Source organism: Myceligenerans salitolerans (assembly GCF_017349295.1).
Lineage (GTDB): Bacteria > Actinomycetota > Actinomycetes > Actinomycetales > Cellulomonadaceae > Myceligenerans > Myceligenerans salitolerans.
Genome location: NZ_JAFMPK010000034.1, coordinates 1 through 57,671, shown reverse-complemented (window position 1 = coordinate 57,671; position 57,671 = coordinate 1). Strand labels below are relative to the sequence as shown.

The following is a 57,671-nucleotide window of genomic DNA, read 5'->3' as shown; positions in this document are numbered from 1 at the left end:
CGCGACGACCACGACGACCAGCCCTCCCGCCGCGACGACGGCTGGTGACCGCGGCCGGCCGGAACGCCGGGTCGGCCCGCTCGGCTGGCCCCGGTTCCGGCCCGGCCTCACTCCCCCGCGGTGAGAAGGCGGTGCAGGTCCTGGAGGTCGTCGGCCCGCAGGTCGAAGGAGTCGCCGGGGCGTGGCGCGTCCCCTCCGGGGCGCGGCACGTAGGCCGTGCCCATTCCCGCGGCGGCCGCGGCCCGGAGGTCCCAGGCGTGCGCGGCGACCATGACGGGCGTCCCGGCGTCGGACGGCGCCGCGGCCACGGCCGTCGCGTACACGGCCGCGGCGGGCTTGTACGTGCCGGCGTCCTGCGCGGACAGCACCTGGTGCCAGCGGAGCCCCCGGTTGCCGCTCAGCCCGGCCAGCGTGCGCCGATCGGCGTTCGACAGGCCGATCACCGTCATGTCGCGGCTGAGCAGATCCAGGCCGGCCACGGCATCCGGCCAGGGCCGCAGCCTCTCGGAGGCGGAGGCGAGGCGTCCGACCGCGCCCGCGGGCAGCAGCCCGCCGTCGGCAAGCCACTCCAGGGCCTCCCGGTCGAGCGCATGGCCGGGAACGAACGGGCGGTCGCCCTCGACGATCGCCTGTTGCTGCCTCGCGACGTGGCCGAGCCAGGCCTCGACGACCGGGTCCGCCTCGACGGCGTCGAGCCCCGCGGCTTCGCTCACCTCGTCCCGGAGGCTTCCGGCCTGGTCCACCAGCGTGCCGAGGACGTCGAACACGACGGCGCGCCGCGGGGCCGGAGCGGGTCGGAAGGACATGCCCCGGACGATACCGAAGGTGGACGCGGTCGCATCCGCGCCCCGGGGCCCGGGCACACGGCCAGGCCGCACCTCCACCCCCGGCCTATGCCGCGCGCGCCGGCACGTCGTCGCGGGCCCGCATCAGCCTGTCCGAGCCGGCGAGACGCGCGACCAGCCGCAGGCGGGTCCGGCGGGGCATCAGGCCGGCGAGCCAGCCCGCCGCGGCACCCGACCGGCGTGCGCGCGCGCTCGGTCCCGGCGTCCTGCGCTCCAGCGCGCGCACGGCGGCCGCGGCGACCTGCTCCGGCGTCTGGAACCTTCCCGGGTACTGCGCCGTCCCGATCTGGTCGAAGAACTCCGTCGCCGTGAGCCCCGGCGCGAACGCGAGCACCCGGACGCCGCTGCCGCGCAGCTCCGCCCAGAGCGCCTCGGTGAAGGAGAGCACGAACGCCTTGCTCGCGGCGTAGACGGCCATCCCGGGAATCGGCTGGTAGGCCGCCTCGCTGGTGACATTGACAAGGGCCCCGTGGCCGGCGGCACGCAGATCGCCGAGGAACGTGCTGGTGAGGTCCACGACGGACGCCACGTTCACCGCGATCTCGTCGGCCAGCCGCTCCGGGTCCTCGTCCTGAAAGGCTCCGTCGGAGCCGAAGCCGGCGTTGTTGACGAGGCTCGTCACGGTGATGCCCCGCCGCCGCAGTTCGCCACGGAGCGCCGGACCGGGGCGAGACCGGGACAGGTCGGCCGCCGCCGTCGCGACCTCGACGCCGTGGGTGGCCCGCAGTTCGGCCGCGAGTGCGTCGAGGCGGTCCAGGCGCCGGGCCACGAGCACGAGGCCGGATCCGCGGGCGGCCAGTTCGCGGGCGAGGGCCGCCCCGATGCCGGAACTCGCGCCCGTGATCAAGGTGGTCTGGGATCGGAAGTCGAGTACGTTCATGTCGGCATCGTAGGACACTTCTGTCACTCAGTGCCATCTTTGGCTTCGGCTGCCTGCCGCCGGTTAGGATCGCGCCATGACCGACGACGCCCCGCCGAGCCTGCGCGAGCGCACCCGCCGGGCCGTCCATCAGGAGATCGCCGGCTCGGCGATGCGGCTGTTCCTCGAACAGGGCTTCGAGGCCACGACGGTCGACCAGATCGCCGCGGCGACGGGCATCTCGCGGCGCTCGTTCTTCCGGTACTTCGCGACGAAGGAGGACGTGGTGCTCGGCGAGCTCGTCGGCCGGGGCCACGCCATCGCGTCGGAGCTGGCCGCGCGCCCTGCCGAGGAGCCGCCGTGGACGGCGCTGCGCGCCGCGCTGGTGCGGTTCCGCGACACCCGGACCCCCGACACGGAATCGGAACTGAGGCTCGGCGAGATGCTGTACGCCACGCCGACGCTGCGCGCCCGCCACCTCGAGAAACAGCTCGCCTGGCAGGACCTGCTGGTGCCGGTGCTCGCCGACCGCCTCCGCGCCACCGCCGTCGAGGGCACCGGAGCGAACGGTGTCGGCGGGAACGGTGCCGGCGGGACCGACGCCGGCGGCGCGGACCCGGAGCTGGCCGCCGCCGCGATCGTCGCGGGCGCGCTGGCGTGCCTCGACATCGCCGGTGCCGCCTGGGTCCGCCGCGGGGGAACCGTCCCCCTCGACAAGCTCTACGACGACGCCGTCGCCACGATCCGGAGCACGTGAGGTGGGAGCACGGCCTGCGGACTCAGCCGATCGTCCAGAGCTGGTTCGGGCCGAGGTGGCACTCGTAGACGTTGACGCCGCTGCCGTTCTCCGTGCCGGCGGCCTCGACGTCCAGGCAGAGTCCCGTGGCGATGCCGCGGACCGTGCCGTCGCCGGGCGCACTCCACCGCTGGCTGTCGCCACCGTGGCACTCGCGGATCGCGACAGCGGCGCCGTTCGCACCGCCACTGGCGTCGTCCAGGCACTTGGTGCCCGAGATGCGCAGTTCACCGGCCGGGGTGACGGTCCACTGCTGGGCGACACTGCCGTTGCAGTCGAAGATCTGGAGCGTCACGCCGTCCGCGAAGTTCGCGCCGGGCACGTCGAGACAGCGGCCCGATCCCGTGCCCGTGAGCGCCACGACCGGCGGGTCGGGTGGCGCGGGGGCCGGATCGTCACCGGGCGGCTCGGTCGGCCCGGCGGCGGAGGCCTCGGACGCCTCCCCGTCCGGCTCCGTGACGGCCGACCCGGACGGTCCGGCGGCAGGGGTGGGGCTCGCGCCTGCCGGTGACCTCAGGCCGTCACCGGTGAGCAGCCACGTCGTGCCGACGATCGCACCGACGACGAGCACGCTCGCGACCAGCCACGTGACCAGGGTCGCGGCGCCGGCCCGGGCCGGCGCTCCGGCGTCGTGCATGCCCATGCCCTCCCCTCGCGACGGACCGAGGAGACCCTACCGCGCGCCCGCGGCCGGACACGGCACGCCGTGGACCGGCGCCGGTGTCCGCGCCGACCACCCGGGGGTGGCCGGCGCAGACACCGGCGCGAGACGTCGCCGCGCGTGACGTCGATCAGCCCTCCGCGGGAATCTCCGCCGTCACCTGGAGGTACGCCCGGCCGAGGGTGTGGCCGAACAGGTTGAAGCCCAGGAACGCGGGGGTGGACCCGGCCGGAACCCCGACGGAGTCGACGTCCAGGGCATGGACCACGACGAAGTACCGGTGCTCGCCGTGCCCGGCGGGAGGCGCCGCGCCGATGAAGCGCGCCGCGCCGGCGTCGTTCGGCAGCTGCAGGGCACCTTCCGGCAGACCGGAGCCGGCCTCGTCCCCCGCGCCCTCGGGCAACTCGGTGACGTCGGCCGGGATGTCGGCCACCGCCCAGTGCCAGAAGCCGGACCCCGTCGGGGCATCGGGGTCGTACACGGTGACGGCGTAGCTCCGGGTCCCCTCGGGCGCGCCGCTCCACGCCAGGTGCGGCGAGACGTCCTCGCCGCCGGGGACGCCGAACGCGCCGGACATCTGCGCGGCGGGCCACTGCCCGCCGTCGGTGACGGTCTTGCTGGTGAGAGTGAACGTCGCGGTCTCGGGGAGACGGGCGAACGGGTTGTTGCCGCTCATGCGTCGGTCCTTTCCTTCGGTCTCTCCATCGGCCTCTCCTCGGGCCGGAAGTGCCGGCCGGCCCGTCCGGCACCATCCTGCCGGATGGCGCAGACCGTAACACTTAACTCCGATGACACATAAACCGCTTGTCGAGATAGTCCGCGTGTGCAACTATCGACCTTGTTCGCGCCACCTGGAACTACGAGAGGAACTGACATGCCTATCGGGCTCATCGCCCTGGCACTGGGAGGGTTCGGTATCGGACTGACCGAGTTCGGCATCGTCGGCCTGCTGCCGGAGATCGCCGAGGACTTCGGTGTCACCGAGTCCGTCGCCGGCCTCCTGGTCTCGGGCTACGCGCTCACCGTCGCCGTCGGGGCGATCGCGCTGACGGCGGCCGTGGTGCGGTTCGACCGCAAGACCGTGCTGGTCTCCCTCATGGTGCTGTTCATCCTGGGCAACCTGATCTCGGCGGTCGCGCCCGACTACCTGACGATGCTCGGGGGCCGTGTCGTCGCCGCGTTGTGCCACGGCGCCTTCTTCGGCGTCGGCGCCGTCGTCGCCACGAAGATGGTCAAGGAGAACCAGCAGGCGAGCGCCATCTCCCTGATGTTCGGCGGCCTCACGGTCGCCACGGTCGCCGGTGTCCCGCTCGGCACCTTCCTCGGCCAGCAGCTCGGATGGCGCTCGACCTTCTGGGCCATCACCGCCATCGGCGTCGTCACCCTGATCGGCATCCTCGTGCTCGTCCCGGCGATCGAGGCGGCGAAGGGCAGCAACCTGCGGCAGGAACTGGTGGCGTTCCGCAAGTTCCAGGTCTGGGTCTCGATCCTCGTGGGCGTCCTCGCCTTCGGCGCGGTCGTCGGGGCGTTCACCTACATCGCGTTCACTCTCACCGAGGTGAGCGGGTTCTCCCCCGCCGCCGTGCCGTGGCTGCTCGTCGTGTTCGGCGTCGGCGCGTTCGTGGGCAACCTGGTCGGCGGGAAGATCGCCGACCGCGCCCTGACCCCCTCGCTCGTCACGCTGATGGCTCTGCTGGGAGCCGTGCTGACCCTGTTCGCCCTCACGGCACAGAACCAGGTCGCCACCGTCATCGGTCTGGTGCTGCTGGGTGCCGTCGGCCTGGGTACCGCCCCTGGCCTTCAGCTGAGGATCATGACGTTCGCACCAGAGGCGCCGACGATGGCCTCCAGCGCCAACGTCGCCGCCCTGAACGTCGGAAACGCCTTCGGAGCCTGGCTGGGCGGCGTGACGATCGCCGCCGGCTACGGGTTCGTCTCACCGCTATGGGTCGGGGCATCACTCGCCGCCGGTGGTCTCGTCGTACTTCTCGTCGGTACGGCGGCGATGCGCCGGTCCACCGGAGCGTCGGCTACCACCACGGTGGCCGCCGGTTCCGGCGCCGCCCGCCAGGACGCCCCGTCCTCCGTCAGCGCCTCATCGGGCTGACCTCCACGGCGGCCGGCTCGCGGCCGGGCCGGCCGCCGCCACGGAGCTCGTGCCCCGGTCCGGCCGGGCCGGACGGTACCGGCCTCCGGAAGCCCTGCCTGTGTTACCGTCAGGGCCCAGCCCAGCCGGTCACTCGGGAGGTTGATCCGTGGTGATGCCAGATGACGAGGTCGAAGCCCTCGTCCATGGATGGCGTCTCCTGGCCGTCCTGCACTCCAGGATCGAGGTCCGCCTGGAACGCATGCTCCAGGAGCGCTACAAGCTGAGCGTGAACGAGTACGGGGTTCTCGAGCTCCTGTCCCGCCAGGAGAAGCACCATCTGCGCATGGGCCAGCTCGCCATGGCGATGGTGCTCAGCCAGGCGGCCACCACCCGTCTCGTGACACGGCTCGAGGGCCGCGGCCTGCTCGCGCGCGCACTGTGCGACGACGACCGCCGGGGGATCTACACGAACGTGACCGCCGCCGGCCTCGCCCTGCTCGACCAAGCACGTCCGGATCACGACTCCATCCTGAGCGACGCCCTCGACGAAGCCTCGCGCAACCCCGACCTGGCCCCCATCGTGGCCGGGATCCGGGCCGCCGAGTCCCAACCCGCCTCGTGCTCCTGAGGCCCTAGCTGATCGTCGGCCGCCTTCCCGCGGCCGGTACACCCCCTCGCCGGCCGTCCCCGCGCGGCCGGCCACCGTGTCACCCTCCGCCCCCGCGGCGCGCCGACTGCGCGCGGGGGTCACTGCGCCATGCAATTTCCCGCCGGCCCCCGGCGGGCGTCCCCCAGAAGACAGCACCATTCCTCGGTAAGGAGTGTGCACCATGGCTCACGGAACATCGACGATCTCGCCCACGTTCGAGCGTGCGATCGCCGCGTATCTCGACTCGGCCGAAGCCGGCCCCGGCAACATCGTCGATTCGCTATACCACACGGACCTGGCGGCGGCATCCCCTCATGCCATCACGGAATATCTCGCGCAGGGCCGCGAGGCCCGGCTCGTCGGGGTCTTCCCCGGCCTCGGCAGCAGGGCCGCCTACCGTGACCTCGGCTCGTTCCTCCTGGACGCCGGGATCGACGAGATCGCCGGGATCTACGACGAGGCCGCCCACACGCTCGGCGTGGCGCCCGCGCGTCTGCTCGGCTCGCCCGACGACCTCCCGACAGGCCGGCTCGCACGGCAAGGACACATCGGCACGCTCGTCGTCACCCACAGCCTGGCCCTCGAGGCATACCTTCGCGCGACGGCCGAGCGCAACGGTACGGCCCTCACGTTCCGCGCCTACACGGGCGAGAGCTTCGGAATCCTCAGCGCCGCGATGGCGAGCGGAAGCCTGTCCGTGGCCGACGGAACCCGGATCGCCAAGATCTTCACGCCGCTGTCGCTCGTCGCCGCCGAAGGACTGCACGACGGCGAGCCGCTCGCCCGTGAGCTGGCCGAGTACCTACCCGCCGACTCCGTGGGACGCCCTGTGGCACCCGAGCCCTACCACGTGCTCGGGGTACAGGGGCCACCCGACGTGCTCGCGGCGGCCTTCGAGCAGGTCAGCAACGCGTTCGACCCGCGGGACGTCGAGGTGCACAAGCGCTACTCCCCCACGCAGACCAACGTCTACGTGCGCGCGGGCGCGCGGACCGCGTTCGACCGCCTCGTGCGGGGCCTGGGCCCGGTCGAGGTCTCCGAACTGAAGGAGCCGACGACGTTCCTGGCGCACTCGGCGCGCATGGCGCCGGTACGCACCGGCCTGGAGTGGTTCATGGAGGTCAACGGCATCCAGGCCATGACACCGCGCGTCCCCGTGATCGCGAACCACCGCTCCGGCGTGCTGACCGCCGCCGAGGATGTGCACGAGGCCATCCTCGCGATGACCGACCAGGTCATGGACTCCCATGCGACCGTCGAGGTCCTGGACGCCCTGCACAGCGACCTCGCGATCGAACTCGGGCCCGGGGAGAAGTCGGTCAAGCTTCTCCAGGACAGCAACGCCCGCACCCCGGTGATCGCCTACACCGGAGCGTCGGTGGACGCCCACCGGCTCTTCCGCGCGATCAACGGTGTCAGCGGCCTCAAACGAGAGCTCGAACAGATCCGCTCCCAGGGCGACCAGCTGGAGCCGCGCCACCTCGAGGTACTCCGATCACTGTTCCGCTCCTTCGCCGACGACCCGTTCACGGAGGCCTACACCGCGCGTGCCATCAGCCGGATCGTCACCCGCGAGATGCTCCGCACCGAGCAGGACGGTTCCCCGGCGTACTACCGGCTCCTCGAGGCGTTCCAGCACACCCTGGCCCACCGGCACACGATCGACGTCGGCGCCGGTGAGCTCGTGCTGCGCTCCCGGCGCAAGAAGCGGACCGTGGGCGACCGCGCCCACCTGGGGCGGAACTACCTCGAACTGCGAACCGTGGACGCTCGCGGCACCTTCTCCGACCGCTGCGTCGCCGACACGGGAAGCCCTGAGACCCTGGTGCTGCGCTTCACGGGCCTTTCCGGGGCGGACGACATGATCCTGCGCCGGCAGGTGCGGCGGCTCGTCGCGGACCAGCCGCTCGCGCGCATGGTCCGTGAGAGTCTCACCGAGCACAGCGGGCACGCCGTCCCGGTGACGGGCACGGTGGACCGGATCACCTACCACTACTCGCTCTACCACCTGATGCGCCTGTACCGCCCCGCCGTGCTGGCCCAGCGTGACCAGTACCTCCAGGGGGACGACCCGCTCGGCTGGCTCTCCGCCCTCGCCGTCTCCGGGGCGGCCTCCCCGGCGGACGTCGTCGAGCTCTACGAACTGCGGCGGCATGGTACGCACGACCGTGACCTTCTCGTCCGTGCGCTCGATCGCCTGGAGGCCGTGCTGCGGGACGCGCGCACGCCGGTGATCGCCCCCGACGGCGTCCCCCTCTACGGCAGGCGGGACATCGCCACGGCGACCCGGGCGGTGTTCCTCGACGGGGTGCTCGACGCCGGCGTCCGCGCGACGCACCTGGCCGGAGAGACCTGGACCGTCTCCTTCCTCCCCGCGGCCGCCGTCCGCCCCGGCGCCGGGACACCGGAACGGACGATCGTCCTGACCTCGGATCTCGACCTGTCGAAGCGAGGTGTCAACGTCCCGCTCGACCGGCTCGACGACGACTCCGCGCTCGACCTCACCGTCGAGAAGCGGATGGTCCTGCACCACGCACAGGGCCGCAGGATCCTGAGCACCACGGTGAACGGGTACATCGGGTCCGACGAGCGTGTCGTCGGGTTCGGCAAGGGGGGCAGCGAGTCGATGACCGTCTTCCTGGTCAAGGACGGGAGCACACGCACCGTCGTCCGCAAGATCCTCAGCGAGGCCCTCGTCACCGCCGCCTGGCGGCCGGACGGTACGGGCGTCATGCTCCCCCCGTTCGCCAAGGCGCGCCAGCAGGCCGAGTTCCTCCGCCACCTCCCCGACCCGGTGAACCGCCACTTCCCGGAGGTCTACGACGTCCTGGAACGTGAGCTGCCCGCTGCCGGCCAGGACGGGCCCGCCACCCACCACGAGGTCATCTACGAGATGAGCTTCGTCCCGGGGGACGAGGTCAGCCGGTACATCGAGCGCTGCTCACCGCCGCCCCGCGTCGTCGCCAAGATCTACCAGGCGATCTACCAGGTGCTCGAACACGACATCCACGCGGTGGGCCGCGTACCCGCTCCCGGGGGCACCCTCGAGGAGTCCTACCTCCGGAAGATCGAGGACCGTCTCGAACTGTGCCGGCGAACGGCGCCGCGGACCTTCGGCACCGCGCTGCTCGATCCCGAGACCATCACCGTCAACGGTGTCACCCAGCGCAACGCGCTCGCCCTCGTGCGCTGGTTCCGCGAGCACCCCGAGCACCACGAGATCCTCGAACCCCGGTTCCACTCGCTCGTCATGGGCGACACCAACACCGAGAACATCAAGCTCACCCACACCGCCCCGCTCCGGACCGCCCAGAGACTGATCGAGGAGGGTGCGCCCCGCCGGGAGGTCGACGCGGCGCTGGCCGCGATCACGCCGGCGACCCTGGGGATCAAGTTCCTCGATCCACGGGCGATCGGTTACCGCAGCACGGGCCGGGCGACCATCGACGACCCGATGTACGACAACAAGCCGTGGCACAACTCGATCGGTCACTACGACGAGATGCACTTCGAGCACTTCCGGCTCGACGTGCGCACCTCCGCCACGGGGGCGGGTGCTCACGTGCGGATCGAGTTCGACGAAGGGAATCCCTTCCAGCGGGCATACCAGGTCCGCGACGTCGTGGAGCGCGGCCTGGACGTGGACCACGAGAGCCCGCGCGGGATGGAGGACCACTTCGCGACGGTCATGACCGAGGCTCTCGGGCTGGACGACCCCGCATCCCCCTACCTCGCCGACGACCCCTACTGGCTGGTGCGGTTCGTCTTCATGATGGGCACCCACTTCACCGCGATGCCGCCGTTCCACTTCCAGGCCGAGCTCGACGGAACGCTCACGGACACCTACCACGTGCAGCGCCGCCCGGTCGCGATCTACTGCGAGGGCATCAAGTGGCTCAACTGGACGGTCGAGATCCTGGAGGGCAGGCGGACGTCGTTCCTCGGGGTCCCGGTCCCGGCCCTGCCCTGATCCGCGGTGCCGGCTCACCGACCACAGAACAAGGGGGAATCCACGATGGGAACAGCTTCGACGACACCGCCCGTGACCGGACTCGACGACCTGGGCAACGAGTCACGCACGATCGCGACGCCCTGGAGCCGGCTGGTGCGGGGCATCGGCCTCGGCCAGTACCCGGTCCGGTTCGACCCACGGGCGGCGGACCGCATCCGCACGGCCTTCGACCTCATCGGCGCACGCGTGACGGACGCGAACGCCTACCACCGGTTCAGCCGGCTCATGGCCGAACTCGCCCTCGACGTCACCGACCCACGGGTCACCCTCGGACGCCAGGCGGCCGGGCGACGGATCGACGACGTGCTCGACGCGGTGCGCCGCGTCGAGGACCCGTACTGGCGAGTCATGGCCGGCTGCATCCTCCTGGACGGCGCGGCCAAGCTCGGCCTGGAACCGGCGCTGGTCTCGGACGACGCCATGGACGTACCCGCAAAGGTCGTGGCCATGGTCGACGACATCGAACCGGACCGCATCCAGGACGAGAACCAGGGCAGGCACGGCGACTACGAACGGCTCTCGGCCAGCACGGCGGTCCTGCTCGCCCACGGCCAGCTCGGGATCCAGCAACGGCTGGTCACCGGCCCGCGGAACTTCGTCCTGGACGCGCTGGACCTGCTCGAGCACATCCCCGGCCCGTTCTTCCGCGGGCGCGGAGGCTCGATGCTCCTGACGGCGACCTCGCTGCTGGGCCTCGAGGATCTCGCGCTCGACGGGGACCGGGACCGTGTGCGGGACGTCCTGGACTACCTCGACCGGGCCGACGAGCTCGCCCTGCCGCCGGCGTTCCCGCAGCCGATGACGGAAGCGTTCGGGCGGATCTACCCACTGCTCACGATGCTCAACGCCGTCGCCGCGACCGGCCGCGAGGAGTACCTCACCCACGGGAAGGACCGCCTCGCGGAGGTGCGTGAGCTGTTCGCCGCGCTCTCGTCCGCGGAACGCACGCACATGGGGCTGTACTACATCGTGGCGCTGCACAACCTGGGCCTGACGGGCCAGGAACTGCCCTCGCTGGATCGTCTCGTCGAGGACATCGTCGGGACCTGGCGGAGCGTCGATCCCGGGGACAACTTCTTCCTCAACGGGATCGCCTACCCGTACATGATCCAGACCGCGATGGTGACCGGCCGCACCGACCTCGTGACCGACGAACTGCTGGACCGGGTGGTCGACTCGTACACGGACCTCGAGCGGAACGAGATCGACCGGACGAACCGCCCGTATCCGTTCGGCTACCTCGTGAACGTCCTCGGCGAGCTCGACGCCGTGGACCGGCTCTTCGAGCCCCGGCAGCGGTACGGCGGCCGGTCGGCGTTCGAGTGGGTCGCGGCTCACCTCTCGCCCGACGCCGAGGAGGAGGGCAGCCGGCTCCACATCCTCGATCACGCGCTGATCGGCTACGCACTGCGGCAGCGCGGCGCGGACGCCGCCGAGTCGCGCATGTTCCAGGACTTCACGTTCGGGCTCGCCGAGCGGGAGGCCCGCCCATGACGCGCTGAGACCGGCCGCGCGCGAGTTCGGGGGGAGACTCGCCGCGGTCCCGGGGAACGGGCAGGTGTCGTGTGTACGGCACCTGCCCGTCCTGACGCCGCCCGGACCCGAGCGGCTCCAGGCACCGTCGCCGGCGCTCCGGCACCACACCCACGACGACACCACGTGCCGACGCTCCCTCTAAGGTTGGAACCAACCCGATCACGATTGCATGGGGGCGAGCGTGTCGAGTCTGGATGACACCACCGAGAGGTACATCAAGAACCTGATCTGCGACATCCTCGACGTCAACCCGTCCGACGTCTCCGAGACCAGCCCGCTCGCACGTCACGGGGCGGACTCGCTGGCCACCATCGAGATCATCACGCGGCTGGAGCAGACGCTCGGCATCACGATCGAACGGCAGGACGTGCCGAGGATGGCCGATCTGGCCGGCGTGTACGACGTCGTCGCGGAGGCGGGACGCCGGAAGGACTGAGCCGACCTGTCGGCCGGGACTCCGCGGGACCGCCGGCTCGGCGTGCGAGCCGGCGGTTTGGCGAAGCATGCTCCGCGAGCGGTCAAGCCGTCGCGAGGCGGTACCGGAACCCGCGGTACAGCGCCGTCTCCGGGGCGCGCGCCCCGCGCATCCGTAGCGCATGGCTGACCAGCGCGTGCGGGATCATGTAGAGCCGCAGGCGCTCCTCCTTGCCGCCCTCCGAGAGGTTGGCGACCACCCATTCCAGTGCCGACCGGCCCTCGTACCGCTCGCGCGGCGCGAAGATCAGCATCGCCTCGTCGATCTCACCGAGCACGTTCAGGACATAGCTGACGGGGAACGCGTTGTTGGCCCGGTCGACGCCCTTGTCGAGGTCTCGCAGGGCGTCCACCATGCGCTCCAGCGACCGGTCCGGGATCAGGTCCATCCGGCCGGTGAGCATCGCCAGCTCGATGATGTACGGGTAGGAGATGCCGTCGGGGAAGAAGTTCGCACCCGGGTCGGCGAGATCGAGCACCGCCGTGACCTCGCGCAGGTACGCGTCCAGGTCGGGTAGTTCCCCGTTCAGCCGCCCGAGGTTGTGCAGGGCGATCACGTAGTACTCGCTCATGTGCACCCGGTGCTCCCAGGGAATCCGGTCCAGGAGCGTCCTGGCCTCCGCGAGCCAGTCGACCGGGGTGTTCAGGTACTCGGCCCGCCCGCACACCGCGATGGCGTTCAGCATCGTCAGCAGCGGGTAGACCTTCGACCACGCGGTCGGGATCTCCTGCGGGAAGGACGGGAAGATGCCCAGCTCGTCGGCCCGGGTGAGGTACTCGAGGGTCTCGGCCATGTAGTCCCTCTCGCCGTCGAAGACGTACTCCTCGTAGCCGAGAAGCCCGACCACGCTCAGGAACATCGAGCCGGCACGACCGCGGAAGTAGGGCGCCGGGATGTTCTCCAGGAGGCCGAGCGCCTCGACCACACGGTTGCGTCGGTCCGTGACGAGCCGGTCGCGCAGACCGACCTGGCCGATGGCGAGGAAGACGCTGGACGAGGCCGAGAGCCGCTCGTAGTCGCCGTGCCGTCCACGATTCTCGTCCGCGATCTGATCCGGTGCGATGTCGTCGAGCGTCGCGAGCACCTCCTGCGGGAAGTCGAGTTCATCGTTGACCAGGAGCGACACGTCCAGGTCGAGCTTGGCGAACGTGTCCAGGACGAGGCTGCCGGCCATCGCCCGGAAGTAGGGGTTGCGTTCGGCACGAGCCGCGTCCAGGAGCGCCGTCACCGACCGCGCGAAGCGCGCCTCGTCCCGCTCACGGCCGGGATCCGCGACGCTCAGGACGAGGTCCATCAGCGCCCGGCAGAAGTGCACGTAGTGGTTGGACGGCGGGATCCGCTCCGCGAGCTGGTCGAAGGTCGTGCGGAGGTACCCGGCGATCACCGGGTCGTAGTCGATCGGGTACTGGCCGAGGCCGATGCCCCGGATCAGGCGGCTCCAAGGAGCCACGATCATGCGGGACTCGTTGGACAGGTCTGCCAGTCCGGAAACGGGAAGCCTGCGCGACGTAGCCTTCACCATGCCTCCAAGGCGCGTTCGAGGAAGTGCCCCCCTGGCGGTCCCGACGGAACCCGTTCCGACGATACAGCGCCACGACCTGCACAGACGGTAAAACGTCGTGACGTCGTCCCGGCTTCTGCCGCCGCCCGGAGAAGGGGCGGTCCCGACCGGCGGCGAGCTCGCGGAACGCCGGGCCGCACGTCCCGACTTTCCTGGCGCTCCCCGTGTCCGCGTGCTGCGATGTCCTCGTGTCCACCACACTCACCCGCGGACCCGTCCGGGCCGCCGAGCGGTCCCCCGCGCCCGACCTCGCCCGCGGCTTCATGCTGCTGCTGATCGCCGTCGCCAACACCCCGTTCTACCTGTGGGGTCGGGAGACCTCGCCAGGCAGTTCCCACCCGGTCGACGGGTCGTGGCTCGACCGGGTGGCCGACGTCTTCATCATCACCTTCGTCGACCTGCGCATCTATCCGATGTTCGCCTTCATGTTCGGCTACGGGATGATGCAGCTGTACTCCCGGCAGCTGGCCGCCGGCACCTCCGAGAAGCGGGCCGGACGCCTGCTCCAGTTCCGCAACCTGTGGCTCCTGATCTTCGGGCTCGTCCACGCGGCCCTGCTCTGGATGGGGGACGTCCTGGGCGCGTACGGCCTGGCCGGACTGCTCCTGGTGTGGCTCTTCCTGCGCCGCAAGGACACCACGCTCGTCGTGTGGGCGTCCGTCCTGCTGGGTCTCCTGGCGATCGGCACGGCGCTCGCCGTCGTCGGCGCGTACTTCACCGCGCAGCTCCCGCCCGCGGAGGCGGCGGAGCTCGCGGCGAGCTTCCAGATCGACGACACCTCGATGACGACGGACTCCTACCTCGCCTCCGTCGGCGCCAGGCTCGGTATGTGGGTCGTCATCACGGCGGGCCAGGGCGTCCTGGGGCTCGTGGTCCCGATCATGATCCTGCTCGCCTTCTGGGCCGGCCGCCGCCGGATCCTGGAGAATCCCGGGGACCATCTGCCACTGCTGCGCCGTGTCGCGGCGATCGGCATCCCGCTCGGCATGCTGGGGGCGGTTCCGGGCGATCTCTACCACGTCGGCGTGCTGCGCGTCCCCGACGTGTCGGCCTGGGTCTTCGAACTGGTCCAGGCGTTCACGGGCTTCTTCGGCGGCCTGGGGTACGTCGCGCTCTTCGGCCTCGTGGGGCGCGCCGTCGCCCGGCGGCGGCGCGAGGCTCCGGCGCCCGGCGTCCGGCTCACGAGCGCGCTCCAGGTCGACGGGCCGGTCGCGGGGGCGCTGCAGGCCGTGGGCAAGCGTTCCCTGACCTGCTACCTGCTGCAGTCGGTGCTGTGCGCGCCGGTGCTCGCCGCCTGGGGCCTCGGCCTGGGCGAGCACCTGTCGTCGTGGTCGATGCTGCTCTACGCCGTGGGGGTGTGGGGGCTGACGGTCGTGTTCGCCGTCTGGCAGGAGAACCGCGGCGCGCGGGGCCCCGCGGAGGTGGTGCTGCGCGGGCTGGCGTACGGCCGGCGGGGAACGCGACGACCGACAGCCGCGTGACAGCGATCTGAAAGCGACGCCTGGTCAGCTGGGTGGTACGGGTGCCGGACGGCGCCCGACCATCCACCTGACGGAGGCCCGGCATGCTGCGGATCCATTTCACCGCCGACGACCTCGGGCGTGTCCGGCTGGCGGCGGAGGCCGACCCGCTGTGGGAGACCCGGCTGAGCGCGCGCCTCGTGAACGACCCGGAAGGGGCACGAGGAGAGCTCGCACGGTGGCGTGCCGCGGTGGTCCCGGACCTTCCCCGGCGGGCGGTGCCGTACCTGCACCTCACGCCGTCGCGCGGGTACGCCCCGGACTTCCTCGTCCCGGAGACGGGCAGCGACGACCTCACCACGGGGGTCGACGCCGTGCTCGGCACGCCCGCGCGACGGATCGCCACGGAGCTCTCCCGGCTCGACGTCGCAAGGCCCGTGTCCGGCTGGGTACGGCAGCTCGCCGGTGGGAGGCGGCACGCGTTGCACGGTCTCCGGCTGACGATCACGGCCTACCACGCCCACGCCGTCGCGCCGGTGTGGAGCCGTGTGCGGTCGGCCGTGGAGACGGATCGTGCCGCCCGGGCACACGCGCTGGTGACCGGCGGGACGCAGGAGGCGCTGGCGGCGCTGCACCCGGCCGTCACATGGTCCGGCCGGGTGCTGCGGATCGACGACGGGAGGCGTGACCGGGACCTCTACCTGGGGGGCCGTGGCCTCCGGCTCGTTCCGTCCTACTTCTGCGGGGAGACGCCCGTCAGCTTCGAGGACCCTGCTCTGGAGCCGACGCTCGTACTGCCCCTCGTGCACGCCCCGTACGGGTCGCGCCGGTACGAGGAGTCCGCCGGCGCGCTCGCGCTCCTGCTCGGCCGTACCCGCGCCGCGGCGTTGCGGGCGCTGGTCACGCCGGTGACAACGGGCGCACTGGCACGTCGCACGGCCACCTCGGCCGCGTCCGCGTCGCAGCACGCCGCCGTCCTGCGCCAGGCAGGCCTGGTCGTGTCCCGGCGCGACGGACGCTACGTGGTCCACACCCTCACGTCCCTGGGCGCCCGGCTGCTGGCGGGAGCCGACCACGGCGAGCCCGCCGCCCGGCGGCCGCACCGGGCGGAGTCCGCTCCCCCGCGTCCCGTGCACCCGGCCGCGTCCCGCGCGGGCACCCCCGGTCAGGCGGGTCCGGCCACCACGGTGGAGGCTCGGCCCGCGCTGGCGTCGGCCGCGGCCACGCCCGCGATGTAGTCGATGAGCAGTTGACGGCTGAGGTCGTCCGTGGCGTCGAGCTCACCCGTGGCGTCGACGATGGCGAGCGCCTCACGCCACGCCGCGACCGCCTCGGGGCCGTTGCCCGCCGCGGCCTCGATCTCTCCGAGGAGACGGAGGGCACCGGCGGCACGCCACGGTTCGCCCGACTCCAGATAGCCCGTGACCGCGAGCCGGGCGTCCTCCCGCGCGATGTCGGGCCGGCCCAGGCTCAGGTGACCCCGGGCCCGGGTGTACCGGGTGACGGCGGCCCGCCGCCCGCCGACGGCCCCCAGGGCCGCGAGCATCTCGTCCGCGACCGCGATCATCTCGGGGATGTGGCGCAGCTCGCGGTAGACATCCATCAGTGCGGCCAGGCGATCCCACGTGAGACGATCTGCCGGCTCCGCGCCCGTCCCGCTGCTCGCCCTCGCGAGCGCGACCGCTTCGTCGCCTCGGCCCTCCAGCGCGTACACGCGCGCGAGGTTGCCCCGCACCACCATGTCGGCGTGCCCCGTGCCGTGGCTCGCGAGGTGCTCCCGAGCCTCCAGGAGCACCCGTTCCGCGGTGTCGATCCGGCCGCAGCGGGCGTGGCCGACGGCGAGGGCGTTGAGCAGCAGCCCGCGCAGGTCACCGGTTCCCTCACCGCCCAGCGAGCGCAGCACGAGTTCCGAGAGCCGCACGGCGTCCTCCGGCATTCTCGCCGCCCGGATGTAGTCGAACAGGCGGATCGCGAGCCAGCCCGCGGCGACCCGATGCGGTGTCGCCACGGCGTCCTCGACCAGCCGGAGCAGGCCTTCGCCCTCCGTCCGGCGCCAGGCGGAGGCCTGCGCGGAGTCCTCGAACGTCTCCACGACGGCTCCCGGTGCACGCTGCCCGTCGTCGGTCTGTGTGAGGTCGGCGCGCAACGTCGTCGTCGCCGCGTACGCGCTTCGCACGGCCCAGGTCAGCAGTCGCGGCAGGGCCTCGTCGGTCTCGGCGCGGTCACCGCGCAGCAGATCGGCGGCATAGGCGCGCAGCAGGTCGTGCATCCCGTACCGGTCCGGTGCGACGACGTCCAGGAGACTGGCGTCGACGAGGCGCACGAGCAGCCTACGGGCGGTCCGGACGTCGAGGGCCGCGAGCGAGGCTGCGGCGGGAACGCCGAAACCACCGGCGGGGTGAAGCGCGACGAGCCGGAACATGCGGGCGGCCGCGTCGTCGAGCGCCCGGTAGGACCAGGAGAACACGGCCCGCAGATCCGCGAGCGGGTCGCCGTCGGCGTCCAGGGCGTCGAGGCGGCTGTTCTCGTCCGTCAGCTCACGGCCGACGGCGTGGAGAGCGGCGGCCGGGTCCCGCCCTTCCGCTCGATGCCGGCGGAGGTTCTCGGCGACCAGACGCACCGCGAGGGGAAACCCGCTGGTGAGCTGGGCGAGCCGGGTGAGGGCGGAGGCGTGCTCGGGAGCGCGGAACCCCTCGTCGAGACCCTCGCGCAGGAGAGCGACGGACTCCTCCTCGGTCAGCGGCCGCACCGCCAGTGCCTCGCCCTCGCCCCTTGCCGAGAGGCCACGGAGTGTCTTGCGGCTGGTCACCACGACGCAGGCGGCCGACGCGGGCAGGAGTGGTCGGAGCTGCTCGGCGTCCCGGGCGTTGTCGAACACCAGAAGGGTGCTACGCCCGGACAGCTTGCTGCGCAGCAGGGCGGCGGCACCGTCGGGATCGTTCGGGACGGCGGCCGCGGGAACTCCGAGCGTGCCGAGCATCGTGGTGAGCGCCTCGGAGGCGCTCGCGGCGGGCCCCGGTCCGAAGCCGCGCAGGTTGAGGTAGAGCGTGCCCCCCGGGAAGCGTTCCTGGACGCGGTGTGCCCAGTGCACGGCGAGCGTCGTCTTGCCGACGGCGCCGGGGCCGTGCAGCACGACGACGGAGCGACCGCCGTCGCGGGGAAGTCTCGCGTCGAGGGCGGCGAGCAGGCTCTCGCGACCGGTGAAGTCGGTGACGTCCGCCGGGAGCTGCCGGGGCACGTCCGGGTCCGGTCCCCCGCCGGCGGGCCCGTCGCGGAGCAGGACGGAGTGCAGGTCGCGCAGTTCGGGGGCCGGGTCGACACCAAGCTCACCGGCGAGCCCGGCGCGCAGGCGTTCGTACTCGGCGAGCGCCTCCGCGCGGCGTCCGGCGGCCTGGAGGGCCAGCAGCAGACGCGACCACAGCGACTCCCGGAAGGGGTGCGCCGCGCAGGCGGCTCGGACGTCGTGCAGGCGCCGGAGGGGCTCCCCCGCCTGCCTGTCGAGATCGGCCGCTTCCTCGAGCACGTCGAGGTACTGGGCGGTGAGCCGGCGGCGGGCCTCGGTGGCGAGCCAGCCGGAGGCGACGTCGTGGAAGGGGTCCCCGCGCCAGAGGGCCAGTGCGTCGGACAGGTCCCGGTGCCGCTCGCCGGCGGAGGCGCCGAGGTCACGTGCCGCGAGCTCGGCGAACCGGTCGACGTCGACCGTCACGCGGGAGGCGGCGAGCCGGTAGCCGGTCCGGACCGTCTCGACGACCTCCGCGCCGAGCGCGCCGCGCAGCCGCGCCACGTAGGTCTGCAACGTCGCGCGTGGCCGCGCGGGCAGGTCCTGCGGGTCCCAGAGCCGGTCCGTCAGCGTCTCGGCCGGGAGCGGCTCGCCGGGCGAGAGCGCGAGGACGGCCAGCAGGGCGAGCGGTCTGCCGGCGAGTTCGACCGGACCTGTGCCGGCGACGATCTCGGGCGCACCGAGGAGCCGGATCTCCACGGGGCCCGGCGGCTCGGGCGGCTGCCCGGCGGCGGCGCGCCGGGCGCCGGCCGGGCCGGCGTCGTCGTGCGCGGCATCGGTCACGCGCCGATGATGTCCTGCGTCCGGGCATCTGGCCAGCAAAGTGGGTCGCTGTCTCGACTCGTGAGAGGTCGCCCGTATCGTGGGGCGTATGCGCATCGCGATCGTCGGCGGCCACGGAAAGGTCGCTCTGCAGCTCCACCCGCTCCTGGTCGAGGCCGGCCACCAGCCCGTCGCGCTCGTGCGGAACGAGTCCTACCACGACGAGCTGCGGCGTCTGGGGGCCGAGGTCCGCCTCCTGGACATCGAACAGGCGGAGGCGACCGACTTCGCCGAGGCGTTCTCCGGCTGCGACGCGGTGGTGTTCGCGGCGGGTGGCGGGCCGGACGGCAACATCGAACGGAAGCAGACGGTCGACCTGGAGGGGTCGCTCAAGTCGGTCCACGGTGCGACCGAGGCCGGGATCTCGCGGTTCGTGCAGGTGTCGGCGATCGGTGTCGACCATCTGCCGTCGCCGGACCGGGGAGAGGTGTGGCGGGCGTACGTCGAGGCGAAGCGCGACGCGGACGCGGCACTGCGTGCGTCGGACCTGGACTGGACGATCATCCGCCCGGGCCGGCTCACCGACGGCCCGGCCACGGGCCTGGTCGCCCTCGGCCCCGAGGTCGCCCACGGCGACGTCACCCGGGCCGACGTCGCCGCGGTGCTGGCCGCGGTGCTGGACGACGACGCCGCCGTCGGCCACCAGTGGAACCTCGTGGGCGGGGACACCCCCGTCGCCGACGCGGTGGCCCGGGCGGCGGCGTAGTCCGGCTCCGACGTTCAGGATTGGTCGGCGGATCCCGGGCGAGGACTCTCCGGGAGGGCACGGCCGATCAGGCGCTCGATCGTCGACTGCGTGGCAGCGGCCATGTCGACCGAGCCGGGCTCCAGGAGCCACTGGACCTGAAGGCCGTCCATGACGGCGATGATGATGCTCGCGCAGGTCCGGGCATCGAGATCCGCGGACAGCTCGCCCTGGCCACGCGCCTCCTCGAGCGCGTCGACCAGGATCGCGCGCAGTCCCCGGTACCGGCCCTCGAAGTAGTCGTGCGCCGGGTGTCCCTCGGTCACGCTCTCCGCGGCGAGCACGGCGTACAGCCGCACGATCCCCTCACGCTCCGTGTTGCGGCGTGCCGTCTCCACGAGGTGGCGCAGGAAGGCGAGCCCGCGCGGCCGCTCGGTACCGAGCTCGGAGATGTCCGTCTCGTCGCGCAGGTCCAGCACGCCGGTCAGCAGCCCGGCCTTGGACGGGAAGTGGTGCAGCACGCCCGCCTGGGTGAGTCCGGCACGCGTCGCGATCTCGGCCAGCGATGCCTTCTGGTAGCCCCGCGTCGCGAACGTCTCCATGGCGATCCGCAGGATCTCCGCCCGGCGTTCCGCCGTCGGGAGCCGGACCCTGGGTCGCTCCTCCGCCTCGTTCGTCACCCGGCGAGTCTACGGACCGGCGGCGTGCGTGCGGTGACGACGTCTCGCCGAGGCCCGGCGTTGAGGGCGCTCGGGACCGTCTCGTAAGGTGCGCGCGCTACCTACCGACTACTCGGTAAGTAGCGCTATGCTGGCCGCGCAGTCCATCCACCGAGGGAGTCCGCGATGAAGCGCACCACCCGTCCATCACCCACCCGCCCATCACCCGCCCGGGCGCCGCTCGCGGCGCTGAGCGCCGTCGCCGTCGCGGCCGTCGGCGCCGCGATCGCCGTCGTCCCGGCCACCGCCCTGCCGGCCGGCAGCTCCATGTCCGGCCCCGTCCCCGCCGCCGACCGGGTCGCCGCCCCGACCACCGCCGATGTCTGGATCACGACGGCCGACGGCGCCAGCCGGCTCGCCGACGCCGGCCCCGTCGCGTTCGACGCCACGCCGCGCCCCACCGACATCGCCGTCGACGCCGGTACGACGCACCAGCGCTTCACCGGCGCCGGCGCGTCCGTCACGGAGGCCTCCGCCTCGCTGATCAACGACCTGTCGCCCGGCGCACGGGACGACCTGCTGCGCTCCCTGTTCTCACGGGACGGCGACGGCATCGGTCTCAACTACCTGCGCCAGCCGCTCGGCAGCAGCGACTTCAACGCGGGCGCCTTCTACACCTACGAGGACACGCCCGGGGCGTTCAGCGTCGCGCGCGACGAGCAGGAGATCCTCCCCGTCCTGCGCCGCGCGCTCGAGGTGAACCCCGGCATCCGGTTCATGGGGTCGCCGTGGTCACCGCCCGCGTGGATGAAGTCCGGGGGTTCACTGAACGGCGGCAAGCTGCTGCCCGAGCACTACGACGACTACGCCGGCTACCTGGTCCGGACGATCCAGGCGTACGACGACGCCGGCGTGCACCTCGCCGACCTCACCGTGCAGAACGAGCCGCTCTTCGCCACGAGCTACCCGTCCACCGACATGCAGGCCGACGAGCAGGCCGCCTTCCTCCGCGTGCTCGACGCCGCGCTGACCGATGCCGGCCTCGACACCCAGCTGTGGTCCTACGACCACAACTGGGACCGTCCCGACTACCCGCTGCAGGTGCTCGCGTCCACGAACGACATCGCGCGTGTCCAGGGTGCGGCCTTCCACTGCTACGGCGGATCGCCCGAGGCGCAGTCGCAGATCGTGGACGCCGGCGAACGCGTGTACTTCACCGAGTGCTCCGGCACCGACAGCGCCGACCCGGCCGCCACGTTCGGTGACACGCTCATGTGGCACGCCGACAACCTCGTGGTGCGCAACCTGCGCAACGGCGGCGAGACCGTCATCACCTGGAACCTCGCGCTCGACGAGAACGGCGGCCCGCACCAGGGTCACTGCGACGACCGCTGCAACGGCGTCGTCGAGATCGCCGGCGGAACGGTCAGCCGCAACGCGGAGTTCTACACGCTGGGCCACCTCACCAGGTTCGTGGACGCCGGCGCCCGGCGGATCGGGTCCGGCGCGGGTTCGGGCGACGTGGGGAACGTCGTCCTCCAGAACCCGGACGGCACGCGCGTCGCCTACGTGGTGAACTCCGCGGGCGGCGCCCGGACCTTCTCGATCACCGACGAAGGGCGATCGCTCGCCTACACCCTGCCCGGCCGCTCCGTGGCCACGTTCGTGTGGGATCCGCAGGGGGCCGGGCCGGCGCCCGGGATCGACCCCGCGGCCTGGTACCACGTGATCCCGGAGGCGAGCGGGAAGTGCCTCGACGCCGCGGACTGGGGCACCGCCGACGGCACCAGCCTGCAGCAGTGGGCCTGCGGCGACGCCGCCCAGGCCAACCAGCGCTGGCAGTTCCGCGCCACGTCGGACGGCCACTACCAGGTCGTGAACCAGCACGCGGGCACGTCCTGGGACGTCGACGGCGGTCCGGGCGCCGTGGCCGACGGCACACGCGTACACCTGTGGACGTACGTGGGCGGGACCAACCAGCAGTGGCTCCCCGCCGCGACCGGCGGCACGTACACGTTCGCGGCCCGCCACAGCGGCAGCTGCCTGACCCTCGGCGCCGGGACCGACGCGGACGGCACGGGCTTCACCCAGCAGCCGTGCACGGGCGCCGTGACCCAGCGCTTCCGGCTCACCCCGGTCGGCTGATCCCGCGGGGCACGGACGTGGTGGGCCCGGTGCCGAACGGCCGGCCGCTCGGGGAGCCGATCTCGCGACGGCGGACCGGTCGCACCGGGGCCACCGCACCGGGCCCGGCCACCGCGCCACACCGTGCCGCGGCGCCGGGCCGCGCCCGGTCACGCGTCGTAGTCCACCGTGACCTCGTCGCTGACCGGGAAGCTCTGGCACGTGAGCACGAAGCCTCGCGCCACCTCGTCCGGTTCGAGCGCGTAGTTGCGGACCATCTGCACCTCGCCGGAGCACACCCTGGCCCGGCAGGTGCCGCAGACGCCGCCCTTGCACGCGAACGGGAGGTCGCCCCGGACACGCTGCGCGGAATCCAGGACGCTGCCGTCCCGTGCCATCGGCGTCGTCGTGCTGCGACCGTCGAGGATCACCGTGACATCGCTGGTCACACCCTCGATCACGGCGTCGGCGTGCCGGAGCCGCGGCGGTGGCCCGTCCACGTGGAACAGCTCGAGGTGGACCTTGTCGCGGGGCACGCCGAGCTCGTCGAGGACCTGTCGCGCGTCGGACAGCATCCCGAACGGGCCGCAGAGCCAGACATGGTCCATGTCCGACGCCGGGACCAGCGTGGTCAGCAGCAGGCGCAGCCGGTCGGCGTCCAGGCGGCCGGAGAACAGCTCGACGTCGCGCGGTTCCCGGGACAGCACGTGGATCAGGTCGAACCGGCGGTGATGGGCGTCCTTGAGGTCGGCGAGCTCCTCGGCGAACATCACCGTCGTCGTCTTCCGGTTGCCGTACAGCATCGTCACCTGCGCGTCCGGGTTCGCCAGGACCGACGCGGCGACCGAGAGCATCGGGGTGACGCCGGAGCCCGCGGCGATGCACAGGTGCCGCCCGCCCGCGGCGGGGTCGGCGCGGAAGCTGCCCGACGGCGCCCCCACCTCGACCCGCGTCCCCGGGCGCACCTCACGGACGAGCCAGGTCGAGAACAGCCCGCCGGGGATCTCCCGGACACCGACGCGCGGCGGGGCGCCCGCCGGGGCGCAGATCGAGTAGTTCCGGCGGTGCTCGACGCCGTCGATCACGCGGCGCAGGGTGAGCGACTGGCCGGGGGCGAAGTCGAACACGTCGCGCAGTTCGTCGGGCACGTCGAAGGTGACGGCGACGGCGTCGTCGGTGAGGCGCTCCACGGAGGCGACGGTCAGCGTATGGAAGCCGGACCGCGTTCCGCGGGACACCCGCGCCCGGCCGGCCGGCACGACCACGGCTTCGCCGTTGTCGGTCATGCCGCCTCCCTCCTGGTGGGCGCCTCGACGCCGGTCGTCATCAGATCTCCTTCACGTGGTCGAACGGTTCCAGGCAGGCGCGGCAGCGATACATCGCCTTGCACGCCGTCGACCCGAACTCGGAGGTGAGCTCGACGTCGGCCGAGTCGCAGCGCGGGCAGCGCACCGCGCGTCGGGTCGGGCCGAGGGTGAGCGGGACGGGGCTCCTGCCGGGCACCACGGCTCCCGAGGCGCCGGACGCCGGACCGGCCGGCAAGGTGGCGTCCGGCGCCGAGGCACCTGCGCGGCCGCCCGTCCCCCCGGCGGCACCGGTCGCCGCTCCCGCGACCCGTCCCGGCGGCGAGATGCCCGCCTCCGCGAGCGCCGCCCGCCCGCGCGGTGTGATCCAGTCGGTGGTCCAGGCGGGATGCAGGGCCACCCGGACGCGGACGTCGTCGTACCCCTCCTCCTGGAGGCGGCGCACCACGTCGTCACGCATCGTGGCCATCGCGGGGCAGCCGGAGTACGTGGGCGTGATGGCCACGACCACGGCGCCGTCGTCGGCGATCTCGACGTCGCGCAGGACGCCGAGGTCGGCGAGCGTGAGCACGGGCAGCTCGGGGTCGACGACGGTCGACGCGATCCGGCGCACGTGTTCGGCACGTGCCGCCACCGACGTCGGCGGAACCGCCGCCCCGGGCCGGCGGGTGCGGGTGGGGGTCGCGGTCACCATCGCCCCCTCGGGTGGGCACGGGCGACGGACTGGGTCTCGGCGAGGAGGCGGCTGAGCGCCTCGGTGTGCAGGCCGTCGCGTCCGGTCCGGCCGCGCACGCCCGCTCGTGGCGCGGCCTCGGGCCGGTCGACGCCGCTCACCGCGAGCACCTGGTCGAGCACCGCGTCCGCCTCGCCGGCGACCTGTCCGGGATCGACGCCGACGCCGGAGGCGGCCGCCGCGGCCTCGACGTCGTGCGTCCCGAACAGCTCGGCCCAGTACGGCATCAGGTCCGTGAGAGCGGCGGTCACGCGGCGGCGGGACTCGTCGGTGCCCTGGGCCAGGGTGAGGAACCAGCGGCCGGCGAAGTCGCGGTGGTAGGTCAGCTCCTTGACCCCCTTCGCGGCGACGGCGGCGAGGACGGCGTCGCGGCTGCCGGTCAGCCGCTCGAACAGGGCGAGCCGCCAGATGGACAGCAGCAGGATGCGGGTGATGGTCTCGCCGAAGTCACCGTTCGGGAGCTCGGCGAGCCGCACGTTGCGGAACTGCCGGTCGTCACGGAAGAAGGCGAGGCGGTCCTCGTCCGGCACGGGCGAGTCGCCCGGGAGCGCGGGCACGACGGACGGGTCGGCTGCCGCCGCCCGTGCCAGCAGCAGCCGGGCCTGCCCGAGGAGGTCGAGGGCGATGTTCGCGAGGGCGATGTCCTCCTCGAGGTCCGGCGCGCGGCTGCACCACTCCGAGATCCGCTCGGAGGCGACCAGGGCGTCGTCGCCGAGCATCAGGCAGTACGCCGCCAGGACGGACGGCTCCACGCCGTCCGGCACGGTCGTGTCCACGCCGGCCAGCGGGTCCTCGAAGTCCGTGCCGAAGGCCCAGTGGGCATCGTTGACCAGCAGTCCGGCGTACGCGTTGTCGTGGTCCGTGCCGTGCGCGGCGGGGCCGGCGTGCGCGGTCTCGGTGCTGTGCTCGGGGACGGTGCCGTCGGGCATGGTGGTTCTCCGCTGGTGAAGGGGTTCTCCGCTGGTGAAGGCGTTCTGCGCTGGTGAGGGGCGACCTGTGGAGCGGCTTCGGGTGAGGGGCTACATGTGGGGAACGTTCGCCGGGATGGAGTAGAACGTCGGGTGCCGGTAGACCTTGTCGCCGCTCGGGGCGAAGAGCGGGTCCTTCTCGTCGGGACTGGACGCGGTGATGGCGTCCGAGCGCACCACCCAGATCGAGACACCCTCGTTGCGCCGGGTGTACACGTCGCGGGCGTGGCGCAGCGCCATGGCGTCGTCGGGTGCGTGCAGCGAGCCGACGTGGACATGGTTCAGGCCGCGCTTGCCGCGCACGAACACCTCGTACAGGGGCCATTCGGCCCGCACCTCGCCGGTCACGCCGCCTCCTGCTGTGCCATGCGGGACACCCGCACCCGGTCGGCCACCGCGAACGCGACCCCGCCATGATCGTTCACGCCGCCTCCTGCTGTGCCATGCGGGACACCCGCACCCGTCGATCGTTCACGCCGCCTCCTGCTTCCGGGCGAAGGCCGAGGCCGCCTCGCGGACCCAGGCGCCGTCGTCCCATGCCTTGCTGCGGTGCGCCACGCGCTGCGCGTTGCACGGGCCGTCACCGCCCACCACACGCCAGAACTCGTCCCAGTCGATCTCGCCGAAGTCGTGCGCCTGACGTCGCTCGTTCCACGCGAGGTCCGGGTCGGGCAGCGTCACGCCGAGCGCCTCGGCCTGCGGGACGGTCATGTCCACGAACCTCTGGCGCAGCTCGTCGTTCGTGTGGGTCTTGATGCCCCACGCCATGGACTGCGCGGTGTTCGGGGAGGCGTCGTCGGGCGGGCCGAACATCATCAGCGACGGCCACCAGAAGCGGTCCACGGACTCCTGCACCATCGCACGCTGTTCGTCCGTGCCACGCATCATGGTCATCAGCAGCTCGTAGCCCTGGCGCTGATGGAACGACTCCTCCTTGCAGATCCGGATCATCGCGCGCCCGTACGGGCCGAACGACGTGCGGCACAGCGGCACCTGGTTGCAGATGGCGGCGCCGTCGACGAGCCAGCCGATCGTGCCGACGTCGGCGTACGACAGCGTCGGGTAGTTGAAGATCGACGAGTACTTCTGCGCGCCGGAGATCAGGCGCTCGGTGAGTTCGGTACGGGTGACGCCGAGGGTCTCCGTCGCCGAGTACAGGTAGAGCCCGTGACCCGCCTCGTCCTGCACCTTGGCCAGCAGGATCGCCTTGCGGCGCAGCGACGGCGCCCGGCTGATCCAGTTGCCCTCGGGCTGCATCCCGATGATCTCCGAGTGCGCGTGCTGGGCGATCTGGCGCACCAGGGTGCGACGGTACTTCTCGGGCATCCAGTCCCGCGGCTCGATGCGGTCCTTGTGCGCGATCGTGGCCTCGAAGTGCGACTCGAGCCCTGCCTCGTCGACGGCCGACGTCATCGTGACCTCCGTGGCGATTTACTGACCGAACGTTCGGTTCCTAATGTGTCACAGGTGCGCCACCGGGCGCAACGCCCGGGGCGCCAGGACCACGGCGGACCGGCCGCCGACCCAGGGACGGGCCCACCGCCTCGGTCAGGAGCGGGCTCAGCTCAGGAACGGGCTCAGATGAGGCGAGCCGAGCGCCCGGACCGCCTGGCGCGCCCCCGCCCGCAGGCACTCACCCGTCCCGGCGCCCGTCAGGTGGGCCGCGAGGAACCCGGCGAAGAACGCGTCGCCGGCCCCGTTGGTGTCGACGACGTCGGCCGGCTCGGCCGCGCACTCGGACCACCCGTCCCGGGTGAGCGCCACGGCGCCCTTCGCCCCGAGGGTGCAGACCACCGTCGTGGCGCCCCGGTCGAGCAGCGCCCGCATCAGAGCGGGGTGGTCGTCCGTCCCGTCGTCGTTGAGGAAGACGTGCGAGCAGGCGTCGGCGAACGGCCGGTGGAACTCGCTCACGCCGTCGTAGTCGTGCAGGTCGGTCCAGAGCTCGGCGCCGCCCGCGCGGGCCGCCTCCAGCAGTTCCAGGCCGCTCGCGCCGAGGTCGAGCACCACGTGGCGCGCCCCGGCGAGGCGCGCGGTGACGTGCTCGTCGCCGGGGCCGGCGGGCTCCGAGGGCACCGCGAGATAGACGGACACCCGCTCCCCGGCGCCGGTCATCAGGTTGAGGTGCTGCTCCGTCGGGCCGGGCGCGCGGTGCGCGAGCACCTCCAGATGCTCACCGGCGGCGCCCAACGCCTCCAGCACCAGCTCCGCCTCGGCGTCGTCGCCGACGGCGGTCACCAGCGTGACCGGGGAGCCGAGCTCGGCAAGGTGCAGCGCCTTGCCGGCACTGGTCCCGCCGAGCGTCCGAACGGTCCCGCGCGCGAAGACGGTGTGGGGCCGGGGCGCGGGCAGCTCGTCGAGTCGCACGAGGGTGTTCCACGAGGCGGGGCCGACGACGACGGTGGCGGGTGTGCTCATGCGCCCATACTCGCCCGGATCGTCCGGCCCGTCAGGACATGGCCGGCGAAAGTTTCCGGGTCGGTTGTAAACGATTCACCCGCTGGTCGCCGGTGCACGGATGCGCACAGTCTGACGCCATCGGCACAAGCCGTCCGACAGGTCGGCCCGAAGCTCGAGGAGGAGCATCCCATGACAGTGCGTGCGCGAACGCGCGGCCTGATCCTGGCCGCCGCCATGGCGCTGGCCGCCCCGCTGGGGCTGGTCGCCGTCGTGTCGGCGGACACCGCCATGGCCCCGCCCGCGGCGGCCCACGGCAGCGTCACCGACCCACCCACCCGCAACTACGGCTGCCTCGACCGCTGGGGAGACGACCACCTCAACCCCGAGATGGCCACGATCGACCCGATGTGCTGGGGAGCGTGGAACGCCAACCCCAACGCCATGTGGAACTGGAACGGCCTCTACCGTGAGAACGTCGGGGGCAACCACGAGGCCGCCGTGCCCAGCGGCACCCTCTGCTCGGGTGGCAACACCGAGGGTGGCCGGTACGACTACATGGACACCCCGGGTGAGTGGGTCGCCAAGGGTGTGCCGCACAACTTCACGCTGACCCTCACGGACGGCGCCAACCACGGGGCCGACTACCTGCGGATCTACGTGTCCAAGCCCAGCTTCGACCCGACCACCGAGCGCCTCGGCTGGGACGACCTGGACCTGGTCAAGCAGACGGGGTCCTACCCGGCCCAGTCCCCGTACGTGACGAACGTGGACCTGTCCGGCTACAACGGCCGTGCGGTGCTGTACACGATCTGGCAGGCCAGCCACCTGGACCAGCCGTACTACCTCTGCTCCGACATCAACATCGGCGGGGGCGACCTGTGGCCCGACGACCCGCAGCCGGAGCCGACCGACCCCGACCCGGAGCCGACCGACCCGGACCCCGAGCCGACCGACCCGGACCCGGAGCCCACTGACCCGGGGACCGGGGAGTGCACCGCGACCGTGTCGGTCACCAACTCCTGGGACGGCGGCTACCAGGCCGAGGTCACCGTCACGGCGGGTGGCTCCGGCGTCAGCGGCTGGGAGGTCACGGTGGCCGGTGCGACGATCACCCAGGCGTGGAACGCGAACGCGTCCGGCAACACCCTGACCAACGTCGACTGGAACGGCAGCCTCTCGGCCGGAGGATCGACCACGGCCGGGTTCCTGGGTAGCGGCAGCGGGAGCGGTCTCTCCGCCACCTGCTCCGCCGCCTGAGCGGGAACCGGCTCGAGAACACCGCGGGAGGCCCGATCCCGCGGTACGCCCGGGGTGGCGGTGATCCAGGTACACCGCCACCCCAGGCCCCCGGACGCCGGGGTGCCGACCTCACGCGCGGTCGACACCCCGGCGTTCTTCTGCCGGGCGCCTCGGACCCGTCCCCGTCCGGGCGGGCGGATCGACACCAAGGACCACGCATCGATGCGACCAATAAGTGAGACCGATCTTGTCGATCGTTCGTGCCGGGGTTAGGCTCCCCCACATGCGCATCGTCCGAATGTGCCGCCTCTGTCGGTAGAGCGTCCACGCCACGTCTGACCCGTGTCGACACCGTGCCCCGCACGGACCACCGGTCGCGACGCCCGTGCGACGCTCCCACACCACTCTCACACCCACTGATCCCAGGGACAACCGGCGGCGTCATGCCGGAGGTGCACTGCCAGAGGCATGCACCGGCACCGGGCCGCCGAGCAGACGAACCACCCGCAACAGCCGGACGACACGAAGGAAAGAGACACCATGGCCCGCATCTACGACGACGCGACCAAGCTCATCGGTAATACCCCGCTGGTGAAGTTGAACTCCCTGGCGAAGGACCTGGAGGCGACGGTCCTGGCCAAGCTCGAGTTCTACAACCCCGCCAACTCGGTCAAGGACCGTATCGGCGTCTCGATCATCAACGCGGCGGAGGAGTCGGGCGAGCTCAAGGAGGGCGGCACGATCGTCGAGGGCACCTCCGGCAACACGGGCATCGCCCTGGCCTGGGTGGGCGCCTCCCGCGGTTACAAGGTCGTCCTCGCCATGCCGGAGACCATGTCCAAGGAGCGGCGGGCTCTCCTGCGCGCGTTCGGCGCCGAGATCGTGCTCACGCCGGGCGCGGAAGGCATGAAGGGCGCGGTCGCCGCCGCCGAGAAGATCGCGCAGGAGCGCGAGGGCGCCGTGCTGGCCCGCCAGTTCGCCAACGAGGCCAACCCGAAGATCCACCGCGAGACCACGGCCGAGGAGATCTGGGCCGACACCGACGGCGACGTCGACATCGTGGTCGCCGGAATCGGTACCGGCGGCACCATCACCGGTGTCGGCCAGGTGCTGAAGGAGCGCAAGCCGGACATCAAGATCGTGGCCGTGGAGCCCGAGGAGTCCCCCATCCTCAACGGTGGCCAGCCCGGCCCCCACAAGATCCAGGGCATCGGCGCGAACTTCGTCCCCGAGATCCTCGACACCGACGTGTACGACGAGGTCATCGACGTGAACTTCGCGACGGCGGTCGAGACCGCCAAGCGGTCGGCCTCCGAGGAGGGCCTGCTCGTCGGCACCTCCTCCGGTGCGGCGTTCGCGGCGGCCCTCGAGGTGGCGAAGCGCCCGGAGAACGCCGGCAAGACGATCGTCGTCGTCGCCCCGGACTTCGGCGAGCGTTACCTGTCGACCCCGTTGTTCGAGGGCCTGGTCGACTGATGGCCACGTCCTGGGCGCCCACCTTTCTCCAGCTCCTCAAGGAGGACGCCGAGACCGCGCGCGCCCAGGACCCGGCCGCGACCTCGCTGAGCGCGGTCGTCCTCACCTACCCCGGCGTGCACGCCGTGTGGCACTACCGCATCGCACACGCGATGTGGCAGCGGCCGGGGCTGCGGCTGCCCGCGCGCGTCGTGTCCCTGATCTCACGCCTGCTGACGGGCGTGGAAATTCATCCGGGCGCGAGGATCGGCCGCCGCCTGTTCATCGACCACGGCATGGGCGTGGTCATCGGGGCGACGGCGGAGGTGGGCGACGACTGCCTCCTCTTCCACGGCGTCACCCTGGGCGGGCGCTCGATGAGTCCCGGGAAGCGGCACCCGACGCTCGGCGACCGGGTCATGGTCGGCTCGGGCGCGAAGGTGCTCGGGCCGCTGTGGATCGGGGACGACGCGAAGGTGGGCGCGAACGCGGTGGTGACGCGGGACGTGCCGAACGGGGCGGTGGCCGTGGGCATCCCCGCGCGGAACCGGACGCCCGCCCCCGCACGTGCCGGCGCGGTGGTGCAGGACCCGTCGGAGCTGATCGAGTACGTGATCTGACCCGCCGGTCGCCGGCCTCCGGACCACACGCCTTTGCCGACCGCCCGGCCTCAGGCGGCCCGGGCCGCCGGCGCGAAGAACGTCCGCAGGTCCCCGACCACCAGCCCGGGCACCTCGAGGGCCGCGAAGTGGCCGCCCTCCGGGTACTCGGCCCAGTGCTCGATACGGCTGTTGTCCCGCTCGGCGAACGCCCGGATCGTCTGGAAGTCGGAGGCGAAGACGGCGACACCGGTGCGACCCTCACTGACCACGGGCTCCGCGCCGGAGCGCGCCTCCTCGTAGTGGTAGCGCACGGCCGTGGCGGACGTGTTCGTGAGCCAGTAGAGGCTGGCCTGCTCCAGCACCTGGTCCCGGGTGACCGCGCTCGTGCCGTTGCCGAAGTTCTCGAACAGTTCGCTGTACGCGAGCTGCGCCACGGGCGAGTCGCTCAGGCCGGCGGCCACGGTCTGCGGGCGGGAGCCGTTCATGGCGTTGTAGCCGCCGACGCCCTGGAACCACTGCAGGTGCTCCAGCGCCGCGAACTCCTTGGGCCCGAATCCGTCCATCTCCCCCGGCTCGCCGCTGGGGAAGGAGAAGAGCTGCAGGACGTGGGCCCCGAGGAAGCCCTCGGGGTTCAGGACCGCGAGCTCGCGGCTGACCAGGGCGCCGGCGTCGCTCCCGTGCGCCCCGTAGGACGCGTACCCGAGCCGGCGCATCAGGGCGTCCCACGTGCGCGCGACCCGTGCGAACGTCCACGGCCCCTCCGACATCGGGGTGCTGAACCCGAATCCGGGGATGGACGGGATCACGACGTCGAAGGCGTCCTCGGCGCTGCCGCCGTACGCGACCGGGTCGGTGAGCGGCCCGATCAGGTCGAGGAACTCGAGGAAGGAACCGGGGTAGGTGTGGGTGAGCACGAGCGCGCGGGCGCCCGGTTCCGCCGAGCGGACGTGGACGAAGTGCACGGTCTGCCCGTCGATGGTGGTGAGGAACTGCGGGTACGCGTTGGCCCGCTCCTCGACGGCGCGCCAGTCGAACTCGTCCCGCCAGTGGTCGACCGTCTCGCGCAGGTACGCCGTGGGCGTCCCGTAGTCCCACGAGTCTCCCGGGGCGGCGGCGGGGAACCGGGTGCGGCGCAGGCGCTCCTGCAGGTCGTCCAGCTCGGACCGGGGGATCTCGATCCGGAAGGGGCGGATCTCGGCGGTCCTGGCGGTGGTGGCGCTGGCGTTCATGGCTTCCTCCTGTGTGGCGCGGGCGCGCCGCCCGTGCGACGTCGTTCCCGCGGTCCTGCTGATGGGTACGACGTTACGGAGGGTTCAGGAACGGTTCTTTCCGTTATTCTGAACGAATGAGCACGACGTCGGGCCGCCTGCTCTCCCTGCTCGGCCTGCTGCAGTCTCGTGCCGAGTGGTCGGGCCCGGAACTCGCGGCGCGCCTCGACGTCACCGACCGGACGATCCGGAACGACGTCGCCCGGCTACGCGACCTCGGCTATCCGGTCGACTCGGCCCGCGGGCCGGGCGGTCGCTACCGGCTCGGCGTCGGCGGCAAGCTCCCGCCCCTGCTCCTCGACGACGACGAGGCGGTGGCCGTGGCCGTCGGACTGCGGGCGGCGACCGCCGTCGCCGGGATCGAGGAGAGCAGCACGCGCGCGCTCGGCAAGCTCGAGCAGGTGCTGCCCGACCGGCTGCGGCGCCAGGTCTCCGCGCTGCGCTCGGCCACGAGCGCGGGCCCGTCGAACACCGACAGCAACGTCGAGGACCCGGTGGTCGACCCGGCACTCCTCACCGAGCTGGCGGCAGCCATCCGTCACCACCAGGGGCTCCGGTGCCGGTACCGCGGCGAGCCGCGGGAGCTGGAGCCGTACCGGCTCGTCGCCTGGCAACGCCGCTGGTACCTGGTGGGGCGCGACGTCGGCTCGGGCGGATGGGCCCCCTTCCGCGTGGACTGGCTGGAGCTGCGCACGCCCGGGGGACGGCGGTTCGCGCCGACCGATCCGGGATTCGACCTGACCGAGTTCGTCGTCCGCGACGTGGCGCGCACCGGCTGGGCGATCCACGCGAGAATCAGGGTTCACGCACCGGCCGACGACGTCCTGGCACGCGTCAACCCGGCCGTCGGCACGGTCGAGCCGCTCGACGCGCACACGTGCGTGCTGGTCACGGGCGGCGACAGTCTCGAGGTCGTCGCCGTGTGGATCGGCATGCTCGGGCTCGACTTCACGGTGGAGGATCCGCCCGAGCTGCTGGAGCACCTGGAGGTACTGGCACGCAGGTACGCGGCGGCGGGCGGCTGACCGGGCCGCACGGCGCGTCGCGGGTTTCCTCCCACCGGTGCACGGCACCATCGAGGTGCCGGCGGGCCGCGGCAGGTCGCCACACGCCGCGACCCGCGCCTGTGCCCCTCGTTCACGACGCGGTCGGCACCCCGGCCGGTACGGTCCGGTTCCCGGGTGCGCCCGGTGGCCCGTCGTCGATGCCACGCACTCCGTCGTCGACGTCGGGCACACCGCCGGCGTCAGGCGCAGCGCCGGCGTCAGGCGCACCATCGGCGTCGGACATACCGCCGCCGTCGGGCGCACCGCCGCCGTCGGGCGCACCGTCGCCGTCGGGCACGCCGTCGACGTCAGGCACGCCGTCGACGTCAGGCACACCGCCGCCGTCGGGCGCACCGTCGACGTCGGGCGCGACCCGTCGGCCGAGGACGAACGCGGCCGCGGTGATCCCGGCGCAGATCGCGGCCACCATCGTGATGAACGCCGCCGGATGCCCTCGATCGAGCAGGACACCGGCGGCGACGGGGCCCGCGATGGTGCCCACCTGGAACGCCGCCGAGCTCAGGGCGTTGTAGCGGCCGCGCAGATGGTCGGGCGCCAGATCGTTGGTCAGCGCCGGCAGAGCGGACTGGAGCAGGGCTTCCCCGACGGCGAAGACGCCCATGAACCCCAGGACGACGGCGACGCCTCCCGCGGTGCCCGGCACCAGTCCGGAGACACCGAGGACCAGCCAGGAGCCCGACCAGATCAGCCCGAACAGCGCCAGCACACGCGTCCGGCGGTGGCCCCGCGCCCGTTCCATCACCCAGAACTGCAGCAGCACGATCACCGCCGTGTTCACCACGAAGGCGAAACCCACGGTGCGGGTGGACACCTCCGCGACCTGGCGCGCGTACGCGGGGAAGCCGCTCTCCATCTGCCCGTAGCCGGCGAACGCGGCCAGCGCGGCCAGCACCGTCAGCCACGCGACCTCGGGACGCCGCAGGATCGCGAGGTAGCCGGCGGCAGCGGCACCGTTCGCACGTGCGCGCCCGGCGCCGTCGTCCGCCGCTCCGGCGGCCTCGGCACCGGACTCCCGGCGAACCGCCTCGGCACCGGACTCCCGGCGAACCGCCTCGGCACCGGGCTCCCGGCCGGACGCCGAGGCGTCCGAGCCCGGCCGCAGATGCCGCAGGGGTCCGAGGAGCACGACGACCGGAGCGGCGAAGGTGACCGCGTTCATCAGGAAGGCGACGACGAAGGTGACCGGCCGTTCCACGTCGACCAGCAGTCCACCTACCACGCCACCCACGCCGATCCCGAGGTTCACCAGCGCGAAGTTCACCCCGAAGTAGCGTTGCCGCAGGTCCCCGTGGACCACCGTGGAGATGAGCGCGTTGTTCGCCGGCCAGGCGACGCCGAACTGGGCGCCGAACAACGCGAGCCCCACGGCCGCGGCCCAGGGCACGGTCGCGAAGGCGAGGATCGTCTGCCCGGCGATCGCGCAGGCCATGCCGGCCAGGAGGACGCTGCGGGCGCCGAACCGGTCGATCAGCACGCCGGCCGGCACGGTCACCAGGAGCCCTGCGACCGCGATCAGTCCCATCAGGGTCCCGGCGAGGTCGAGGGAGAATCCGCGGACCTCGTGCAGGTAGATGATCGTGAACGGAAGGGTGAGGCCACGGCCGAACGTGTTGACCACCACGGTGGACAGCAGCCAGCGGCCGTCACGAGGCAGGTCGGCCCAGAAGCCGAGGGCGCCGCGGGATGGAGAGGATGTCACGGGCCGATCCTGCCCCGGGCCGCGCCGGCACGGCGAGCGGATTTCGGCCGGCGCGCTCGGCCCTACGGGAGCCCGCGGTCGTCAGCCACCTGGTCGTTCGATCCCGTGGCCCGCCGTACCGCGCGGTCGCGCCTGCGGCCGTTTCGCTGGTGCCGCTCGGGGTGCCGGGCGTTCACACCGGCCGGCGGCGTCCTGCCAGGCCGGTGGGCGCCTTCGCGAACCACGCGTCCTCGACGGCTTCCGCCAGATGGGCAGGGGAAACCACGTCGAGCTGAACGAGCACCGCCGGATAGCCGTCGAAATGCGGGATGGTGAAGAACCCTGGTCTGGCCTCGGCCAGCAGCGCCTCCTTCTCCCCCAGGTCGTCGACGCTCACCGCGAGGATCGGACCGTCCGGGACGGGGTCCTCCCCGAACCTCGTGACGTCGGCCTTCGAGAACGGTCGCTCCCAGACGAACGCCTTTCCCGCGACGAACCAGGCGCGGCCGCGGTAGCGGGTCCCCTCGGCGGTCTCGGGCAGCTCCGCGACGAGCCGGGCGACGTCGTCGTAGGTGGCCATGGATCCGAGCGTACGCCGCCTCGGTACGGCGGGCCGGGCCCACGCCACCCGGTGCCCGGACCGGACCCACGCCACCCGACGCCCGGACCGGACCGACTCCGCCCGGCGTCCAGGGCGCGCACGCGTGGCGGGCACGGCGTCCGGGCTGGGGCGCCGGCCGTGAGCACCGGGCCACCCGTGGCGCCGTCGTCCACGGTAGGGTTGGCCCGGTACCTGGGACGCAAAGTCCCAGGAAACCGGCCGACCTCCCTGACCGCTCGACGACGAGGACCCACCATGCGTATCGGCATCCAGACCGGCTACTGGTCACGCAAGCCCCCGAAGGGCATCCAGCAGTCCATCCTGGCCGGCGACAAGCTCGGTCTCGACTCGGTCTGGACCGCGGAGGCCTACGGCTCGGACGCGTTCACGCCGCTGGCCTGGTGGGGATCGCGCACCAGGAACGTGCGGCTCGGCACGGGGATCGCGCAGATGGCGGCCCGCACGCCCACCGCCACGGCGATGCATGCGATGACGCTGGACCATCTGTCGCACGGACGCTTCGTGCTGGGGCTGGGCGCGTCCGGCCCCCAGGTGGTCGAAGGCTGGTACGGGCAGCCGTACCAGCGGCCCCTGGCCCGCACCCGCGAGTTCGTCGACGTCGTGCGCGAGGTGATCGCGCGCGAGCGCCCCGTCTCGTACGACGGCGCGTTCTACCGCATGCCGCTGCCCGACGACGCCGACGGCGCCACCGGCCTGGGCAAGGCACTCAAGCCGACGGTCCACCCCTTCCGGCCCGAGATCCCGATCGTGCTGGCCGCGCAGGGGCCCAAGAACATCGCGTTGGCGGCGGAGATCGCGGACGGCTGGATGGGGTCGTTCTACGCGCCCCGGCTCGACAGGGAGTTCCGGGAACTGCTGGACGCCGGTTTCGCGAAGCGCCGCGAGGAACGCTCACCCGCGAGCGGGTTCGAGGCCATCGCGACGGTCCCGGTGTTCGTGCGCGACGACGTGGAGGCGGCGGCGGACCTGATCCGCCCGTTCGTCGCGCTGTACGCGGGCGGGATGGGCGCGAAGGGCGCGAACTTCCACAAGCAGTCCCTCGACCGGATGGGGTACAAGGAGGCCATGGACGAGGTCCAGGACCTGTACCTGGCGGGCCGCAAGGAGGACGCCGCGCGGGCGGTGCCGACGGAGCTGGTGGACGAGGTGGCGCTGATCGGCCCGGTGAAGCGGATCAGGGACCGGTTCGCCGCCTGGGAGGACACGCTGCTGACGACGATGCTCGTCCAGGGCGATCCGTCGTCGGTGCTCACGGTCCTGTCGATCGCACAGGAGCGCGCGGCGGGCTCGCAGGGGACGACGCCGGGCGCTCGGCGCGCCGCGCGCACCCGAGCGGTGGCGGGCCGGGCGCTGGCGAAGCTGGCCCCGACGAAGGTCCCGGCCGCGCGCTGACCACCCGCCACACCAGCCCCCCATTCACCACACCAAGCCCCCCACCCACCACACCAAGCCCCCACCCACCGCACCGAACCCCCCACCGACCACCTGCCAATGACCACCCACACAGCAGGCCGGCCCGCCATCGATGCGGTCGGTCCGATGTCGAACTCGGTCGGTCCGATGTCGAGCGGTCGGTCCCTCAAGCGACCGACCGCATCGACAACGGACCGACCGCTCGACATGGAACCGACCGCATCTGGCCGCGAGGGGGATGGAGGTGTGGATGGTGACGGTCCGGCGACGGCACCTCCTGCCACGCTGGATGGATGACGAGCAGCGAGATCCTCCTGGCTCAGGAGCACGACCGAGACCGCCTCCGGCGCTACGCACGGTCCGGCGACATGGTGCGGGTGCGTCGTGGGGCGTACACCGAGGCGGTCGAGCACCGGCCACGGGACCTCGTCCTCCTGAAGGTCCAGGCTCTGCACCGGCAGTTGCGCGCCGAGCACGTCTTCTCCCACAAGGCCGCGGCGGTCCTGCACGGTCTCCCGACCTGGACCCTGCCGGAGCGCATCGACCTGATCCAGCGGTATCACGCGGGATCGAGAGCGTCGCACGACGTCGCACGTCACCGGACGGCCCTCCCATCCGACCAGGTCACCACGACCGCCGGCGTCCCGGTCACCAACCTCGCGCGGACGGTCGTCGACTGCGCTCTCACGCTCCATCCCATGGAAGCCCTGGTCATCGCCGACGCGGCATGCCGAGCGAATCTCGACGTCGGCGAGGCGCTGAAGATCCTGGGCGCGCGACGAAACCGGCGTGGGACCCTGGCCGCGCGACATGTCATCACGAGCGCCGACGGCGGCGCCCAGTCGGTGTGGGAGAGCCGGACTCGCTACATCCTGCTCCGGGCGGGTGTGCCGGAGCTCGTCACGCAGATGCCTGTCCGAACAAGGCTCGGTACGTTCCACACCGACCTGGGCATCCCGCGACTCGGCGTGGGCATCGAGTTCGACGGCAAGGTCAAGTACCGCACCGGGGCGCTCCGCATCGGTCACGACGGTGCGGACGAGTTGTTCCGCGAGAAACGCCGAGGGGATGCGATCGCGGAAGCCGTGACACTGGTGCGGACCACGGCCGCCGACAGACCTGACGCGCTCGTCGACCGGGTCGTGCACCACCTGCCACCGGACCTGCGTGAGCTGCTGCGTGTCGACCGCCGGATGCCCCCGGCTTTGTGACCCTGCGCCTCGCGTCCCAAAGCCCCACGGCTCATGCGGTCGGTCCGATGTCGAACTCGGTCGGTCCGATGTCGAGCGGTCGGTCCCTCGAGCGACCGACCGCATTGACAAGGGACCGACCGCATCGACGAGCGACCAACCGCTCGGCAGAGGACGGCCACATTGAGGGGGCGGAGGGGGCAGGCGGACGGCGTCGTCTCGCGAATTGCCTCGCGCCCGCAGGGTGTGGCGGGCACGATCGGGGCATGCATACTTCCTCCCTTCCGGACGTCCCCCTGCCGGCCGGTTACCGCTTTCGAACGCTCGCCCAGGCGGACCTCCGTGCGGCCCTCGACGTCGACTTCTGGGCCTTCCCCTCCGGGACCACGCCGGACGAGGCGGCCCAGCACCCCTTCCCCCTCGGCTGGGACCGCGCGATCGGGATCGAGGCGGACGGGTTCGACGGGCTCGCCGCCCTCCACGGCTCCTATCCGTTCCGGGAGTTCGGAGTGCCGGGCGGCACCCTCCCGACCGGAGGGCTGACCTGGGTGGGTGTGCACCCGCAACATCGCCGCCGCGGTCTCCTCACCGGCATGATCGACCTTCACCTGGCACGCTGCCGCGAGCGCGGCGAGCCGTTGTCCGCCCTGTTCGCGGCCGAGGCGCCGATCTACGGACGCTTCGGCTACGGCAAGGCCGCCGACGACGTCCGGCTCACCATCGCCCGCGGCGCGGCCCTCCACGACGTACCGGGCGCGGACGAGCACACCGTGCAGATCGCCCATGCGTCGAGGGAACAGCACGGTGAGGTGGTGGAGCGGCTCCACCGCGCGGCCGGGACCCGTCCCGCCGGTGTCGCGGGGATCAACCGTCCGGGCTGGTGCGAGCGGGAGACGGACGAACTCCAGGCGCACTTCTGGGCCGACCCGACCGCGCACCGCGGCGGCCGGGAGTCGCGCCGGATCGCCGTCGTGCAGCGTGACGGCGAGCCGCGCGGCTACGCCCTGTTCCGCCGGAAGCTCGACTGGGAGACCTTCGGGCCGCGTGGCACCACCGCGGTCACCGAGGCCGTCGCCCTCGACGCCGCGGCCGCCCGCGCCCTGTGGGGCGTGCTGGTCGACTTCGACCTCACGGTCGAGACCTCCACGTTCCTGCTCCCGGTCGACGACGCCGTCACCCGCCTGCTGGTCAACCCGCGCGCGGCGCAACCCCGCGTCGTCGACAACGTGTGGGTCCGGCTGGTCGACGTCGCCGCGGCGCTGGCGGGACGGCAGTACGCCGCGGACGCCGACGTGAGGATCGCCGTGACCGACGCCCGGCTCCCGGAGAACACCGGGACGTACCGGCTCCGGGCGCGCGCCTTCGGCGAGGCCACGTGCGACCGCGTCGCGGAGCCCGCCGACCTGTCCCTCGACGTGCGCGACCTCGGCGCCGCCTACCTAGGCGGGGCGTCCCTGGTGTCCCTGGCGTCGGCCGGGCTCGTCACCGAGCACACCCCGGGCGCTCTGGCCCCGGCGGCCGCTGCGTTCGGCTGGCCGGTCGCCCCGATGAGCAGCTGGGTCTGGTGACCGGGGCGGCCGGCGGGCGTCAACTCGTCACGTCGGGCTCGTCCGGGAACCAGATGGCGCGCTTCAGGTCGACGCGGCGACCGTCGCGGGTGAGCGGGCAGCCCTCCGCGCGCAACGCGTCGAGGGCTGCGGTCAGGTGCCGGGCCGGCGGCGAGCCCGCCGCGTTGACGACGCGCCACCAGGGCACGGCGAAGTCGTCCTGCGCCGGTCCGACGACGACGGCGTTCTCCGGTACCAGATGCTGATATCGGTCGCCGGACGCCGCCATCACGTTGCCGACCTGCCGTGGCCCGCCACGCCCGAGGTCCTCAGCGACGATCTCCGCGATCAGTCCATATGTCATCGCGCGGGCGGGCGGGATCCGACGCACCAGAGCGAGCACGGCAGCGGCGTACTCCTCGGCGCCGGTCAGCGGCACGACACCGGCTTGCCCCTCCATCGCCTCACTGCCGTCCGGCGTACTCCGAGTCACACCCGGCATCGTAGGTGCACGAGCCGACGTCGCCCCACTCGCCCCTCCAGCACCGCCCACCTCCCCGCCGGCCGGTCGTCCTCCATCGAGCAGCCGACCGCTGCCAATGCGGTCGGTCCGCTGTCGAGCGGTCGGTCCCCGCCAATGCGGTCGACCCACTGTCGAGCGGTCGGTCGGTTGTCAATGCGGTCGGTCCGCTGTCGAGCAGTCGGTCCCCGCCAATGCGGTCGGTCCGCTGTCGAGCGGTCGGTCCCCGCCAATGCGGTCGGTCCCTCGGGGGACCGACCGCTCGACATAGGACCGACCATCCTCGACATCGGACCGACCGCATCAGGTCTGGCAGGTGGCGCACCAGAAGAGGTTGCGGCCGGCGAGCTCCTTGAGGAGGACGGGGCTGCCACATACGCGGCACGGCAGGCCGTCGCGGTGGTACACGTAGAAAGCCAGGTCAGCGGGGACGGCGCCGCGAGCGCCATCTGTGTTCTGCCGCGTCCGGCGCTTGCCCGGTGACTGCTGCGCGGTGCGATCCTCCGGGCGTGTGGTGACGATCGCGCCCGTGCGGGCGCCCTCGCGCATGAGGAGCACGAGGTCGTCCCAGATCGCGCGAGCCGACGACGCCGGGACGTCACGCCCTGGGAGCAGCGGGTCGACCCCGGCTCGGAAGAGCGCCTCCGCCCGGTAGATGTTTCCCACGCCGGCGATGACGGCCTGGTCCATGAGGAGCTGTCCGATCGTCACGCGGGAGCGCCCGACTCTCGCGACGAACCGCTCGGCGTCGTGCCCCGGCTCCCCGTCCCGGATGGGGTCGGGCCCGAGCCGCGCGGTGACCGCGTCCTTCTCGGCAGGCGTGACGACCTCGCACGCGGCAGGCCCGGTCAGGTCCGCCACCGCGTGCCGCCCGAGCAGCCGTACGCGCACCTGCCCCCGGGGCGCGGGCGGCTGCCAGCCGTCCCCGGGCACGCGCTCACCGTCAGGGACAGACGTCCGGTGAGGGACCCGGCCGACGACGCCGCGGCCCGCCACGGAACGCCCCACCACGGCAGCGCCCTCCGCGGTCCGGCCCTCCACGACATGGCCCTCGGCTTCAACGGGCACCGGTGCGGATGCCGGGTTCGGAGCGGCCTCGCTCCCCGACGCCGGTGCGGGCATCAGCGCCGCTGCGGTCCGTGGCGCAGGTTCCGATCCAGGCGAAGGCCCCGACGCCGGTTCCGGTCCCGACGCAGGCCCCGGCACCGGCTCCGACGCCGGTTCCGGCCCCGGCACCGGCGCAGACCCAGGCTCCGGTTTCGGCCCCGGCTCCAGTTCCGGCACCGGCGCAGACCCCGGCTCCGGCTCCGGCTCCGGCTCCGGCACGACGGTCTCGCGCTCGCCGATGCGTTTGCGCGGGGCGCCGATCGCGTGCGCGACCTGCGCGGCGCCCGGCGCGCCCGCGAACGTCCACGCCCCGTAGAGCCCGAGGTGCGTCCGGAGCCAGAGCACCTCCGGGGCCGCCGCGTCGCCGTCCGGTCGCCCGGACTCCTCGCCTCGCCGGCTCGGTCCGCCCGCGTCGCCGTCGGGCACGAAGGCACAGAAGAGCTGCTTTCCCCAGGCCTCGACCTCGACGAGCCGCCGTCCCGAGATCAGGGCGGCGCCGTCGGTGAAGCGGCCCTGCGGGCTGGTCACCCGCAGCGCCTCGCCGGCGAACAGGTCCCGCAGGGTGCGCGCGAGCCGGTGGACGGTGTGGCCCTCGGGCAACTCAGCGGGACTTCTCGTAGGTGGTGAGCTGGTCGATACGGCGCTGATGCCGCTCGTCGCCGCTGAACGGTTCGGCGACGAAGGCGTCGACGATCGCCGTCGCCTCCTCCACCGTGTGCATCCGGCCGCCCACGGCGATCACGTTGGCGTCGTTGTGCTGCCGGCCGAGCTGCGCCGTCTCGACGGACCAGGCGAGGCACGCGCGGACACCGTTGACCTTGTTCGCGGCGATCTGCTCGCCGTTTCCGGAACCGCCGATGACGATGCCGAGCGAGCCGGGCTCCGCGACCACGGCCTCCCCCGCGGCGAGGCAGAAGGACGGGTAGTCGTCCTGCGGGTCCAGCTCGTGGGCGCCGTGGTCGGTGACCTGGTGGCCCGTGTCGGTCAGGTGCTGCACCAGGTGAGCCTTGAGCTCGAACCCGGCGTGGTCGGCGGCGATGTGCAGGTGCATGGTCACATCCTCCCTCACGGCCGTGCGGGCTCTCCACACGGCCCGCACCATGGACGACGGCGGCTCCCACCACGGGACAGGTCATCTCCGGCCTCCACACCGCCGAACGGCCCGCGACCAGCCCGCACCACACCACCGAACTGCCCGACACCGCCCCCACCGCACAGCCGCACCACCGCACAGCCGCACCACCGGACAGCCGCACCACCGGACAGCCCACCGCAGGCCCGCACCACCCCGTCGAACTGCCCGCGACCAGGCGCCCGGCCTGTCCACAGGCAGCTCGGACCGGCCCTGTGCACCGCGCGTACCCTGGCGCCATGACGACGACCGAATCCGCCCCGATGAAGTCGGGAATCGACCTCGACGCCCTCGACCCCGGAGTCCGTCCGCAGGACGACCTGTACCGCCACGTGAACGGCCGCTGGATCGACGCCCACGAGATCCCCGCCGACCGCGCGATGGACGGGGCGTTCCGCGCCCTGCACGACCAGGCCGAGGAGCACGTCCGGGAGATCATCACGGACGCTCCCGCGGGCTCCCAGATCGGCGACCTGTACGCGAGCTTCATGGACACCGAGCGCATCGAGGCGCTCGGCACCGCGCCGCTCGCCGGCGACCTCGCGCTGATCCGTGACGCCGCCGACGTCGACGACCTCACGCGCGTGCTGGGCACCCTCCAGCGCACCGGCGGAGCACGTGCCGTCAGCTTCTGGGTGGACAACGACGCCAAGGACACCGAGCGGTACGTGGTCTATCTGACGCAGTCCGGGATCGGGCTGCCCGACGAGTCGTACTACCACGACGACCAGTACGCGCCGATCCGCAGGAAGTACGAGCCGCACGTGGCGCGCATGCTGCGCTTCGCCGATGTCTCCGCCACCTGGGGCATCAGTGCCGAGGACGCCGCCGCGCGCGTGGTCGAGCTCGAGTCCCGGCTCGCGGAGCATCACTGGGACGTGGTCAAGCGGCGTGACGCCACGCTGACCTACAACCCGATGACGCTCGCCGAGCTCGCGGAGAACGCACCCGGGTTCGACTGGCGGCGCTGGGTCGAGGCGCTCGGCGCACCCTTGGGCGCGCTCGACCAGATCGTGGTCCGCGAGCCCACGTTCGCCGCGGGGTTCGCCGGGCTCTGGCACGACGTCTCGCTGCTGGACTGGCAGCTGTGGATGGCCTACCACCTGGTGACGGCCCGCGCGCCGTATCTCACCGACGAGATCGTGGAGGCCAACTTCGACTTCTACGGCCGGGTGCTCACGGGCGCGCAGGAGGTCCGGGAGCGGTGGAAGCGTGGCGTGTCGCTCGTCGAGGGTGCGCTCGGGGAGGTCGTCGGTGCGGAGTACGTGGCGCGGCACTTCCCGCCGGAGCACAAGGAGAAGATGGACCGGCTCGTCGGGGCGCTCGTGGCGGCCTATCGCGAGTCCATCGGGAACCTCGACTGGATGACCCCCGAGACCCGCGAGAAAGCGCTGGTGAAGCTGGAGAAGTTCACGCCCAAGGTGGGCTACCCCACCAAGTGGCGGGACTACTCGGGGCTCTCGGTGGACGCGGCGGACCTGGTGGGGAACGTCTGCCGCTCCAACGCCTTCGACCAGGACCACGAGCTCGGCAAGATCGGCCGCCCGCTGGACCGCGAGGAGTGGTTCATGACACCGCAGACGGTCAACGCCTACTACAACCCGGGTATGAACGAGATCGTGTTCCCGGCCGCGATCCTGCAGCCGCCGTTCTTCGACCCCGACGCCGACGACGCCGTGAACTTCGGCGGCATCGGCGGCGTCATCGGGCACGAGATCGGCCACGGCTTCGACGACCAGGGCTCCAAGTACGACGGCGACGGGCGTCTCGAGAACTGGTGGTCGGACGCGGACCGCGACGAGTTCGAGAAGCGCACCACCGCGCTCATCGCGCAGTACGACGCGTTCCGCCCCGCGCAGCTCGACGCCGAGGAGCACGCGGACGTCCACGTCAACGGTTCGCTGACGATCGGGGAGAACATCGGCGACCTGGGCGGCCTGTCGATCGCGATCAAGGCGTACCGGATCGCGCTCGGGAAGCCGCTGTCGGAGGCCCCCGAGATCGACGGCCTCGGCGCCCTGGAGCGGATCTTCCTCGGCTGGGCGCAGGTGTGGCAGTCGAAGGGCCGCGACGAGGAGGTGGTGCGCCGCCTCGCCGTCGACCCGCACTCCCCCAACGAGTTCCGCTGCAACGGCGTGCTGCGCAACGTGGACGAGTTCCACGAGACCTACGGCACCGTCCCGGGCGACGGCCTGTACCTGGCCCCGGAGGAACGCGTGCGGATCTGGTGACGGCACCACCGGGGTGGCCGGCCCCTTCACGGGACCGGCCACCCCGGTCGTTCATCGCCGTCGACCCGTGGCCGTCACGCCGGGTGCCCCACTCCGGCCGCAACCGGTCGTCGTGACCGCCGGAGCTCCTTTGCCGCCCGGTGGTGGCCGACGACGAGCGGCACATCCGCCGAGCAGGACCATCCGGCGGCCGGCGCCGGCCGCGTGACCGGCGCCGACCCCACCGGAGGCCGCCTCAGCAGGAGGCTGCCTCGTACGCGGCGGACGGGAGCGTGGCCGTGTCCGTCCCGGAACCGCCGCCGGCCGTGGCCGTGACCAGACCGGGGCCGAAGGACGTGATCCCCGGCTCCAGCGTGACCAGCCGGTCGTCGCCCGGGGCCACGGTCACCTTCTCCGCGCCGAAGTCGGTCTCGACCTCGACGCTCGCCGCGTCGTCCCCCGTGTTGCCGAGGACGACGGTCAGTGCCGCCGCGCCGTCGGTGCACTGCGGCACCGCCGAGACCTCGACGGCGTCGGCAAGGTCCGACGACGCCGCGGACCGGCCGTGGCCCTGGCCCTGGCCCTGGCCGTGGCCCTGGCCACGGCCACCGCCCGGCTCCGCCAGCAGCTCGAACTCGGCGAGCGCGAGCTCACCCTCGCCCGCGACGTCCTCGACCACGAGACGCACCTGGGCGTAGTCCCGCTTCCCGTCGAGCTGGAACGGACGCAGCTGGCGCGCCCAGCGGAACTCCTCGCCCGAGCGCCGGTCGAGCGTCCGCCACCGCCGGCCGTCGTTCGAGCCCTCGAGCCGCCAGGCGCTGGGCGCCGCGGTCCCGGTCTCGCCCGACGTGAGCGTGTACCCCACGAGCTCCGGCCGATCGCCGTCGCCCTCCCAGGTGAGGGTGGGCGTCGCCGAGGAGAAGCCGGTCTGGGTACCGGAGGTGTCGTCCACCAGCGCGTCCGTCGTCGTCCCGTCGTCGGCCACCACGGAGCCCGCCGCCGTCACGTCGGCGACCGGCTCGGGAGCCTCGTCGCCGCGCGTGAGCGAGGGCGGGGCGTCGCGACGGCCGGTACCCCAGTCGGACGGCTCCGGCCCCATGACGAAGTCGAGCCTCGCGCCACCGGACAGGTCCCGCTGCGACAGGGACGTGGACGTGGTCGGCCGGCCGTCGACCCGGAGGGACTGCACGTACACGTTCTCGTCCGAGTTGCCGTGCGCGTTGATCACCAGGTCACCGTCGGGCAGGTGCACCGTCGCCTTCTCGAAGAGCGGCGAGCCGACGGCGTACTCGGCCGAGCCGACCTGCAACGGGTAGAAGCCGAGCGCGGCGAAGATCCACCACGACGACATCTCGCCGTTGTCCTCGTCGCCGGGGTAGCCCTGGCCGATCTCGCTGCCGACGAAGAGCCGCCGCATGACCTCGCGCACGATCTCCTGGGTCTTGTGCGGCGCGCCCGCGGCGTCGTACAGCCACGGGATGTGGTGCGAGACCTGGTTGCTCATGCCCCACTGGCCGAGGCGCACGTCGCGCGCCTCGCGCATCTCGTGGATGACGCCGCCGTAACTGCCGGTGTGCTTCGCGTCCTCCGGCGTCGCGAAGAACTCGTCGAGCTTCTCCTCAAGGCCTTCGGTGCCGCCGTACAGGTTGGCCAGGCCGTTCGGGTCCTGTGGTGCGTGGAAGGCGAAGTTCCAGCCGTTGGTCTCGGTGTACCCGTTGCCCCAGACGCGCGGGTCGTAGTCCTCGGGCGCTGTGACGAACTCGCCGTCCGCGTGCCGCGGCGCGAAGAACTCGGTCTCCTCGTCGAAGGACTCCACGTAGTGCGTCGCGCGCTCCAGGAAGTACTTCGACTCCTCACGCAGCTGCTTGCGCCGCTCCCGCGGGACCTCGCGGTCCTTGGCGAGCGCGGCGGCCATGTTCCCGATGCCGAAGTCGTTGATCAGCCCCTCCAGGCCCCAGGACACCGACTCGTGCGTGCTCTCCGGGGTGAAGCCCAGGTACGGGCTGACGTCGAGCCCCTTGCGCCCGACGGCGGAACTGGTGGGCGCCACGGTGGCGTTCTTCAGCGCGGCGTCGTACGCGTCCAGGGCCTGCTCGGTGGGCAGGGAGCCCTTGAGGTAGGCGTCCGCGAAGGCGACGTCGGAGCTGGTGCCGGTCATCAGGTCGGCGTAGCCCGGCGAGGACCAGCGCGCGACCCAGCCGCCGTCCCGGTACTGCTGCACGAACCCGTCGACGAGCTCGGCGGCCAGGTCCGGGTACAGGAGCGAGTACGCCGGCCACGCCGTCCGGTAGGTGTCCCAGAAGCCGTTGTTCACGTAGATCTTGCCGTCGACGATCTCGGCGTTGGTCTCCGTGTCGGTCGGCTCGCCCGACGGGGCGCTGACCGGGCTGGCGTACTGGTAGCGCGGCTCGGCGGCGGTGCCCGTGTTCTCGAACTGCGAGTTGGGGTACAGGTTGAGCCGGTAGAGGTTGGAGTACAGCGTGACGAGCTCGTCCTCGCCGGCGCCCTCGACGTCGATCACCGAGAGCCGTTCCTCCCACTGCGCCGCCGCGGCGGCACGCACCTCGTCGAAGGAACGGTCGGCGACCTCCAGGCCGAGGTTGGCGCGGGCCTGGTCGAGCCCGATGAACGAGGTGGCGACGCGCAGCTCGACCGTGTCGTCCTGCGACACGTCGAACGTGGCGTAGCGAGCCGCCTCGCGGTTGCCCGCGGCCTGTCCGACGGCGGTCGGGGTCCGGTCGAACGTGCCCGCGACATACATGCGGGTACGGCCCACCGACAGCCCGCTGCCGCCCTCGACCCAGCCGCTGAGCGTTCCGGTGGCGGCGTCGAGAGTCAGGCTGGAGTCGCCCGCCACCTGGTCGACGAGCACGTGCCCGGTGCCGTCGGCGGCGTCCGCCGGGAAGCTGAACCGGAGCACGGCGGAGTGGTCGGCCGGGGCGACCTCGACGGCCTGGCCGTCGACGAACTCCACGCCGTAGTAGTCGGGGCGTGCCGTCTCGTCGTCGTGGGAGAACGCCAGGCCGCGCGCGTCCAGCCCGGCGTCGGGCGTACCGGAGCCGACGGCGGGCTGGAACGCGAGCTGGTTGCGGTCCCCCATCCACGGGCTGGGCTCGTGCGAGATCCCGATGCCCTCCAGGACCGGCCGGTTCTGCTCGTCGGTGGCGGTCTGGTACTCGTACAGCCAGCTCTGCGACGACGCGTTGGTCATCGGCACGTAGAAGTTGAAGCCGTTCGGCACGGCCGTCGCCGGGATGTTGTTGCCCCGCGAGAAGCCGCCCGAGGAATGGGTGCCACGACGGGTGTCGACGTAGTTCAGGTCGCTCGACCCGTCGATCGTCTCGGGCTCGGCCTCGATGGCGACGTCGTCGAGCCAGCCGGAGAAGCGCGTGCCGGCGGCTCCGGCGTCGTTGTCGTAGCCGACCAGGACCTGGTCGACGGTCTTGCCCTCGGCCACCGCACCGACGTCGATGCGCACCGAGTTCCACTGGTCCGCGTAGAGGATCTTTCCGGCGCCCTGGCCCGCCGGGGTGGCGGCCGTGCCGTGCGAGTCCTCGGCGCCCAGCTCGGAGAGGAGCGTGCCGTCGGTGAACCGCAGGTCCATCGCCGCGTAGGTGGACGGGTAGCCCAGGTCCTCCAGGAGCTCCGGGAAGATCGCGTAGCTCAGGCGCGTCTCGGGCCCGACCGCGACGTCGACGTCGTCGTACAGCACGTTCGCGGCGTACGCCGGGCCGTCGGCCAGGTGGGAGCCGGAGTACCGCAGCGACCGCATCCCGGTGAAGCCGACACCCGAGCGGCTCGTGTAGGAGGCCGACGTCGGACCGCCGCCGACCGTGGTCGCCATCGGCTCGGCCGCCGGTTCCGTCGGGGTCAGGTCGACGGAGAGGTCCCAGTCGGCGATCTGCAGGATGGGGTCGCCGTGGTTCGCCGTGACGTCGAGGCGGAAGTACCGGTAGGCCTCCGTCGGGGCGTCCAGCTCGAAGATCTGCTGCTCGAAGCGTTCGGAGAAGGTGACACCGGACTGCTCGTCGATGTCCACCCAGGTCTCGCCGTCGGTCGAGCCCTGCAGCGTCCAGGACTGCGGGTCACGACCGGCGAAGTCGTTGGCCGAGGTGAGCGCGTAGGCGGCGACCGACGTCGCCTCGGACAGCTCGTAGGCCACCCAGCCGGTGGGCTCGAACACGAGCCACTTCGTGGACGAGCTGCCGTCGTGGATCTTGTCGACACCTTCGTTGGGCAGGTTCTCGCCGCTGGCCGTCGCCTCCGCGACCGATCCGAGCACGCTGCCCGGCAGGCCGGACACGAACGTGCCGATGTTGTCGTACCAGGGCTCGCCGTCGCGTTCGGCGGGTGTGGACTCGAGGGGCGCCGTGTCGGCCTCCTCGAACGAGCTGGCGAAGTCGCCGGGTGCGGCGACGGCGGTCGCCGGGGCGACGAGGCCCGCGGTGCCCTGCACGATCAGCGCGAGGGCCACCCCCGCGGACACTGCTCCCCGGCGCCTGGGGCGCCGGGCGGTGACTTGTGACATTCGATCTCCCTCGATCTTGTGACACCGCTGTCAATTCGGTTCAGGACCTGAACGTAAGGGCTTCCCGAGCCGACTGTCAACGACACGGCGGGACGCGCGCCCCGCCGCGCGGGAGGGGAGCCTCGGCCGGGGCCCGCCGTCAGAGGCGCCGCTCGCCCGTACCGCGCGGGATGAGGCGGGTCTCCAGGGTCACCGTGCGCGGGGGCGTGGCCGGGTCGTAACGGCTGGTCGCCAGCTCCGCGGCACGGCGCCCCATCTCCACGGCGTCGTACGACACCACGGTCACGCCCAGCAGGTCTGCCAGGTCGAAGTCGTCGAAACCGACCAGCGCGATGCGCTCCCCACCGGCGACGTCGGCGAGCGCGCGCAGGGCCCCCGCGGTGACGCGGTTGTTCTCGGCGAGCACCGCCGTCGGCGGCTCGGGCCCGTCCAGCAGCCCCGCCACGAGCGACCGCGCCTCACGCGCATCGTGCGCGCCCGACCGGACCCACCGCTGGGCGTCGCGGTTGCCCAGCTCGTCCATCACGTCGAGGAAGGCGGCCCGCCGCTCGCGGAAGGTCCACACCTCGGGGTTGTCCCCGACGAAGGCGATCTTCCGGTGCCCGTGGTAGCTCAGGTGGCGCACGGCGGCGCGGATGCCTCCCCGGTTGTCGATCACCACGGTGTCCGCCTCCAGCCCGGAGGCCGGACGGTCCACGAACACCACGGGCGTACCGGCGGCGAGCTCACCGGCCAGCCGCGCGTGGTCACCGGTCGTCGGGGTCACGACGAGCCCGCCCACGCGGCGCTCCAGCAGTTCCTCGGTGAGCAGGCGTTCGCGCTCCGGGTCCTCGTCGCACGACGTGGTGATCAGCTGCAGGTCGTTGTCCCGCGCGACGCGCTCGATCCCGCTGGCGAGGGCCGAGTAGAACGGGTTGGCGATGTCCCCGGAGATGAAGCCGAGCAGCCGGGACGCGCCGCCGCGCGCGAGGTCCGCGGCCACGGCGTTGCGCCGGAAACCCAGCGCCGTCGCCGCCTCCCGCACCCGCTCCCGCGTCGCCTCGGCCACGTTCGGCTCGCCGTTCAGCACGCGGGAGGCCGTCTTCAGACTCACACCCGCGCGCTCCGCCACGCCCGCGAGCGTGGGCCGACGCGTTCCCTGCACCGCCATCCTCAAGCCTCCTGACGCCGGCGCCTTACCAGCATGTCGACGATGATGGCACCCAGCAGCACCGCTCCGGTCACCATGAAACGCGTAGCCTGGTCGAGGTCGAGCAGCGTGAGCCCGTTCGCGACCGACTGGATGACGAGCACGCCCAGCAGCGCCGACCAGGCGCTGCCCCGCCCGCCGAAGAGGCTGGTCCCGCCGATCACGGCGGCCGCGATCGCCGTGAGGTACGTGTCGGCCCCGCCCGTGCCCTGGTTCGCCGCGCCCAGCCGACCCGCCGCCAGGATGCCGCCCAGCGCGGCCAGCGTCGTGCACGCCACGAAGCACGAGACCACGGTGCGGTGCACGGCGACCCCCGAGAGCAGCGCCGCCCGGCGGTCGCTGCCCACCGCGCGCACGGAGCGGCCCCAGCGTGTGCGTCGCAACGCCACGTCCGCGATGATCACCAGCACGACGAACAGCACCACCGAGTAGCCCACGCCGCGGGCCGTGGAGAGGTAGCCGACCGTCGCCGACAGCACCAGCGCCAGCGCCCCCGTACGCAGCACGACCTGCGACCACGGTACGCAGGACAGTTCCGCGCGACGCCGGCGCTCCCGCGCCCAGATCTGCGTTCCCAGGTATGCCAGGACCCACACGGCGACGAGCACCCAGGCCACGCGAGGGTCGAGGAACCCCTGCTGGACGGCGCGCACGAACCAGGACTCGAACGGCAGGTTGATCGATCCGAGCGGCCCGAGGACGCGCAGCTGCACACCGGCGAAGAAGAGCAGTCCCGCCAGGGTGATCACGAAGCTGGGCAGCCCGAGCCGGGTCGACAGCACGCCGTAGACGAGTCCCACGGCCATACCGCAGGCGAGGGCCACGAGGACCCCCAGCGCGAACGGCCAGCCCGCCGTCACCGTGCCGACCGCCACGATCGCCGCGGCCAGCCCGCTCACCGAGCCGACCGAGAGGTCGATCTGCCCGACCAGGAGCACGAGCACGACGCCGAGGGCGATCACGCCCACGGGCACGCTCTGCAGGGTGAGGTTGACGAGGTTCTCGGCGGAGAGGAAGTCCGGCGCGATCGCCGCGAGCACCACCCACACGAGCACCAGCCCGACGACGATCGGCGCCACGCCGTGCTCCCCGTGGAACCACTGGCGCAGCACCGCACCCGGCCCCACTCGTGGCGGTTCCGGCGCCGGATCGACCGCGGCGAGCGTCCTTCCGCCCCCGCGCATCCCGTCAGCGTTCATCTGGCCCCAAGCTCCCGCGTGTCTCGTCGGCTGCCATCATCGTCTCCCCGGGCTCGGGCGCACCGCACCCGTCATCGCCGCGAGCAGGTCCTCGTACGAGGTCTCCCCGGTGTAGGTGCCGTGCACCCGGCCGAGCCGGAGCACGAGGATCCGGTCGGCGACGGCTTGCAGGTCCCCCGCCTGATGGCTGACGAGGACGACGGCGTGCCCGCGCGCCCGCAACCGCGTGATCAGGTTGAGCACCTGCGCCGTCTGCCGCACGCCGAGCGACGCCGTCGGCTCGTCCAGGACGACGACGCGAGGGGAGCCGAGCAGCGCCCGCGCGACGGCGATCACCTGCCGCTGTCCGCCCGACAGCGTGCGGACGGGGTCACGCACCGAGGGGACGCTCGCGGCGAGCTGGTCGAGCACCTGCCACGCCCGGCGTTCCATCTCCACCTCGTCGAGGAACCCGCCCCTGCCCACCTCGTGCCCGAGGAAGAGGTTCTCCACGACGTCGAGGTCGTTGACGAGCGCCAGCTCCTGGAACACGGTCGCGATCCCGAGGGCGCGCGCCGCGGCCGGCGAGTCCAGGACCACGGGGGCGCCGTCCACGAGCACCTGCCCGGAGTCGGGCCGGTGGGCGCCGGCGAGCACGCCGGCGAGCGTCGACTTCCCGGCGCCGTTGTCCCCCACCACGGCGAGCACCTCGTGCTCGTGGACGTCCACGTCCACGTCCACCAGTGCCCGGACGCCTCCGAACCGCTTGCTGACCCCGCGCAGCGACACCACCGGGCCCGCCGGGGTCCGAGGGAGCGCGGAGCCTGGTTCGATGGACTCGTTCATCCTTGCTTCTCCTCGGCTCCGCCGATGAGGCCGCGGGCCTCGCACGCGTCCCGGTAGGACGGCGTGCAGATCTGCTCCGTCGTGTACACCCGGCCGTCGAGGATGACGTGCTCGATGTCGTCCGCCCCCACCGCACGCGGCGCGAGCAGCAGGGTGGGCACGCCGTCCGTGACGGCCGTGGTCCGCGGGTCCTCACCACGCAGCACCCGGACGGCCAGCTCGGCCGCCGTGGCCGCCTGCTGGTCGGTCGCCTTGTAGATGGTCATGTACTGGTCTCCGGCGACGATGCGCTGAACCGCCGCCAGCTCTCCGTCCTGGCCCGTGGTCGGCGGGACCGGGTCGAGCCCGGCGGCCTTCGCGGCGGCCACCGCACCGCCCGCGACGCCGTCGCTCGCCGCCAGGATCCCGTCGACCTGGCCGCGGTACCGGGTGAGCATCGCCTCGACCCATTCGGTGGCCTTGTCGGGACTCCAGTCCGGCGTGTGGTACTCGGCGAGGATCTCGACGTCGGCGGAGTCGAGGGCGCGATGAGCTCCGTCGGCGATCGCGCGGGAGTTGGGGTCGGTGATCGCCCCCTGGACGAGCAGCACGCCCGGGTCGGCACCGGTCCCGGCCGCGGTGCGGGCCTCGAGGGTGGTCAGACCGGGCTCGATCTCGGGGTCGAGGGCTCCCACCAGGGCGGATCCCATGAGGTAGCCGAGGAACTCGTAGTCGTACGACACGTAGTAGTCCGCGCCCTCGACGAACCGGTCGTACGCGATCACCTTGGCGCCGAGCCGGTGCGCCTCCTCGACGATGCCCACGGCCGCCACCGTGTCGACGGCGTCCAGCACGAGCACGTCCGCGCCGCGCACGAGCATCGACTCGGCCTGCTCCTGCTGGCTGGCGACGTCCTGGCCGGCGTTCGCGTACAGGACGTCGCAGCTCGGGCACCGGCTGGAGACCACACGGGCGAAGGTCGGGCGGTCGGACGCCTCGTAGCGCGCCGTCTGCGCCTCGGGCAGCAGCAGCCCGACGGTGCCCTCGGGCGGCTCGGCGGTCTCGCCGGGGGCGGCACAGGCGGACACGGTCGAGACCACCGCCGCCACCAGCAGGGTGACGGCCCGGCCTACCCACCGCCGACCTCGTGGCACGTCGTCCCCTCCCACAGATCGCCTCCTCATGATCCCACCACACCGAGCGCGCCCGCGGACCTCGCCGAGTCGAGCGCGACGGCCAGCGCGCCCCGCACGCCGGCGGATCCGCCGAGCTCGGAGGGTACGACGTCGACCGGCCCGCGCGAGGTGGCGACCACGCGCTGGCCGAGTGTCGTCCGCAAGGGGTCGAGCAGGAGGTCACCGACCTCCACGAGCTGTCCGCCGACGACGACGACCGCCGGGTCCACGATGTTGCACAGGTTGGCCAGCGCCACGCCCAGGTGGCGTCCGGCGTCGTACACGACCCGGCGGCAGCCGGGGTCACCGTTCGTCGCGCGCGCGACGAGGTCGGCGAGCGTGAGGTGCCCCGCCCCGGCCGGCAGCATGCCGAGCAGGCTGGACGCGCCGACCAGCATCTCCAGGCAGCCCCGGTTGCCGCACCGGCAGACAGGGCCGTTCTCGTCCACCGACACGTGCCCGATCTCCCCCGCGACGCCGGCCCTGCCCCGCACGGCGTGCCCGCCGATGACGAGACCCGCGCCGACGCCGTGGGAGACGCGGACGTAGGCGACGGAGTCGGCACCCTGGCCGGCCCCGTACCGGTACTCGGCGATCGCGGCGAGCGTCGCCTCGTTGTCGACGGTGACGGGCACGCCCAGCTCGGCCTGGAACAGCGCGGCGACGTCGACGCCGTCCCAGCCGCGCATCATGCCGAGCGTCACCACCTCACCACTGGACGGGTCGACAGGCACCGGTACCCCGACGCCGACCGCGAGCAGCTCGTCGGGCGAGGCGCCGACGGACTCGATCATCTCGGTGACGAGCAGCGCGGTGCGACGCACGCCGGCGTCGGCGCGGTGGTCGGAGGCGAGCGGCATGCGCTGCTCGGCCAGGACGCGCATCGACGCGTCGGCCAGCGCCACGCTCATCGACCGGAAACCGAACCGGACGCCCGCGACGAGCCCGAGGTTCCGTGCGAGCGTGACCTGCAGCGCGCGACGGCCGTTGCGGACGGACTGGGCGGTGGCCAGGACACCGGCCGCCGACAGTTCCTTGACGATGTTCGAGATCGTGGCCGGGGACAGGCCGGTGACGCCGGCCAGCTCGATCTGCGTGAGCGACCCACGCTGCTGGACGGCGCTCACGATCCGGGCTCGGTTGGCCTCACGAAGCGAGGTCTGCGAACCCGGGGTCACCCGATCCGCGCGCACAGCCACACAATAAACCGCCGGGCCGCCCTCATCTGCGAGATCACGACGGTCACCGGCGCCCGCAGGCGTTGAGTACATGCCCTGAACGGAGTCTTACCAGCTACGCCGCCTTGCGTTCACTTCTTGACATCAAGGCCGGATCCCCGTTTGATAGGGCGCGGTTCTCGGGCGCCTCAGACGCCCGACCGCCTCCGGGCACACCGCCGTCCTCCCCCGGGATCGCGGCTCTCCGGAGGCGGGTTCGATCCACCGACCAACGAAGGTTTGAGGGACACGAGATGCGAATCAGCAAGAAGTCGGCCGGTGTGGTGGCTTCGGCCGCTGTGCTGGGGATGGTTCTGGCGGCGTGTGGTGGCGGTAGTGGTTCTGGTGATGCCGGCTCCGAGGGTGGCGGTGATCAGGTGGAGGTGTTCACGTGGTGGGCTGCGGGTTCGGAGAAGGCGGGGTTGGATGCTCTGGTGGGGGTGTTCCAGGAGCAGCACCCGGACATCGAGTTCGTGAACGGTGCGGTGGCTGGTGGTGCGGGGTCGGCGGCGAAGGATCTGCTGCAGACGCGTCTGCAGGCGCAGGACCCGCCGGACACGTTCCAGGCTCACGCGGGTGCGGAGTTGCAGGACTACATCGATGCGGCTCAGATCGAGGACGTGTCGGGTCTGTACGAGGAGTTCGGGCTGACGGACGCGTTCCCGGCGGATCTGGTGGAGCGGCTCTCGACCGAGGACGGGGCGATCTACTCGATCCCGTCGAACATTCACCGGGCGAACGTGTTGTGGGCCAATCCTGCGGTGCTGGAGGATGCGGGGCTGGATCCCTCGGGTGAGTACGAGGACCTGGATGCGTTCATCGCGGATCTGGAGGAGCTGGACGAGGCGGGGGTGACGCCGATCTCGGTGGCGACCACGTGGACGCAGGTGCATCTGCTGGAGACGGTGCTGCTGGCCGATCTGGGTGCGCAGGCGTACTCGGGTCTGTGGGACGGGTCGACGGACTGGTCCTCGGATGAGGTGACCGGTGCGTTGGAGGACTTCGAGACGATCATGTCGTTCACGAACTCCGACCGGGACGGTCTGGACTGGCCGGAGGCCACTCAGCAGGTCATCGATGGTCAGGCCGCGTTCAACATCATGGGTGACTGGGCGGTGGCCGCGTTCGAGGAGCAGGACAAGGAGTTGGGCACCGACTTCGTGGCCGTTGCTTCTCCGGGTACTGCCGGCACGTTCGACTTCCTGGCCGATTCCTTCACCCTGCCGGTCGGTGCGCCCCACCCCGAGGGCACCAAGGCGTGGCTGGAGACCATCGGGTCCCTGGAGGGGCAGACCGCGTTCAACGCCGCCAAGGGCTCCATCCCGGCACGGACCGATGCCGACCCCGCGGACTTCTCCGAGTACCAGCAAGGCGCGATCGAGTCGTTCGCGAACGACACCATCGTCTCCTCCCTGGCACACGGCGCCGCGACCCCGGTCGCGACCCTGAACGCGATCAGCGACGCCACCAGCAAGTTCACCACCGGCGCCTCCGACCTGGACGCCTTCCAGACCGAACTCGCCACAGCCACACAAAGCTGAGACGACCGACCCAGCACGACCCGCAAGCCCGCCGGGCGTAACACGGCGGCGCAGGACCTCCGGGTGGCTCCCACGACGGCGCCCGGAGGTCCTGCCCGGCCGCGGCCTTCCCCGGCGGGCTTCGTGGCGGGTGCATCGACCTTCGAGGAAACCCATGTCCAAGACCCTGCGGCGGGTGGGGCCTGCCCTGCTTCTGCTCGCTCCTTCGTTGCTGCTTCTGGGGGTGTTCGTCTACGGGCTGATCGCGGCGAACTTCCAGATGTCGTTCACCGACAACCACACCGCGGCCCAGGCCACCGGCCAGCAACCCGCGGTCACCGTCTGGTTCGACAACTACCTGACCCTCCTGGCCAGCGAGGACTTCCAGCACTCCCTGACCAACCTGCTGCTGTTCACCGGCGTGTTCCTCGCCGGCACCATGCTCATGGGCTTCGGCTGGGCCTGGCTCCTGGAAAAACCCGTCAAGGGCGAAGGCTTCTTCCGCTCCATCTACCTGTTCCCCATGGCCGTCTCCTTCGTCGCCTCCGGCGTCGTATGGCGCTGGCTGCTCAACTCCAACCAGGACCAACAAGCCTCCGGCCTCAACCGCCTCTTCCAGATCATCGGCCTGGACTTCCTGCAGAACAACTGGTGGAACAACGTCACCCTCGGCATCACGGCCATCGCCATCCCCGCCATCTGGCAACTGTCCGGCTACGTCATGGCCCTGTTCCTGGCCGGATTCCGCGGCATCCCCCACGAACTACGCGAAGCCGCACGCATGGACGGCGCCAGCGAACTCCAGCTCTACCGCCACGTCCTGTTTCCCCAACTGTCCCCGGTAGCCCTGTCCGCACTGATCATCATCGGACACATGTCCCTCAAATCCTTCGACCTCATCATGTCGATCTCCAAACCAGCCAACTACCAGACCAAAGTCCCCGCCGTGGACATGTTCGTCTTCAAATCCAGCTTCGACTACGCCAACGCCGCCGCCGTCGGCGCCATCCTCCTGATCATCGTCGCCGCCATCATCATCCCCTACCTCATCCACACCCACCGGGAGGAAAAGCG

General features: G+C 72.2%; 46 protein-coding genes (1 of these 46 running past the window's edge). 21 read left to right on the top strand and 25 right to left on the bottom strand.

The genetic code is table 11. The features are described 5' to 3' along the window. Positions 1-48: the final stretch of a hypothetical protein gene (locus tag J0911_RS08660; RefSeq protein WP_207275057.1), read on the top strand. The gene continues 198 nt to the left of window position 1, outside the view; the window shows 48 of its 246 coding nt (coding positions 199-246); its start codon lies beyond the left edge, outside the window; the stop codon is at positions 46-48. Between the two features lie 59 nt (positions 49-107). Here the strand turns inward: J0911_RS08660 and J0911_RS08655 are convergent, their stop codons facing one another. Together J0911_RS08655 and J0911_RS08650 are read right to left on the bottom strand one after the other, a co-directional pair. Further along, positions 108-806 (bottom strand): haloacid dehalogenase type II, encoded by a 699-nt coding sequence (locus J0911_RS08655; RefSeq protein ID WP_207275056.1) that lies wholly within the window; start codon positions 804-806, stop codon positions 108-110. Positions 807-891: 85 nt separating this feature from the next. Beyond that, positions 892-1,725, bottom strand: a complete 834-nt coding sequence (locus J0911_RS08650) for an SDR family NAD(P)-dependent oxidoreductase (protein WP_207275055.1) — start codon at positions 1,723-1,725, stop codon at positions 892-894. A 76-nt stretch (positions 1,726-1,801) separates the two neighbouring features. Between J0911_RS08650 and J0911_RS08645 the strand changes: the two genes are divergently transcribed. After that, on the top strand, positions 1,802-2,461 hold the full coding sequence (locus J0911_RS08645) for a TetR/AcrR family transcriptional regulator (protein ID WP_207275054.1): 660 nt from the start codon (positions 1,802-1,804) through the stop codon (positions 2,459-2,461). 22 nt (positions 2,462-2,483) lie between these two features. Here J0911_RS08645 and J0911_RS08640 read toward each other — a convergent pair whose 3' ends face one another. Both J0911_RS08640 and J0911_RS08635 read right to left on the bottom strand, forming a co-directional pair. Further along, the gene (locus J0911_RS08640; protein WP_207275053.1) at positions 2,484-3,143 is read right to left on the bottom strand and encodes an RICIN domain-containing protein; all 660 of its coding nucleotides are present in this window, start codon (positions 3,141-3,143) and stop codon (positions 2,484-2,486) included. Between the two features lie 148 nt (positions 3,144-3,291). Beyond that, a complete protein-coding gene (locus J0911_RS08635) occupies positions 3,292-3,837 on the bottom strand; it encodes a YbhB/YbcL family Raf kinase inhibitor-like protein (RefSeq protein ID WP_207275052.1) in 546 nt (181 codons plus the stop codon). Between the two features lie 198 nt (positions 3,838-4,035). Here J0911_RS08635 and J0911_RS08630 point away from each other — a divergent pair, with 198 nt between their 5' ends. The 5 genes from J0911_RS08630 to J0911_RS08610 all read left to right on the top strand — a co-directional run bounded on the left by J0911_RS08630 (position 4,036) and on the right by J0911_RS08610 (position 11,883). Next, entirely contained in the window at positions 4,036-5,268 is a 1,233-nt protein-coding gene (locus tag J0911_RS08630; protein ID WP_207275051.1) for an MFS transporter, read from the top strand. 154 nt (positions 5,269-5,422) lie between these two features. Next, positions 5,423-5,878 carry a MarR family winged helix-turn-helix transcriptional regulator gene (locus tag J0911_RS08625; protein WP_207275050.1) on the top strand — a complete coding sequence of 152 codons (456 nt, stop codon included), beginning with the start codon at positions 5,423-5,425 and terminating at the stop codon, positions 5,876-5,878. A gap of 202 nt (positions 5,879-6,080) precedes the next feature. Beyond that, positions 6,081-9,869: an ACP S-malonyltransferase gene (locus J0911_RS08620; protein WP_207275049.1), complete on the top strand. Its 3,789-nt coding sequence runs from the start codon at positions 6,081-6,083 to the stop codon at positions 9,867-9,869. 72 nt (positions 9,870-9,941) lie between these two features. Next, entirely contained in the window at positions 9,942-11,405 is a 1,464-nt protein-coding gene (locus tag J0911_RS08615) for a hypothetical protein (RefSeq protein WP_207275048.1), read from the top strand. A 223-nt stretch (positions 11,406-11,628) separates the two neighbouring features. Then, the gene (locus tag J0911_RS08610) at positions 11,629-11,883 is read left to right on the top strand and encodes an acyl carrier protein (RefSeq protein WP_207275047.1); all 255 of its coding nucleotides are present in this window, start codon (positions 11,629-11,631) and stop codon (positions 11,881-11,883) included. 82 nt (positions 11,884-11,965) lie between these two features. Here the strand turns inward: J0911_RS08610 and J0911_RS08605 are convergent, their stop codons facing one another. After that, the gene (locus J0911_RS08605; protein ID WP_207275046.1) at positions 11,966-13,378 is read right to left on the bottom strand and encodes a hypothetical protein; all 1,413 of its coding nucleotides are present in this window, start codon (positions 13,376-13,378) and stop codon (positions 11,966-11,968) included. A gap of 293 nt (positions 13,379-13,671) precedes the next feature. On the opposite strand from J0911_RS08605, the gene J0911_RS08600 reads away from it, so the two are divergent. Together J0911_RS08600 and J0911_RS08595 are read left to right on the top strand one after the other, a co-directional pair. Beyond that, positions 13,672-14,964 carry a DUF418 domain-containing protein gene (locus J0911_RS08600; protein ID WP_307864987.1) on the top strand — a complete coding sequence of 431 codons (1,293 nt, stop codon included), beginning with the start codon at positions 13,672-13,674 and terminating at the stop codon, positions 14,962-14,964. An 83-nt stretch (positions 14,965-15,047) separates the two neighbouring features. Next, the gene (locus J0911_RS08595) at positions 15,048-16,181 is read left to right on the top strand and encodes a helix-turn-helix transcriptional regulator (RefSeq protein WP_207275045.1); all 1,134 of its coding nucleotides are present in this window, start codon (positions 15,048-15,050) and stop codon (positions 16,179-16,181) included. Here the strand turns inward: J0911_RS08595 and J0911_RS08590 are convergent. Continuing rightward, positions 16,109-19,006 (bottom strand): AfsR/SARP family transcriptional regulator, encoded by a 2,898-nt coding sequence (locus J0911_RS08590; protein ID WP_207275044.1) that lies wholly within the window; start codon positions 19,004-19,006, stop codon positions 16,109-16,111. The genes J0911_RS08595 and J0911_RS08590 overlap by 73 nt on opposite strands. A gap of 88 nt (positions 19,007-19,094) precedes the next feature. Here J0911_RS08590 and J0911_RS08585 point away from each other — a divergent pair, with 88 nt between their 5' ends. Beyond that, a complete protein-coding gene (locus J0911_RS08585) occupies positions 19,095-19,751 on the top strand; it encodes an SDR family oxidoreductase (protein ID WP_207275043.1) in 657 nt (218 codons plus the stop codon). 14 nt (positions 19,752-19,765) lie between these two features. On the opposite strand, the gene J0911_RS08580 is transcribed toward J0911_RS08585, so the two are convergent. Next, positions 19,766-20,410: a TetR family transcriptional regulator gene (locus J0911_RS08580; RefSeq protein WP_307864986.1), complete on the bottom strand. Its 645-nt coding sequence runs from the start codon at positions 20,408-20,410 to the stop codon at positions 19,766-19,768. 165 nt (positions 20,411-20,575) lie between these two features. Between J0911_RS08580 and J0911_RS08575 the strand changes: the two genes are divergently transcribed. Beyond that, positions 20,576-22,534, top strand: a complete 1,959-nt coding sequence (locus J0911_RS08575) for an RICIN domain-containing protein (protein WP_242636478.1) — start codon at positions 20,576-20,578, stop codon at positions 22,532-22,534. Positions 22,535-22,683: 149 nt separating this feature from the next. Here J0911_RS08575 and paaE read toward each other — a convergent pair whose 3' ends face one another. The 6 genes from paaE to J0911_RS08545 form a co-directional block, all read right to left on the bottom strand. After that, the gene (gene paaE, locus J0911_RS08570; RefSeq protein WP_207275042.1) at positions 22,684-23,799 is read right to left on the bottom strand and encodes a 1,2-phenylacetyl-CoA epoxidase subunit PaaE; all 1,116 of its coding nucleotides are present in this window, start codon (positions 23,797-23,799) and stop codon (positions 22,684-22,686) included. A gap of 40 nt (positions 23,800-23,839) precedes the next feature. After that, on the bottom strand, positions 23,840-24,511 hold the full coding sequence (paaD, locus tag J0911_RS08565) for a 1,2-phenylacetyl-CoA epoxidase subunit PaaD (RefSeq protein ID WP_207275041.1): 672 nt from the start codon (positions 24,509-24,511) through the stop codon (positions 23,840-23,842). Continuing rightward, complete coding sequence (gene paaC, locus J0911_RS08560; RefSeq protein ID WP_207275040.1) at positions 24,505-25,479, bottom strand: 1,2-phenylacetyl-CoA epoxidase subunit PaaC; 975 nt, start codon at positions 25,477-25,479, stop codon at positions 24,505-24,507. The genes paaD and paaC overlap by 7 nt, the downstream gene beginning before the upstream one ends. Before the next feature lie 90 nt (positions 25,480-25,569). Further along, positions 25,570-25,866, bottom strand: coding sequence for a 1,2-phenylacetyl-CoA epoxidase subunit PaaB (gene paaB / locus J0911_RS08555; protein WP_443677265.1), 297 nt, complete (start codon positions 25,864-25,866; stop codon positions 25,570-25,572). 123 nt (positions 25,867-25,989) lie between these two features. Beyond that, on the bottom strand, positions 25,990-26,931 hold the full coding sequence (paaA, locus tag J0911_RS08550; protein ID WP_207275039.1) for a 1,2-phenylacetyl-CoA epoxidase subunit PaaA: 942 nt from the start codon (positions 26,929-26,931) through the stop codon (positions 25,990-25,992). A gap of 147 nt (positions 26,932-27,078) precedes the next feature. Further along, positions 27,079-27,933, bottom strand: a complete 855-nt coding sequence (locus J0911_RS08545; RefSeq protein WP_207275038.1) for a carbohydrate kinase family protein — start codon at positions 27,931-27,933, stop codon at positions 27,079-27,081. 171 nt (positions 27,934-28,104) lie between these two features. On the opposite strand from J0911_RS08545, the gene J0911_RS08540 reads away from it, so the two are divergent. The 3 genes from J0911_RS08540 (at position 28,105) to cysE (ending at position 31,229) form a co-directional block, all read left to right on the top strand. Then, positions 28,105-29,172, top strand: a complete 1,068-nt coding sequence (locus J0911_RS08540) for a lytic polysaccharide monooxygenase auxiliary activity family 9 protein (RefSeq protein WP_207275037.1) — start codon at positions 28,105-28,107, stop codon at positions 29,170-29,172. A 522-nt stretch (positions 29,173-29,694) separates the two neighbouring features. After that, positions 29,695-30,630, top strand: coding sequence for a cysteine synthase A (gene cysK, locus J0911_RS08535; protein WP_207275036.1), 936 nt, complete (start codon positions 29,695-29,697; stop codon positions 30,628-30,630). After that, positions 30,630-31,229 (top strand): serine O-acetyltransferase, encoded by a 600-nt coding sequence (gene cysE / locus J0911_RS08530; protein ID WP_207275035.1) that lies wholly within the window; start codon positions 30,630-30,632, stop codon positions 31,227-31,229. The genes cysK and cysE overlap by 1 nt, the downstream gene beginning before the upstream one ends. 50 nt (positions 31,230-31,279) lie before the next feature. Here cysE and J0911_RS08525 read toward each other — a convergent pair whose 3' ends face one another. Further along, a complete protein-coding gene (locus J0911_RS08525; protein WP_207275034.1) occupies positions 31,280-32,440 on the bottom strand; it encodes an epoxide hydrolase family protein in 1,161 nt (386 codons plus the stop codon). 116 nt (positions 32,441-32,556) lie between these two features. Between J0911_RS08525 and J0911_RS08520 the strand changes: the two genes are divergently transcribed. After that, the gene (locus J0911_RS08520) at positions 32,557-33,504 is read left to right on the top strand and encodes a helix-turn-helix transcriptional regulator (protein ID WP_207275033.1); all 948 of its coding nucleotides are present in this window, start codon (positions 32,557-32,559) and stop codon (positions 33,502-33,504) included. A 112-nt stretch (positions 33,505-33,616) separates the two neighbouring features. Here the strand turns inward: J0911_RS08520 and J0911_RS08515 are convergent, their stop codons facing one another. Further along, positions 33,617-35,245, bottom strand: a complete 1,629-nt coding sequence (locus J0911_RS08515) for an MFS transporter (RefSeq protein ID WP_207275032.1) — start codon at positions 35,243-35,245, stop codon at positions 33,617-33,619. Positions 35,246-35,417: 172 nt separating this feature from the next. After that, positions 35,418-35,804: an MmcQ/YjbR family DNA-binding protein gene (locus J0911_RS08510; RefSeq protein WP_207275031.1), complete on the bottom strand. Its 387-nt coding sequence runs from the start codon at positions 35,802-35,804 to the stop codon at positions 35,418-35,420. Positions 35,805-36,080: 276 nt separating this feature from the next. Between J0911_RS08510 and J0911_RS08505 the strand changes: the two genes are divergently transcribed. The 3 genes from J0911_RS08505 to J0911_RS08495 all read left to right on the top strand — a co-directional run bounded on the left by J0911_RS08505 (position 36,081) and on the right by J0911_RS08495 (position 40,017). Then, on the top strand, positions 36,081-37,238 hold the full coding sequence (locus J0911_RS08505; protein ID WP_207275030.1) for an LLM class F420-dependent oxidoreductase: 1,158 nt from the start codon (positions 36,081-36,083) through the stop codon (positions 37,236-37,238). Between the two features lie 314 nt (positions 37,239-37,552). Further along, positions 37,553-38,470 (top strand): hypothetical protein, encoded by a 918-nt coding sequence (locus J0911_RS08500; RefSeq protein WP_207275029.1) that lies wholly within the window; start codon positions 37,553-37,555, stop codon positions 38,468-38,470. 245 nt (positions 38,471-38,715) lie between these two features. Continuing rightward, positions 38,716-40,017, top strand: coding sequence for a GNAT family N-acetyltransferase (locus tag J0911_RS08495; protein ID WP_207275028.1), 1,302 nt, complete (start codon positions 38,716-38,718; stop codon positions 40,015-40,017). 19 nt (positions 40,018-40,036) lie between these two features. Here J0911_RS08495 and J0911_RS08490 read toward each other — a convergent pair whose 3' ends face one another. From J0911_RS08490 to J0911_RS08480, 3 genes are all read right to left on the bottom strand, one after another. Then, entirely contained in the window at positions 40,037-40,456 is a 420-nt protein-coding gene (locus J0911_RS08490; RefSeq protein ID WP_207275090.1) for an MGMT family protein, read from the bottom strand. A gap of 363 nt (positions 40,457-40,819) precedes the next feature. Then, positions 40,820-42,223 (bottom strand): zinc finger domain-containing protein, encoded by a 1,404-nt coding sequence (locus J0911_RS21055; RefSeq protein ID WP_307864985.1) that lies wholly within the window; start codon positions 42,221-42,223, stop codon positions 40,820-40,822. A 1-nt stretch (position 42,224) separates the two neighbouring features. Beyond that, positions 42,225-42,674: a ribose-5-phosphate isomerase gene (locus J0911_RS08480; protein WP_207275027.1), complete on the bottom strand. Its 450-nt coding sequence runs from the start codon at positions 42,672-42,674 to the stop codon at positions 42,225-42,227. A gap of 320 nt (positions 42,675-42,994) precedes the next feature. Between J0911_RS08480 and J0911_RS08475 the strand changes: the two genes are divergently transcribed. Further along, positions 42,995-44,986 carry a M13 family metallopeptidase gene (locus J0911_RS08475; protein WP_207275026.1) on the top strand — a complete coding sequence of 664 codons (1,992 nt, stop codon included), beginning with the start codon at positions 42,995-42,997 and terminating at the stop codon, positions 44,984-44,986. A 235-nt stretch (positions 44,987-45,221) separates the two neighbouring features. On the opposite strand, the gene J0911_RS08470 is transcribed toward J0911_RS08475, so the two are convergent. The 6 genes from J0911_RS08470 to J0911_RS08445 all read right to left on the bottom strand — a co-directional run bounded on the left by J0911_RS08470 (position 45,222) and on the right by J0911_RS08445 (position 54,987). Further along, positions 45,222-49,493 carry a GH92 family glycosyl hydrolase gene (locus tag J0911_RS08470; RefSeq protein WP_207275025.1) on the bottom strand — a complete coding sequence of 1,424 codons (4,272 nt, stop codon included), beginning with the start codon at positions 49,491-49,493 and terminating at the stop codon, positions 45,222-45,224. A gap of 139 nt (positions 49,494-49,632) precedes the next feature. After that, positions 49,633-50,643 carry a LacI family DNA-binding transcriptional regulator gene (locus tag J0911_RS08465; RefSeq protein WP_207275024.1) on the bottom strand — a complete coding sequence of 337 codons (1,011 nt, stop codon included), beginning with the start codon at positions 50,641-50,643 and terminating at the stop codon, positions 49,633-49,635. A gap of 2 nt (positions 50,644-50,645) precedes the next feature. Beyond that, a complete protein-coding gene (locus J0911_RS08460) occupies positions 50,646-51,881 on the bottom strand; it encodes a sugar ABC transporter permease (protein ID WP_242636477.1) in 1,236 nt (411 codons plus the stop codon). 36 nt (positions 51,882-51,917) lie between these two features. Then, positions 51,918-52,706, bottom strand: a complete 789-nt coding sequence (locus tag J0911_RS08455) for an ATP-binding cassette domain-containing protein (RefSeq protein ID WP_207275023.1) — start codon at positions 52,704-52,706, stop codon at positions 51,918-51,920. Continuing rightward, entirely contained in the window at positions 52,703-53,854 is a 1,152-nt protein-coding gene (locus J0911_RS08450; protein ID WP_207275022.1) for a substrate-binding domain-containing protein, read from the bottom strand. The genes J0911_RS08455 and J0911_RS08450 overlap by 4 nt, the downstream gene beginning before the upstream one ends. An 11-nt stretch (positions 53,855-53,865) precedes the next feature. Then, entirely contained in the window at positions 53,866-54,987 is a 1,122-nt protein-coding gene (locus tag J0911_RS08445) for an ROK family transcriptional regulator (protein WP_307864984.1), read from the bottom strand. A gap of 344 nt (positions 54,988-55,331) precedes the next feature. On the opposite strand from J0911_RS08445, the gene J0911_RS08440 reads away from it, so the two are divergent. Beyond that, positions 55,332-56,618: an ABC transporter substrate-binding protein gene (locus J0911_RS08440; RefSeq protein ID WP_207275020.1), complete on the top strand. Its 1,287-nt coding sequence runs from the start codon at positions 55,332-55,334 to the stop codon at positions 56,616-56,618. A 154-nt stretch (positions 56,619-56,772) separates the two neighbouring features. Continuing rightward, positions 56,773-57,671 (top strand): carbohydrate ABC transporter permease (locus J0911_RS08435; RefSeq protein ID WP_207275019.1); only part of this gene is annotated, 899 nt, incomplete at its 3' end.

Excerpts from the sequence above, each read along its gene's own strand:
- J0911_RS08655 (WP_207275056.1), bottom strand. The coding sequence starts at position 806 with ATGTCCTTCCGACCCGCTCCGGCCCCGCGGCGCGCCGTCGTGTTCGAC.
- J0911_RS08650 (WP_207275055.1), bottom strand. The coding sequence starts at position 1,725 with ATGAACGTACTCGACTTCCGATCCCAGACCACCTTGATCACGGGCGCG.
- J0911_RS08645 (WP_207275054.1), top strand. The coding sequence starts at position 1,802 with ATGACCGACGACGCCCCGCCGAGCCTGCGCGAGCGCACCCGCCGGGCC.
- J0911_RS08640 (WP_207275053.1), bottom strand. The coding sequence starts at position 3,143 with ATGGGCATGCACGACGCCGGAGCGCCGGCCCGGGCCGGCGCCGCGACC.
- J0911_RS08635 (WP_207275052.1), bottom strand. The coding sequence starts at position 3,837 with ATGAGCGGCAACAACCCGTTCGCCCGTCTCCCCGAGACCGCGACGTTC.
- J0911_RS08630 (WP_207275051.1), top strand. The coding sequence starts at position 4,036 with ATGCCTATCGGGCTCATCGCCCTGGCACTGGGAGGGTTCGGTATCGGA.
- J0911_RS08625 (WP_207275050.1), top strand. The coding sequence starts at position 5,423 with ATGCCAGATGACGAGGTCGAAGCCCTCGTCCATGGATGGCGTCTCCTG.
- J0911_RS08620 (WP_207275049.1), top strand. The coding sequence starts at position 6,081 with ATGGCTCACGGAACATCGACGATCTCGCCCACGTTCGAGCGTGCGATC.
- J0911_RS08605 (WP_207275046.1), bottom strand. The coding sequence starts at position 13,378 with ATGATCGTGGCTCCTTGGAGCCGCCTGATCCGGGGCATCGGCCTCGGC.
- J0911_RS08595 (WP_207275045.1), top strand. The coding sequence starts at position 15,048 with ATGCTGCGGATCCATTTCACCGCCGACGACCTCGGGCGTGTCCGGCTG.
- J0911_RS08585 (WP_207275043.1), top strand. The coding sequence starts at position 19,095 with ATGCGCATCGCGATCGTCGGCGGCCACGGAAAGGTCGCTCTGCAGCTC.
- J0911_RS08575 (WP_242636478.1), top strand. The coding sequence starts at position 20,576 with ATGAAGCGCACCACCCGTCCATCACCCACCCGCCCATCACCCGCCCGG.
- paaE (WP_207275042.1), bottom strand. The coding sequence starts at position 23,799 with ATGACCGACAACGGCGAAGCCGTGGTCGTGCCGGCCGGCCGGGCGCGG.
- paaD (WP_207275041.1), bottom strand. The coding sequence starts at position 24,511 with ATGGTGACCGCGACCCCCACCCGCACCCGCCGGCCCGGGGCGGCGGTT.
- paaC (WP_207275040.1), bottom strand. The coding sequence starts at position 25,479 with ATGCCCGACGGCACCGTCCCCGAGCACAGCACCGAGACCGCGCACGCC.
- paaA (WP_207275039.1), bottom strand. The coding sequence starts at position 26,931 with ATGACGTCGGCCGTCGACGAGGCAGGGCTCGAGTCGCACTTCGAGGCC.
- J0911_RS08545 (WP_207275038.1), bottom strand. The coding sequence starts at position 27,933 with ATGAGCACACCCGCCACCGTCGTCGTCGGCCCCGCCTCGTGGAACACC.
- J0911_RS08540 (WP_207275037.1), top strand. The coding sequence starts at position 28,105 with ATGACAGTGCGTGCGCGAACGCGCGGCCTGATCCTGGCCGCCGCCATG.
- cysK (WP_207275036.1), top strand. The coding sequence starts at position 29,695 with ATGGCCCGCATCTACGACGACGCGACCAAGCTCATCGGTAATACCCCG.
- cysE (WP_207275035.1), top strand. The coding sequence starts at position 30,630 with ATGGCCACGTCCTGGGCGCCCACCTTTCTCCAGCTCCTCAAGGAGGAC.
- J0911_RS08525 (WP_207275034.1), bottom strand. The coding sequence starts at position 32,440 with ATGAACGCCAGCGCCACCACCGCCAGGACCGCCGAGATCCGCCCCTTC.
- J0911_RS08520 (WP_207275033.1), top strand. The coding sequence starts at position 32,557 with ATGAGCACGACGTCGGGCCGCCTGCTCTCCCTGCTCGGCCTGCTGCAG.
- J0911_RS08510 (WP_207275031.1), bottom strand. The coding sequence starts at position 35,804 with ATGGCCACCTACGACGACGTCGCCCGGCTCGTCGCGGAGCTGCCCGAG.
- J0911_RS08505 (WP_207275030.1), top strand. The coding sequence starts at position 36,081 with ATGCGTATCGGCATCCAGACCGGCTACTGGTCACGCAAGCCCCCGAAG.
- J0911_RS08500 (WP_207275029.1), top strand. The coding sequence starts at position 37,553 with ATGACGAGCAGCGAGATCCTCCTGGCTCAGGAGCACGACCGAGACCGC.
- J0911_RS08495 (WP_207275028.1), top strand. The coding sequence starts at position 38,716 with ATGCATACTTCCTCCCTTCCGGACGTCCCCCTGCCGGCCGGTTACCGC.
- J0911_RS08490 (WP_207275090.1), bottom strand. The coding sequence starts at position 40,456 with ATGGAGGGGCAAGCCGGTGTCGTGCCGCTGACCGGCGCCGAGGAGTAC.
- J0911_RS08480 (WP_207275027.1), bottom strand. The coding sequence starts at position 42,674 with ATGCACCTGCACATCGCCGCCGACCACGCCGGGTTCGAGCTCAAGGCT.
- J0911_RS08475 (WP_207275026.1), top strand. The coding sequence starts at position 42,995 with ATGACGACGACCGAATCCGCCCCGATGAAGTCGGGAATCGACCTCGAC.
- J0911_RS08470 (WP_207275025.1), bottom strand. The coding sequence starts at position 49,493 with ATGTCACAAGTCACCGCCCGGCGCCCCAGGCGCCGGGGAGCAGTGTCC.
- J0911_RS08465 (WP_207275024.1), bottom strand. The coding sequence starts at position 50,643 with ATGGCGGTGCAGGGAACGCGTCGGCCCACGCTCGCGGGCGTGGCGGAG.
- J0911_RS08460 (WP_242636477.1), bottom strand. The coding sequence starts at position 51,881 with ATGAACGCTGACGGGATGCGCGGGGGCGGAAGGACGCTCGCCGCGGTC.
- J0911_RS08455 (WP_207275023.1), bottom strand. The coding sequence starts at position 52,706 with ATGAACGAGTCCATCGAACCAGGCTCCGCGCTCCCTCGGACCCCGGCG.
- J0911_RS08440 (WP_207275020.1), top strand. The coding sequence starts at position 55,332 with ATGCGAATCAGCAAGAAGTCGGCCGGTGTGGTGGCTTCGGCCGCTGTG.